Source organism: Hymenobacter negativus, assembly GCF_016056375.1.
GTDB classification, from domain to species: domain Bacteria; phylum Bacteroidota; class Bacteroidia; order Cytophagales; family Hymenobacteraceae; genus Hymenobacter; species Hymenobacter negativus_A.
Map to the genome: position 1 here is coordinate 1 of NZ_JAEDAE010000016.1, position 42454 is coordinate 42454.

Sequence of the window (42454 nt, forward strand, 5' to 3'; positions counted from 1 at the left end):
AAGAGGAAAAGACAGAAGAGCGAGGAGGAGGCCGGGGGATACAAGGATCTATCGGCGCGCCAACAATCCATCAATCCGCCAGCCCACCACTCCACCAAATCAAACGACGTCGGCCGAGATGCCGCGGTCGTGAATGGCGGTACAAAGGGGCTCCAGCTCCTCGTAAGTACCGATTTTGACGGCGCACTTGCCCTTGTAATGGATGAGCAGGGTGCACTGCTCGGCCTGCTCGGGCTGGTGGCCACACACATCCATCAGGGTTTTGATGACGTGGTCGAAGGTGTTGACGTCGTCGTTGTACACCACCAGGTTGCGCAGCTCCACGGCTTCTTCGAGCAGTAGAACGTCTTCTTCGTAATCAATTTGCGGACGGGTATTCATAGGGCAAATTTACGCAGGAAAGCCCGCGTGAGGCAGCCAGTAATAACCCCAAATCCGTCTTATTCGTTTCGTCGGTTCCTGAAGATTTATCCCGCGTCCCGCCGTTTTGAGCCGTAGTTTTCGGTTTCGGTGCATCAGATTTCGCCGGCCCGCCCATTTTCCGCTCTCGCTTGCCATGCCCGTTCCCTCCGCCGATTTCAAAAAAGCCATCAAGCGCCTCACCGAGCCCGAAAAGGAAGCCCTGCTGCTGCGCGCCGTGCGCCGCGACGCCGAGCTCTACGAAACCTTCCGCTTCGAGCTGCTGGCCGACGTGACCCTGGGCCAGATTCAGGAAGAAACCGCCGACCGCATCCACGAGCTATTTGCCGTGGCCGTGACCGGCCGCCTGCTCAACCGCAGCCTCGTGAAGGCCGTGCGGGCCGGCGTGCAGGAGGCCGCCCGGGCCCGCCGCATCACCAAAAACAAGCAGCTCGAAATCGACTTGCTGCTTTACATCCTGCGCCAGTGCATTGATAATTACTCGGGCCAGTTCGACAGCGTGTGGGACGGTTTCTACAACGCCACCGCCCGCCTGGCCGCCCGCCTGCCGGCCCTGATTCTCAAAAGCCTGCACGAAGACCTGTGGGTAGAATACCAGTCGGAACTGGACGACGTGCTGCGCGAGCTGCACAGCCGCAAAAAGAGCCACAACCTGAAATTCGAGCTGCCCCGAAAATTTGAAATTCCGGCCTAGATTTGTGGGTAATTGTCTACTCCAAATCAACATATGAACCGTCGTTTTACTCATCTTCTAGCCACCGGCTGGCTGGCTTTCACCACCGGCTGCGCCGGTTCCTACAGCCTCATCCGGCCCAAAAGCATCAACACCTACACTCCGTCGGCCTCCACCGGCCCGGTCGCCCTCGACTACCAGTTTGATGCCCTGCGCCTCACCCATCGCAACAAGAAGTACGTTAAGAAGGAGAATAAAATGGGCTACCGCGTGGTAGCCGTGCGCGTCACCAACAACTGGGACCGGGAAGTAAACTTCACCCGCGACCTGAACCTGCTCTACGGCGAGCGGCCCGTGGGCATTGTTCCTTCGGCCATCGCCGCCCACGACCTGCGCCAGGGCGTGGCCATCTACCTGCTATATGTGCTACTGAACGTTCAGGTGGGCGGCACCACCGACCCGCGCACCGGCAACACCGTGGGCGGCACCTTCCTGCCCACCGGCCCGTTCATTGCGGGCGGCAACATGCTGGTGGCCAGCGGCGGTAACACCAACCTACGCAAGGAATTCGCAGCCTACGACCTCACCAACCGCATCATAAAGCCCGGCGAAACCGTGTACGGCATCCTCAGCCTGCGCGAAACAGCCGTAGCGCCCCTGCGACTGGAGCCCCGCGCTGGCACAGTTCAGCCCGGCCTGCCAGCCCCTGCACCCGCCGGCGCCATGCCAGGCACCGCTCCGCGCTAAGCAGTTCTCATTAAAAACAAAAGGCACAAAAAAAGGCCCCGCTGCTAGCAGCGGGGCCTTTTTTATGGGTAACAACGGCGGGTTTTACCGCAATTAGGCTTTCTTGGCGATTACGTTGAAAGTCAGGTCGAACGTGTCGTAGATGGCTTTGTCGCCGATGCTCTCGAAGAACGACTTCGAGCCGTACTTCAGGCCGAACTTGGTGCGGTCGATGGTCACCTTGCCGCTGGCGGCGGCCACGCCGTCTTTCACGCCGGCTTTGGCGGGGAAGCTGATGCGCTGCGTCACGCCCTTGATGGTCAGGTCGCCGGCGATGGTCACGTTATCGGCATTAGCGGCGGCACCTTTGATGGGCGTTACACTGGCAATTTTAAAGGTCGAAGTGGGGTACGTAGCCACGCCGAAAAAGTCGTCGCTGCTCATGTGGCCCACAAATTTGCCATGGCTTTCGGCGTCTTTGATGTCGGTGGCTTTCATCGACTTCATGTCCACGGTCACGGTGCCGCCCACGATGGAATTGCCTTTCACGAGCAATTCGCCGTCGGAAAACTGCATGGTGCCCATGTGGCCGTGGGTCACGGCTTTGCCTTCCCAACCCAGGGTGCTCAGCTGCGGCTGCAGCTTGTAAGCGGGGGCGGGTGCTGCGGTGGCTACTTTAGGAGCCGAAGCAGCGGAGGTTGCGCCGATGGTGGCAACAGCAAACAGAGCGGGCAAAAGAAATTTTTTCATTTGAAGAAAAAAGTTAAAAAAAGGGAAGTATCAGATAAGCGGTGGCGGGGCAGCCACTAAAAAACGTGCCAATGCCTACTCGCAGGAAGGCAGGTCGGGGGTTGCCCCGTCTTCGGTTCGAATTTTATCGAGCAGGAGGTTAAGCTGGCGGGCTTCTTCGAGGCTGAGAAAGCGCGTGCCATTCTTTTCCATCACGCCGGAGTCCTCTATGCTCTTCAGCAACTCCAGGCCGGCCGGGGTGATGCGGATGTCCACGGCGCGGCGGTTGGCCGGGCATATGGTGCGGGTCACGAGCTTTTTTTCCTCCAGGCGGTCCACGATGCGGGAAGCGTTGCTGGTTTTGTCCAGCATCCGGTCGATGAGCAGCGCCACGGTAGCCGGCAGCGGGTGCTGCCCCCGCAGAATGCGCAGGATGTTGAATTGCGGCAGCGTCAGGCCGAACTCTTTAAAGGCAGTGGCCTGGCGCAGCTGCAACCAGCCGGACGTGTAGGTCAGGTTGATGATGGCCTTCTGGTGCTCGTCGCGGAAAGTGGGCTGTTTGATTTCGTCTTCGATGCGCATGGTAGGCAGTGGAATCGGATGCAAATATAATGTACATACATTTAATGTCACAACATCGTTCCAACTTATTTTAAAAAGTTTTGCCTTCCTCCTCCCCTGCCCTACCGCTCCGGCTTAAAATCCGTATCCCTGCAGGTTCACCATTTCTTTATTGCCATGAATCGTTTCTTCCTGCTCGTATTCGCAGCCGGCTGCCTGGCCACAACGCCGCGTCTGGCGTCGGCTCAGGCCGGAGGCTTTCCGGTGCAAACTACCAGCCGCACCCAGTTTGTGATGACCAACGGCGAAGTGGTGCGCCGCGAAGGCACCCAGACCACGCCCCTCACCCAAAACGTGAAGCTGCCCAGCGGCGTGAAAATCAACTACAAAAGCGGCATCGTGGAAATGCCCGCCGATAAGGTGAGCCCCCAGGGCAAGAAAATTACCCTGCACGAAGGCGACTACGTGAAGCCCGACGGCGGCGTAGTATTCGCCACGCCTGCCAGTGCCGCCGCGGCCCGGGGAGAGGGCACGCCGCCCACCACGCCCCCCGGCACCAAATTCGAGCCCTACGTGCAGCATGGTCCCGGCTTCTCCGACCCCGCCATGCAGATTTCGCTGCTCAACAAAAAGATTGAGCTGCTCAATCAAAAAATCCAGGTGCTCAGCCAGGGCCAATCCACCACGCCCAACACCAAAGCCATCGACGACCAGCTCACGCAGCTGGATGCGCAATTGAACGGACCGAAGTAGCAATGGAACAGGCCGGCGCTACGCCCGCCGCAGCAGCCCGGCCTGTTCCTGCACCAAGCCAAACGGCTCATCCTTCACAATCAGGAAGCCGTCCAGGTCCAGTACGTCGGCTAGGGCGCTGATTTCGAGGGCGGCCGCGATGCCCACGCTGGTTTCCACCATGCAGCCCAGCATGGGCAGCAGGCCGTGGGCGCGAGTGCGGCGCAGCAGGTCGATGCCGCGCCGGAAGCCGCCGGCCTTCATCAGCTTCACGTTCACGCCATTGAATTGCTGGGCAATTTCGGCAAAGTCGGCCGCGTCAGTCACCGACTCATCGGCGATGAGCGGTACGCTGCTGCGGGGGCACAGGTAGCGGTAGTCATCGGCCAGGGCGGCGGGCAGGGGCTGCTCCAGCAGCTTTACATGCAGGCCGGGCACAGCGGCAGAGATTTCCTGGAAGCGCAGCACGCTGTCGGCATCGGGCCAGGCTTCGTTGCCGTCCACCAGCAGGGCGTGGCCGGGCAGGGCGCGGGCCACCTCACGCAGCAAGTCGAGGCCGCCGGCTTGGTTCACCTTAATTTTTAATAGTTGAAAGCGGGCGGCATCCTGCTCGCGCAGAAAGCCGGCTACTGCGCCCGGCTCCATGATGGGCAGCGAAAACGCCGTGGGCACTGCGGCGGCGGGCGGCGGCACGCCCAGCCATTGCCACACCGGCTGCCCGGCGCAGGCGGCCAGCCATTGCACCAGCGCCGACTCGAGGGCAAAGCTCAGAGCATGAGCTACGGGGTAAGCCGCCAGCAAATCATCAAGTTCCGCCAGGGACGTGACTTCGGCCAAGCCATTGGCCAGCAGGTCGGCAAATTGTTGCTGGAGCAACTCGGGCGACTCTCCGTAGCGGACATTGGGCGCGGCCTCGCCGGTACCCTGATGGCCGTGGCCGGCTACGCACAGCACCAGATTGGTTTTGGTGGCCGAGGCATTTCGGGAGATTTTCCATACGTAGCGCAGCGGCAGCAGATGCGAAGTAAGGGTCCAGATAGGCATGAAGGTAGTAACGGAATACCCAGGAAATCGGCTCAAAACGAAGCCGGAAGTAAGCAAGTGCTAACGGCATCCAAATATTTTTGGCCATTCAGCGTGATTTTGGAGCTATTGAACTAAAAAATATCGGGAGGATAGAGAAATATGCAGAGCTTTGCTATGTCATAATTCTTCGCAATTATATCCTAACCCCACCCATCATCCGCTTTTATGCAAAAAACCCTACTTACTTCTTTTCTGCTTGGCGCTCTGTTGTTTGCTTCGCCGTTTCAACACGTCTGGGCACAAGTCGAGGCCACCAAAGCCACTAGCTCCATTCCGTGGTTTGCAGTAAAAAACAGCGCCATGGTGGTGCAAACCGGCGATAAAGTAAAGCCGCTGAGCAAAGATGTAACGCTGCCGAATGGAATTCGGGTCGAGCACCTCACCCGTTCCGTGGTGCTCACCAACGGTACCCGCGTAAAGCTCAAAGAAGGCGATATGCTGAGCCTGAACGGGGAATTCATCCAAAAAAACACCACGCCGGAGCCGGAAGTAGCAGCTGCTCCGGCCGCCGCCACCCTTTCGGCGTCGGCAGCACCGGCGGCACCGGCGCCCGCTTCTGTTCCGGCTCCAGCCCCCGTTTCCAATACTGCCCCACCGGTTGCGCCCACTTTCACCTACCGCCCCACCGCGCCCGTCGATGGCAAGCTGAAAGGCGTGGTAGAGCTGGGCGCCAGCGGCTTCAACCTATTCATTGTTCGGGTCGACAATCAGCACAACTGGAAGCTCGAAAAATCAGAGTTCGGCAACAGCCTGGTAATGGAAAACATGGCCACCGAGGAGGATGTGCGCAACGGGCTGAAAACCTACATCGGCAAAATGCTCGATTTTGGGGTGTCCGGACGCGATATCCATTTCGTGGTGAGTTCCGGCGCGGCCATGTCAGATGTGACGCGCCACATCGTGAGGTCGCTGGAGGCGCTCAAGTACGTGGTGACCACCGTGACGCCGGAGCGTGAGGGTGTCCTGGGCCTTAAAGCCGCCCTGCCAACGTCGTTCGCCGATAAAGCCTTTGTGCTCGACATGGGCTCGGCCAACAGCAAAATTGCGTGGCTGGCGGGCGGCCAGCCCCACGTAGAGGACACCTACGGCTCGAAATATTACGAAAAAGACATCTCCGACGCCGCGGCCATTGCCGACGTGAAGGCCAAGGCCGAAAAGGTGCCTGCCAGGCTGCGCAGCACCTGCTTCGTTATCGGTGGCGTACCCTACGAGCTGGCCAAAACCGGCCGCCAGGGTCAGGAGCCCTACACCGTGCTGAAAGCCGCCGATGCTTATTCGCAGTTGTCCGGGGCTAAAATCAAATCGGGCCTGAACATCTACCAGGCCGTGGCCAGCGCCACCGGCTGCCAGCAGTTCGTGTTCGGCTATGACCCCAATTTCACCATCGGCTACCTGCTCTCGCTGCCATAGCCTCACCGAGGTTGACCCGGCTCTAAACGCCTCGTGCCGATGGGTACGAGGCGTTTTTTTGTGGTCGGCACAAGGGCTTGCTCCGTCTCAGTCGGGTTTGCTGGCGGGATAATGACGTTCTTTGATGCCTCATTCCGTATTCACGGCCTTTTTCAATTGCATGGCAAAATCCCGTTTACTCCTCGTTGCTATTATGGTGCTGCTGGCCGGTGCGCTCACCGTGCTCGCCGCCACCCAAGCGCTGACCCTGCCACCCATGGTACCGGTTGCGGCCCGCTGGCTGGCCTTATTGGCCATAGCCGCCGCGGTGGCTCCCCGGCGCTCCCTCACGCTCTGGATTGTGGTCAGCATGCTAATCGGTATCGAGCTGGGCCACGACGCGCCGGGCGTAGCCATGAATCTCAAAGTATTGAGTGACGCCTTCTTACGCTTAGTAAAAACCATCATCGCGCCGCTGGTCTTTGCTACGCTGGTAGTGGGCATTGCCGGCCACGCCGACCTTAAGCAAGTGGGCCGCATGGGCCTGAAAGCGCTGGTTTACTTTGAAGTTGTTACCACATTTGCCCTCTTCATCGGTTTGGCTGCCATCAACTTAACCAAAGCCGGCGTGGGCATCAGCCAGGTTGGCGTGAAGGAAGAAGCCCTCACCGCCGCCGCGCCCCAGACGGCGGCCGATATTATCCTGCACATTTTCCCCGAGAACATCGCCAAATCGATAGCTGAAGGGCAGGTACTGCAGGTGGTAATCTTCGCCATCATCTTCGCTATCGGCTTGGCCCTCACCCCCGAGCGCCCCCGCCGCGTGATGCTGGAGTTCTGCGAAAGTCTGTCGGAAGTGATGTTCAAGTTCACCAACGTGGTGATGTATTTCGCTCCGCTGGGCGTGGGCGGGGCGCTGGCCTACACAGTAGGCAAAATGGGTTTTGCACCGCTGCTCAATGCCTTACAGCTGCTGCTCACGCTCTACGGGGCGCTCATTGCCTTTGTGCTGCTGGTGCTGCTGCCGGTGGCGCTGTTTGCCCGCCTTCCGCTGCGCCGCTTTGTGGCGGCAGTGGCCGAGCCGGTGAGCATAGCCTTCGCCACTACTTCAAGCGAAGCGGCCCTGCCCCGGGCCATGGAAGCCATGGAAAGCATTGGCGTGCCGCGCCGCATCGTGGCGTTTGTGATGCCCACGGGCTATTCGTTTAACCTCGACGGCACTACACTGTATCTTTCGCTGGCGGCGGTGTTTGTGGCGCAGGCAGCGGGGGTGCCGCTCAGCTTCGGCCAGCAGCTGCTCATGGTCTTCACCCTGATGCTCACCAGCAAGGGCGTGGCGGGCGTGCCCCGGGCCTCACTGGTTATTCTGCTGGCCACGGTGGCTTCGTTCAACCTGCCAGCTTGGCCGGTGTTCATCATCCTGGGCATTGATGCGCTGATGGATATGGCCCGCACAGCCGTGAACGTACTGGGCAACTGTCTAGCTTCGGCCGTCGTAGCCCGTTGGGAAGGAGAATTTGTGGACGGCTACCAGGGCCCCGACCCGGCGGCCGTTCCGCAATAGAACTTTTTCAATAATACCCAAGTTGAATACGCAACCCGGCCGGTCAGTTTTCGCTTTTCAGGGGGCATTTTGAGCCTTTTACCGAGCAGATGCCAATTGGTTGATATTAATCATCTAATTTTGTGTCCTGCCTTTGGGGTAATTGTCAAAGGCTTTGCAAAGGCATTTTTTCGTTTTAATATTTGATTTTTACGATATAAATTTCTACCTTCCGCCTATGAAAATCGTCCGTCCTCTCGCATTACTGGCCTTTTCGCCGCTGCTGCTGCTGGCTCCGGCTTGCGTATCGGTCAAGACCATGATGAAAGGCACGCCATCGGCGGCCATCTCCAAACGCCTGCCCCCGCTGGAAATTCTAGCCGACCAAGGCCCGCTGGCGATGAACGACGGTGCCCTGCCCGAAGACCCACTGAAATTGTTTCAGCAGGAATGCCGGGTGAACCTGACGGAGCCCACCGACTCGGCCACCTATGGCTACGCCAAGCTGATTGTGAAGAAGGTACGCACTCTGCGCACCGGCCGTGCCGTGCAGGGCTTGCAGGTACTCACCTTCATGATTCCGGCCGTGGTGGGCGTGCCGCTGGAATGGTATAAAACCACGCTGCAAGCCGAAGTGCAGGTAAGCGACGCCGCTGGCAACCTGCTGGGCTCTTACCTCGGCACGGGCACCTCGGAAGTGAAGGTGGCCATGTACCACGGCTACTCGCAGACGGCGGCCCCCCGCCTAGCCGATGTAATTGCCCTGCGCAGCGCCATGGCCCAGATTCGGCCCCAGCTCGACACCGCCACCACCCGCCTGCGCCCCCTGCTGATGGCCGGTGGCACCGTGGAAAACCCCACGCTGCCGTCTTCATCGGTGGTTACGGGCAGCCGCTAACAACTTGGGTTAACGCACGGCTTTTCCTCTTCTGAATTAGCATTAAAAGGCCCGTAGCGCCCTTTCTCCCGGTTCCGGGCGGTGGGCGCTACGGGCCTTATCTTTGGGCTTACCATGACCTACCTCCTGCCCTCCCGGTTTTCTGCCATCCTGCTTTTGGGCCTCGGGCTGCTGCTGCCCGGCTGCTGCGCCAATAACGTGTGCGACTGCCCCGGCGAAGCTCAGGCGGACGCCATCAAGCTGGTTTTCTCGGCAAAAGACTTCAGCAAAGTGGCTGACCTCGATACGATTGTGCTGCAGCGCTATCCATTGGTAATCATTCCGGCCAGTGGCAGCAACCCGGGCACCAAGCCCGAAACGGTGACACTTACTCGCTCAGCAGCGCAGGCTTACGACACTATTGTTATCAACAACAGTACCCCGTTTGCCCAGACCAGCACGACCAAGCTCGACCAGTACCAGTATTATGTGCGCTATTTTCCGGCTCCGCGCAAGGCACGTCCGGCTTTTGCCCTAGTTATCGACAAGGTAGCATTGCAGGGGAATCTGGACGGCAACGGCTGCTGCACGTGCTACACCAATACGCAGAAGTCCATTACCACGCGCAAAGACAGCACAGCCAGCACTAACACGGCGCTTATCACCAACCTGAAGGGGGTTCCCGTCTTTACCATCACCAAGTAGCCCGCCGGGCACTGGCTTACGTATAGCTACCGCCGCGCTGCAACGTTTAGCCAGGCATTCCTGTTTTCTACTTTATGGCTGCTGAACCTACTCTTACGGCGGCGCCGACGGTGCCCGTTTCGCCCCGTCCGGCCGCTCCTGCTTCTGTTTTTCCATTTAAATCCACGCTCAGCCTGGAGCCGCTGATTGCCTACTGGCATGCGCGCGAAAGCGCCAGCAATGCCGGCATAGCGCTGCTGGCCAAGGCCATTGGCCAGCAGGTGGCCGAAGCCGGCTGGTGCCGGGGCCTGCTTACCGATTACTCGGTGCTGGAATGCAACTGCGACCTGGTGGAAACCCTAATGCTGGCCGTTTTTCCGCCGGCCTCGTTCGCTACGGACATCAGCGGCGTGGTGGCGCCGTTTCAGCGGCGCAGCTTCTACTCAACTCATTTGTTTGAGGAGGTGATGCTGAACAAGGACCGCACCGTGAAGCAGCCGCTCAACATCGACATGGCAGCCATGGAGCGGCAAATGGGCCTGATGGCCTACCACCTGATACTGCACCGCCTGTACGGGGCCGAAATGCCAAGCTTGGGCACCATCGTATTTACCGTGCCCGACTATAAAATTGGGCTATACCGGCACTATGGCGTCGATTTCAACTCCGATTTTGTGACGGTGAAAGTGGTGGGTGAGCTGCCCGTGCTCACGCCCGAACAGATTGAATTTCTGATTCATAACCGCCACCGGCCCGAATACTGGCACGAGCTGCTGCCACCCGAGCATTTCGAGCTGGAGGGCTTCAACCTGCTCCAGCTGGTGGATGTTACCGACCAGGAAATCCTGTCGGAGCTGAAGTACGACCTGCTGGAGCGCGACGTGCTGCAAACGCCAGCCCGCTTCGAGCAGATTCAGGAGAAGCTGCGGGTGCTGTTTGCGCAGCCGGCCCTGCAGTTGGGCATTGCGGCTTATGATGAGAAAAAGCGGGCTTTCGTGGATTTTGGGCGCAAAATCAACCACAGCTTCCTTACCAAGCAGGTGCAGCACCAGTCGGCCGATGGCAGCTTCCGGCAGATTTACGAGCGCCTGCTGCGGGAGCGGGAACCGCTGGTGCTCAAGGACGTAGCCACGGCTGACATTCCGGAGGACCTGCGCCAGCAGATTATTACGCTGGGCATTAAGTCGGCCATTCTGGCGCTGCTGCCCTACGGCAACGACACCGTGGGCCTGCTGGAGCTGGGCACCCCCGACGTGAACGGCCTCGACGAGTTTGACATGGACAAGGTGGCGCAGTTTGTGCCCCTGTTTGCAGTGGCCGTGAAGCGCAATGCTGAAGACCTGCAATCCCGCGTGCAGGCCGTGATTCAGGAGAAATTTACGGCCATCCACCCCACCATGGAGTGGCGTTTTGCCGACGCGGCCCGCAACCTGCTGACGCAGCTGGATGCCGGCAACCGCACCGCCGAGATGGAGGCCATTGTGTTTGATGACGTGTACCCGCTGCACGGCTCCTGCGACATCCGGGGCAGCAGCACGGTGCGCAACGAGGCCATTCAGGGCGACCTCATCGAGCACCTCACCCTGGCCAATAAGGTGCTGAAAAAGGCCTCCGAGTGCCAGCAGCTGCCAATTCTGGACGAGTTGAAATTCTACGTCACCAAGAACCTGAAGCGGCTGCGCGAAGGCCTGCTCACTGGCGATGAGGCCAATATTTACGACTCGTTGAAGCGGGAAGTGGAGCCGCTGTTCGAGTACTTGGCCACGCACACGCCCGAGCTGCGCCCCGTCATCACCAGCTACTGGAGCAATATCGACCCCAAGCTGGGCATTCTCTACAAGCGCCGTCAGGACTTTGAAATAAGCGTGACCACGCTCAACGATGCTGTGAGCGACTACCTTGACGAGGAGGAAGAAAAGGCGCAGCAGATGTTCCCGCACTACTTCCAGCGCTACAAAACCGATGGCGTGGAATTCAACATCTACGTAGGCAGCACGTTGGTGCAGGACAAGCCGTTCGACCTGGTTTTCCTGAAAAACCTGCGGCTGTGGCAATTGCTTACGATGGTGGAAATCACGCGCCGCACCCATGCGCTGAAATCTGCGCTGCCGGTGCCGCTGGATACGACCCAACTCATCCTCATTCACGGCCAGCCGCTGAGCATTCGGTTCCGGCAGGATGAGCGGCAATTCGACGTGGACGGGGCCTACAATATCCGCTACGAAATCATCAAGAAGCGGATTGATAAAGCCACAGTGCTGGGCACGGGCGAACGCCTGACTCAGCCCGGCACCCTGGCCCTGGTGTACGCCCAAACCCGGGAGGCCGTGGAATACTTCGAGTACATCGACTACCTCCAGGACCGGGGCCTGCTGGAACCCGGCGTGGAAGAGCTGGAGCTGGAAGAGTTGCAGGGCGTGAAAGGCCTGCTGGCCCTGCGGGTGCGGGTGCGGTTGGCCGACTAGTTTACTCCGCCTGCATAACCGCTTCTTCCTCGCGCCAGAACATCTTTAGGCCGGCCCGAAAAGCCACCAGCCACGCCGCCCCGCCAGCGAAGCCCGCCAGCACATCGGTGGCGTAGTGCGCGTGCAAATACACCCGGGTGAGGCCAATCAAACCCGCCCACAGCAGCAGCGGTGCCACCCAAACGGGCCGCTTGAAATGCCGCGCCAGCAGCCACGCCAGGCAGCCATAAAAAGTAAAACCCAACATGGCGTGGCCGCTGGGAAAGCTCAGTCCGAAGGTGTGCAGCAGGGCATTGCTGGGCCGGGGGCGGTTGAAATACAGCTTGAGCAACTGATTGAGCAGCACGCTACCCGCCATGGCCAGCAGCATTTCCCAGGCCCCGCGCGGGTGGCCGGCCCGGCGTATCAGCAGCGGCACGATGACGCTGGCCGGCAGCAAAAACGGCAGCGCCGCAAAAAACGTGACCACCCGCACCGGTCCGGTCAGGCCCGGGTGCGCCAGCCGCCAGCCATCCACAATGCCCGAGGCCCAGTTATCCAGCGCCACCGAATGGTGCACGAATACCACCCGCGCCAGGTAAAAGAATACCGCAAACGCCACGATGAACAGCACCAGCCCAAACAGCACTTCGACGGTGAGCAGGCCGGCCAGGGCCAATAAGCGGGAAGTAAACCGATTCATAGCAGGTAAAAATGCCGGGAAATGGAAAAGCCAGCAACTGCTTTCAGTACGGAAAATAAAAAAAGCCAGCCCGATGGGGCTGGCTTTTTAAAACGTGCGCTCGGAGAGACTCGAACTCTCACACCTTGCGGAACTGCCGCCTGAAGACAGCGCGTCTACCAATTTCGCCACAAGCGCAAGCTGGGCTAAAAAGCTGCTCATCCTGAAAGGGTGGCGGCCTTTTGATGCTGCAAAGATACAGCGCCATTTCATCGCCACGCAACACATAGGCCGTTTTTTTCAGTTGAACAGCGCTGCCGAAGGGCACCGGCAATTGTTTTTCAGTTACTTGCCACCCTATTTTTTTTTCCTGCAATCGTTATTTTCTGATGACTTTGCCCCCGACAGTTCCTTTTTCTACCTCCTCTGCTCCCGAAAAGCTGGTTGGCTTCGACCAGGCAGCGTGGTTTTATGATGCGCTGGCGGGGCTGGTGTTCGGGTCGTCGCAACAGGCGGCCCAGCAGTCGGCGCTGCGAGGGCTGCCGGGAGGTGCGCCGCACGTCCTCATTCTGGGCGGGGGCACGGGCTGGGTGCTGGGCGAAGTGTTGCGGCGGGTGCCAGCGGCCACGGTGCTATATCTGGAGGCGTCGCCCAAGATGCTGGCCCGCGCCCGGGCCCGGCTTGCGCACGAGCTTCCGCAGGCGGTGGGCCGGGTGGAGTTCCGGCACGGCACCCAGGCGGCCCTGCAACCGGCCGAACGGTTCGGGGCCATCATCACCTTTTTCGTACTGGACTGCATTCCCTCGGCCGACCTAAGGACAGCCTTAGCGCAATTGCGCGCCGCCCAACACCCCGGCGCACCGTGGCTGGTGGCCGATTTCCGGCCGGCGCGGCGCGGCTGGCGGCACTGGCTGCTCCAGCTGATGTACCTTTTTTTTCGCCTCACTACCGGGCTGCGCGCTCGCGAGATGCCCGACGTGCGCACTGCTCTGGGAAGGCTGGGGCTGGCGGCCAGCCCCCCGCAGCTTTTTTTTGGTGGAGCAATAGAAGCCCTGATTTTCACGGAAAACCCAGCTGCGGCCCAACCTTGATATGTTACTAACACTGTTTCACCAAGTTGAAACATGATTTTATCATTATCGAGCCCGTTTTTCACAATGAATACCCTTATTTTATTGTAAATTTTCTGCAACTTTGTATTCCACACCGTTTACGGCTTTCTATTGCATTACTTGTTTCCTTATTATTTCTGCCCATGAAACACACTGTCACTACTGCTATTCTATTGTCTTTGGGACTGGGCACTTTTCAGGCGCAGGCACAGGTGAAACCCGTTCCGGGAAAGCCTTTGCCGGCCAAGGCGGCACCTGCCGTGGCTAGGCCTGTTCCGGCCAAAGCAGCCCTTGCTAAACCAGTACCGGCCAAACCGGCCGCACCTAAGCCGGCAACTCCCAAACCTGCGCCCGTGAGTGCCGCGCCGGTGGCCCCGGCGCCGGTAGCCGCTTCGGCTTCGGCTTCGGCTCCTGCCCCTGCTCCTGCCCAACCCAAGGCCGACACGGGTCCGGCTGTGCGCTACACCGTGTCGTTCCCGAACGCGGTGCACCACGAGGCCAAAGTGACGGCCACATTTGCGGGCCTGCCTGCTGGGCCGCTGCACGTGCGCATGGCCCGCAGCTCGCCCGGCCGCTACGCCATCCACGATTTTGCCAAGAACGTGTACTATGTGGTGGCCACCGACGGCGCCAACCACCCGCTGCCCCTCAACCGCCCCGACCCCTACGGATGGGACGTGATGCCGGCCGCCGACGGCACCGTGATTTTCAGCTACACCCTGTACGGCGACCAGACGGACGGCACTAACGTGGGCATCGACCAGCAGCACGCCCACCTCAACCTGCCGGCCGCCCTGTGCTACGCCACCGGGCTGGAAGGCCGCGCCACCGAAATTAAGTTTGACCTGCCCGCCACCTGGAAAGTAGCTTCGCAGCTGCGCCAGGGCTCGGACAAAGCTGTGTACACGGCCCCCAACATGCAGTACATGATGGATAGCCCGGTATCGCTGGGGCCGCAGCAGGTGCTGTCGTGGCAGGAAGGCGACCAGACCATCGAGCTGGCCACGCTGTACATGGGCCCGACCTCGGAAATTGATGCCTATGCCAAGAAAATCCAGAAGGTAGTTAAGGAGGAAAAAGCCGTTTTCGGTGAGCTTCCTACTTTCGATTTTGCCCGCTACACCTTCGTGGCCGACTACCTGACCCAGGCCAAAGGCGATGGCATGGAGCACCGCAACTCAACATCGGTGACCAGTCCCCGCTCGCTGAAGGATGAGGACGCGACCAAGAACCTGGGTACCGTGGCTCATGAGTTCTTCCACGCCTGGAACGTGGAGCGCCTGCGTCCCAAAGACCTGGAGCCCTTTGACTTCCAGCGCGTGAACATGAGCGACAACCTCTGGTTTGCCGAAGGATTCACGCAGTACTACGGCCGCCTGGCCCTGCGCCGCGCCAAGCTGATTGAGGACGAGGATTTCCTCGACGACATCAGCCGCTGGGTGAACCTGCGTCAGAACAGCCCCGGCGCTCGCTATGCCTCCGCCATCGACATGAGCCGCCAGGCTGCTTATACCGACGGAGCCGGCACGGGCGCGCCCATGAACCTGGTAAACACCAACTTGTCGTACTACGACCAGGGCGCAGGTATTGCTCTAGTGCTCGACTTGCAGCTGCGCCAGCACCACCGCTCCTCGCTCGATAAGTTCATGCAGGCCATGTGGCAGCAGTACGGCAAGAAGCAGGCGGGCTATGCCCCCACCGCGCCCTACACCACCCGCGACCTGCAGCGCGTGCTGGGCGAGGTGAGCAAGGACACGGTGTTTGCCAGCCGCTTCTTCCGGCAGTACGTGTACGGCCGCGAGCAGCCGCGCTTCAGCGAAAACCTGCTGGTGGCCGGCCTGGCTGTCATTCCGACTCGGGCTTTGGGCGCGGCCCTGCCCAGCCAGGTGGAGTTTGACGAAGATGGCCGCTGCTTGGTGGCCTACAACACCCAGATTGGCTCGGGCCTGTACAAGGCCGGTATCGACCGGGGCGACCAGATTGTGGTGCTTGATGGCCAGACCATCAAAAGCTCCGGCGACCTCGACGGCGTGCTGCACAAGCACTCGCCCAGCGACGTGGTATTTGTGAAAGTGAAAACCCGGGGCGGCGTGGAGCGCACCACCCAGCTCATCCTCGCCGAAGACCCCAACGTGCAGGTGAAACCCGTGGAAGCGGTAGAAAAAATGGTGCTTTCGCCCGCGCAGAAAACCCTGCGCGAGGCCTGGCTGGCCAGTCAGGCGTCCAACTAAAAGCAACTTGATATAAAGGTTGGCCCCGTCGGGCCGGAGCCGCATGGAGCGGCCCGGCCCGACGGGGCTTTTTGCTGCGCGGGGGTTGGGGCCGGTTGATTGGCTAAAATCTCTACCTTTGGACGGTTGGTGACGGTTTTTACGCCGTTCAGCTAATCCCTACGCACCAGCTATTCCCTTTCCTTTATTTTCATTTTTCTGTTTTGTCATGGCAATTTTCGATAAGCTCGCCAACGCTGCCAAGGACTTTTTTATCGAGCCCGAGGAAGGCGCAGTTGCTCCGACGACTCCTCCGACTGCGCAGTATGGAGCCGCCCAGCCTGCCGCACCCGTTATCCCTAATGCGACGCCCGATGCCGCGCCGGCTCCCGGCCAGGCCGAACAACGCCACCTCGACCACATTGCGGGCCTGCTGGCGGGGGATGGCAAAGATTTCGCGGCCTATATGAAGATGGTGAAAAGCATGGCTGCCGCCGGTCTGAGCGGCCCTATGCTTTACCAGACGGCCTTCAACGCCTTTACGGCCGTGAATGGCGGCACCGTACCGGCGCTGCTGGCCTCGGCTACGCAGTTTGAGCAAACCCTGGCCGACGACCGCGCCAAAGTGCTGACCCGCCACCGCGAGAAAATGGGCGAAGGCGCGGCCCCCGGTGCTGCGCCCGGCCCCGTGGCCCTGCTCATGGCCCAAGAAAAAAAGCTGGCCGCCGACCTCGCCGAACTCACCCAACAGCTGCAGGCCAAGCAGCAACAGCTTCAGCAAACCCAGCAGCAGCTGGGCGAGGAGCGCCGCAAATCCCAGAGCGCGCTGGCCTCCTACGAGCTGGCCAATGCTGCCGCAATGGCCGACCTGCAAACCCACCACAAAGCCGCCGAGACGTTTTTGAACGCGGCGAAGTAAGCTCCTGCGATTTCCACCTTTCAATCTTTCTGCAAAATGAATACCCCGTTATTAGGTCCGCCCTCGCCCGCCGACGGCCTGCCATCCTGGCAAAAACCGGAGAAAGCCGCCGCCTGGGTTTTTGTGGCCGGGCTGGTCGGCTTGGGCGTGTATTACTGGGGGAAGATTCTGCCTTTTCTCATTGATATCGTTTTCGATACCGTGAAGCTGGGCATTGGCCTAGGAGTGTTGTTCGTGCTGTTTTTGCTGGCCACCAACAAGCGAATTCAAACCGGACTCTGGTATTTGGGGCAGCGTATTTTTCGCACCGCCGCCAGCATTTTTGTGAATACCGACCCCATTGGCATCATGGAGGACTACATCTCAAATACCGAGAAGGAGGCCCGCAACATGGACGCCGAAGTGGGCCACATCGAAGGTGCTAACGAGTTGGTGAAACGCAAGATGGCTGCCAACGCTGCCCAGATGAAAGAGTATTTGTCCTTGGCCGCCTCGGCCCAGCGTCAGGGCGAAAAAGATGCCGCCGACAGCTACGCCAGCCGCGCCGCCCAGCTCGAAGATTATAATAAACGCCTGCAGCCAATGGCCACCACCACGGCCAACGTGAGCCTGGTGATGCGCCAGATTCTGAAGGCGGCCCTGCGCCAGATTGACAACAGCAAGTTCAAGGTTAACCTCTTGAAGGACGAGTACGCCCTGGTGAAACGCACCAGCTCGGGCATGCGCGCGGCCATGAACATCCTGCGCGGCGACCCCGACAAGAAGTACTTCTTCGACCTGGCCACCGACCGCGTGGCCGAGGACATGGCCCAGCAGCTGGGCCAGATTAAGCAGGCCATGCGCTACTCGCAGGAATTCGTCAAGGAGATGGACATCCAGAACGGGGTGATGAGCGAGAAGGGCCAGCACCTGCTCGACCAGTACCAGAAGGGCGAATTCAGCGCCATTATGAACAACGAGCCGCCCGTGCCGATGACGGCCGCCACCACCCGCCAGGCCACTGACGATGCCTACGGCAAGCTGCTGGATTAATGACCCGAAACCTGAACGTCATGCTGAGCGCAGTCGAAGCATGACCGTATAAAATTTATTCAAAAACCTCCCCTCAGTCTTCTTTCACCACCTTAACTGCAAGCACCATGCGGCTAACCTTCGCCAGCAAAGCCATTATCGCGGCCATCATCCTCATTGGCCTATACTTTGGTATCCGCCGCTTTACGGCCACCAACCCGGAGCTGGCCAAAACGGGCCGCTCGGCCATCGACCCGGTGCCGGTTGATACCATCGTCAATAATAATGGCGGTTCCGACACGCCGGGCACCGCTACCGGCACCAAGCCAGCCTTCTCCTACGAGGCACCCGCGCCCGTCGATGGCAAGCTGAAAGGCGTGGTAGAATTGGGGGCCAGCGGCTTCAACTCCTTCATCGTCCGCATCGACCAGAACCGCACCTGGAAGCTGGAAAAAGCCGATTTCGGCAACAGCCTGGTGATGGAAAACATGGCCACCGACGACGATATCCGCAAGGGGCTCAAGGCCTATATCGGCCAGATGCTGGACTTCGGCGTGGGTGGGCGCGACATTCATTTCGTGGTGAGCTCGGGCGCGTTGAAAGCCGACGTAACGGGCAAAATCGTGAAAGTGCTGAAAGGCATGGGCTACGTGGTGAACACCGTGACGCCCGAGCGCGAAGGCGTGCTGGGCCTGCGCTCGGTGCTGCCGGCTTCGTTTGCCGACCGCGCCTTCGTGACGGATATCGGCTCGGGCAACACCAAAATCTCGTGGCTCGACGGCAACCAGCCGAAGTCGGTGGAAACCTTCGGGGCCAAGTACTTCGAGAAAGGCACTGCCGATGCCACTGTGGCCGCCGAGGTAAAGGAGAAGGCTACCCAAGTGCCGGCCGATTTGCGCGGGACTTGCTTCATCATCGGCGGTGTGCCGTTTGAGCTGGCCAAGAAAGTGCGCAAGGGCAAGGAACGTTACACCGTGCTCGACGCGCCAAGCGCCTACCAGCTCGATAACGCCAAATCGAAAGCTGGCCTGAACATCTACAAATCCATCGCCGACGCTACCGGCTGCAAGCAGTTCGTGTTCGACTGGGACGCCAACTTCACCATCGGCTATTTGCTGACGCTGCCGAAGTAAATCCATTTATTGTTCGGCAAACATACCTCGTCTGTCATCCTGAGCATTCTGCGATTAAAGCAGAGACGAAGGACCTTCTTACGTTAGAAAACTTATTAACGTGAGAAGGTCCTTCGCAGAATGCTTAGGATGACAGACGTTTTTCGTTGTTAAAAACACTTCTGCTGCCTACCCGTTTCTTTGGCTTCGTAAGCGTCTTTCAACACCCCAGCCTCATGCCCCAACGCATTTCCTATCTCCGCAATGAGGCGCTGCCCACCGTGCGGCCCGGCTACCCCGGCAATAAGCTGTTCGGTAACGAATTTGCCAACGGCGAGGAACTGTTTGAGCCGAGCTTTGCCAATGTGCTAAAGTGGCAGCTCTCGACCAACCCGCAGAAGGAGGAAAAGAAGCGCGACACCTGGGCTCCGGACGTGGTGGACTGCGCCGCCGCCTTTTCCTCCACCGAGGACATGCTGGTGTGGCTGGGCCACTCCTGCTTCCTGTTGCGGGCGGCCGGCGTATCGCTGCTGTTCGACCCAGTCCTGTTCAGTTCCATCGGCCTGCGGCACCGCCACGCCCTGCCCTGCCCGCCCGAGGCCATCCGCAGCCTCGATTACCTGCTGCTCTCGCACGGCCACCGCGACCACCTCGACGAGAAATCCATCAAGCTGCTCGCCGCCCAGAACCCGCAGATGCAGGTATTATCCTCCTTGCGGATGACCCCGCTGCTGCGCGGCATGGCCCCCGCCCTGCCCGTTCAGGAAGCCGGCTGGTGGCAGCAGTATGACCTCGGCCCCGATGCGCCACTCGAAATCACTTACCTGCCCGCCGCCCACTGGCACCGCCGGGGCCTGACCGATATGAACCGCGTGCTTTGGGGCAGCTTCATGATTCGGGTGCAGGACAAGCTCATCTACTTCGCCGGCGACACCGCCTACGCCGAGCATTTCGAAGCCATCGAAGCCCGCTTCGGCCCCATCGACATTGCGCTGATGCCCATCGGGGCCTACAAACCGGCTTACATGATGGCCAAAAGCCACGTCAATCCCCACGAAGCCGCTAAAGCCGCCAACGTGCTGCGCGCCGGCCACGTGGTGCCCATGCACTACGGCACCTTCGCCCTGGCCGACGAGCCAGCCTCCGAGCCCCTGCGGCAACTCAAAGAAGTGGCGGCCGGCGGCATGCTGCGCGGCGAGCTGCACGCCCCCGCCGTGGGCGAAATCCTGCGCTGGCAGGACTGGGAGTAGGTTTTTAGGGCTTGAGCGTAGGAGGGCAAGGGGGCATGAGTTATTCTGCCGACCTTTGTCCCCAATTTCCTTTCCAAACTCTTACCCTCCTACCCCCATCCCCTCCTGCCCTAGCTTACATGTCGCCCACTTTAGTACTGAGCCTGGTTGCGGGCTATTTCGTCGTCCTCATCATCATTGCGCTGCTTACCTCGCGGGGCGCGACCAGCGAAAGCTTTTTCGTGGCCAACCGCAACGCGCCGTGGTACATGGTGGCATTTGCCATGATTGGCACCTCGCTCTCGGGCGTCACCTTCATCTCGGTGCCGGGCAACGTGTACGGCAAAAGCTGGAGCTACCTGGCGGTGGCGTCGGGCTTTGTGGCCGGCTACGTAGTCATCGGCACCGTACTTATGCCGCTCTACTACCGCCTGCGGCTGGTGAGCATCTACTCGTATCTGGAGCAGCGCTTTGGGTATTGGAGCTATAAAACCGGGGCCTTGTTCTTTTTGATTTCCAGGTCTTTGGGCTCGGCTCTGCGGCTGTATCTGGTGGCGGGCGTGCTGCAACTGGCCGTGTTCGATGCCATGGGCGTGCCGTTTGCCGTGACGGTGGTGGTCAGCATCCTGTTCATCTACCTCTATACCTTCAAGGGCGGCCTGAAAACAATTCTCTGGACGGATACTTTCCAGACGCTGGCCATGCTCAGCTGCGTGGCCCTAAGCATCTATTTCATGTCGGATGCGCTGAATTATTCCTTCGCTAAGCTCGTCACCTCGGTGAAAGAAAGCCCGATGTCGCAGGTCTACTTCTCCGATTTCCGCGACGATAAATTCTTCTGGAAGCAGTTCGCCTCGGGCATGTTCATCACCATCGTGATGACCGGCCTCGACCAGGACTTGATGCAGAAAAACCTCAGCTGCCGCAGCCTCGGCGAGGCCCAGAAGAATCTGTTCTGGTTCACGCCGGTCATTGTGTGCGTTAATATTCTGTTCCTCACGCTGGGCGTACTCATGTACCAGTACGCCGCCGCCCGCGGCCTCAAGCTCACCGAGCTGCCCCAGCTCCTCAACCTTAAAGGCACCCTCGATACCGATAAGGTTTTCCCTTATCTGGCCACCACACAGTTCTCACTGGCGGCTGGCATCATCTTCATCCTGGGCATTATTGCCGTCACCTACGCCTCGGCCGACTCGGCCCTGACCTCGCTCACCACTTCGTTCTGCATCGACTTCCTCGACATTAAGCAATACCCCGAAGCTCGGCAGACGCGCCTGCGCCAGCTCACGCACTTGGGCTGGTCGGTGGTACTCATCGTCATCATCCTCATCTTCCGCATCCTCAACGAGCAAAGCCTGATTGATGCCGTGTACAAGGCCGCCGGCTTCACCTACGGCCCTCTGCTGGGCCTTTTCGCCTTCGGCATCTTCACCCACCGCCAGCTGCGCGACCGGCTGGTGCTGCCTACCTGCGTGGTCGCCGTCAGCCTCACCCTGCTCATCGTGTCGCACTCTGTGGAGTGGCTGAACGGCTACAAGTTCGGCTTCGAAATCCTGTTGCTGAACGGGGCGCTGGTGTACTTGGGTCTGCTGCTCATTTCGCGCCCTGCCGACGCAGCCGAAGCGCCCGCGAACCTGTCGGCTTAGTCCGGGGTTTGAGGTATTTGAGCCATTCATTCGTCTTCTCAGTTATGCGATTTATAAATGGCGCGGGCGCTGGCCCGGCCGTTATTCTGCCTATGAAAAACTTCCTCCCGTTCCTCGGCTTGCTGCTCATCGCTGGGGCGGCCCACGCCCAGCAGCCCGCCCCGGCCACCGGCCAAACCATTATCCTGAAACCCGGCCAGATGCAGGTGCAGCGCAACCCCGCCGCCAACCGCCCCGACCGCGCCCCCGTGTACCCCGGCGGCGAGCAGGCCATGGGGCTGTTCTTCCTCGAGCACATCAACTACCCTGAAGCCGCCAAAGCCAAGGGCCTCAACGGCAAGGTGCTGGTGAATGCCACCGTGAACGAGGACGGCAGCATCAGCAACCCCGTGGTGGCCCAGTCGCTCTCGCCCGAGTGCGACGCCGAAGCCCTGCGCGTGGTAAGCCTGCTCTCGGGCTGGCAGCCGGGCATGCGGCGCGGCCGCCCGCTGCCGGTGCTGGTGCAGTTGCCCGTGCCCTTCGGCGAAGCCGGTGTGATGCACGTGGAGCAGGTGCGCCGCCAGCCGGCGCGCGGCCGGCACCAGTAGAGACGCATAATTGCGTCTCGGCGTCCGCTCCGTTAGAACTCGTTCAGGCTTTGCCGTCCAACGACGAGACGCAAATACGCTTCTCTACTTCACCCGCGCCTCATGCCCGGCGGCCGAAATTGCCGCGTTATAATTAGCTGAATTAGATAATACCCGATGGCCCGTAGTGGACTCAATACCAGCGGCAACGACATTGCCGCCGACCTACCCAAACCCAAAGTCAACAAGGAATCGCTGCGGCGCGGCCTGCGGATATTCCGCTACGTGCTGCCCTACCGCGGCAAGTTTATCGTGGGCATGGTGCTGCTGGTGCTCAGCAGCCTGAGCACCATGTCGTTTCCGTGGATTGCTGGCAAGCTGGTGAACGTGGCCACTGGCCAGCCCCTGGTGCTGCCCGGCGGGCTGGTGCTCGACATCAACCGCGTGGCCATCGGGCTGTTTCTGGTGACGGTGTTGCAGGGCTTTTTCTCGTTTGGCCGCATCTGGTTTTTCACGCAGGTGAGCGAGTTCACGGTGCGCGACATCCGGCAGGCACTCTACGCCAAGTTCGTACAGCTGCCCATTCCGTTTTTCGAGAAAAACCGCGTGGGGGCCATCACCTCGCGCATTACCTCCGACGTGGCCCAGATTCAGGACTCGTTTTCGCTCACGCTGGCCGAGCTGTTCCGGCAGGTGTTTACGCTGGTGGGCGGCATCGGCTTCATCATGGTAGTGTCGTGGAAGCTGTCGCTGTTCATGCTGCTCACGTTCCCGCCCATCGTGCTGGCGGCCGGGCTGTTCGGGCGCAAAATCCGCACGCTCTCCAAGACCGTGCAGCAGGAGCTGGCCCACACCAACACTATTGTGGAGGAAACGCTGCAAGCCATCAACTCGGTGAAGGCTTTCACAAACGAGAAGTTTGAAACCGGCCGCTACAATAACTCGCTGGGCAAAGTGGTAAGGGCCGCGCTGCAAAGCAACCTCTACCGCGGCGGCTTTGTGTCGTTCGTGATTATCGGCCTGTTTGGTGGCATTATTCTGGTGCTGTGGCGCGGGGCCACGCTGGTGCACACCCCCGTCACCGACCCCAACCACCTCCAGATTGGCGACCTCACGGCCTTCATCATCTACACGGCCTTCATCGGGGCCTCGGTAGCGGGCCTGGGTGAAATCTACGGCAAGGTGCAGAGCACGCTGGGTGCCTCCGAGCGCATCCTCGAAATTCTCGACGAAGCGCCCGAGCCCACCCACATCGAGCCGGCCGTGGGGCTGGTGCCGGCCCGCCTGCACGGCGACATTCGCTACGAGCACGTGGCCTTCCGCTACCCCACCCGGCCCGATGTGCCGGTTCTCACGGATATCGACTTCCATATTTCGGCGGGCGAAAAAATTGCCCTCGTCGGCCCCAGCGGCGCGGGCAAAAGCACCATTGCTGGCCTGCTGATGCAGTTTTACCCGCTCAGCGGTGGCCGCATCATCGTGGACGGGCACGACGTGCAGGACTACGACCTCACCGCCCTGCGCCGCCACATCGGCATTGTGCCGCAGGAAACGCTGCTTTTCGGTGGCACCATCCGCGAGAACATTGCCTACGGCAAGCCCGGTGCCAGTGACGCCGAAATCACCGAAGCTGCCCAGCGGGCCAACGCCTGGCAGTTCATTCAGGCCTTCCCCGAGGCGCTCGATACGGTGGTGGGCGACCGCGGCATCAAGCTCTCGGGCGGGCAGCGCCAGCGCGTGGCCATTGCCCGCGCCATCCTGAAAAACCCCGCCATCCTCATCCTCGACGAAGCCACGTCCTCCCTCGACAGCGAAAGCGAAAAGCTGGTGCAGGGCGCCCTCGATGAGCTGATGGAGCACCGCACGAGCCTCATCATCGCTCACCGCCTGAGCACCATTCGGAAGGTTGATAAAATCCTGGTGATTGACGGCGGCCGCATCGTGGAAGCTGGCTCGCACGAGGAACTGAGCGAGCGGGAAGGCGGACTGTATGCGAATCTATTGCGGCTGCAGTTTGAGTTGAGCTAGATAAATTTGGTTTCACTTTAACTATCGTAAAGATATGGGCATTCAAAAATCACCAATTGATGAGCTTTTTTTTGAATTATATGGATACTATCCTAATAAGGCAGGGCAGGCTTATGAAATGTTGGTAGCAGCAGCTTTCAAAATAGTAACAGGGCAAAAAATCAAATATGACCAGCATCTAAGAGGTACATACAGCAAAACTGATTATCAGATTGATGGACTGAATGAAGATGAAAGTCTAGCAATTGAAGCAAAAGATTATACCATTGACGAAAGAAAAGTTGGTAGACCTGATATTCAAAAGCTTCAGGGAGCATTATCTGATTTAAATGTTTCAGGAGGACTTTTTGCTTCTGCAACAGATTATACAAGACCCGCAGAAAAGTATGCGGATAGTTCAAATCAAAATCCACTGCAAAAAGAAATCGAACTCTATCACATTAGACCCTCAACTGAACTTGATGAACAGGGACGTATCAAAACGTTTATCGTCAATATCAATATGATTGTGCCAAATTTTTCAAATGGCCAATTCAATTTTGCTTGGACTACAAGTGCTGTTCAAAAGTTTGAAGCCAATGGACTGACTGGAAAACCACTCAAAGTTATGCTTGACCGTTTCTACAATGAAGATGGTTCGATTGACTGTTTTTTAATGGATTTCACTCATGATAATCAGCCATTACATGTGAATATGGAAGATAAATTTGCCGATGGGTGCTGGGTGCTTCCTAACAGGTATATTATGCATGACAACGAATTATACGAAATAAAAGGCATTGAATATAAAATCCCATACAACACAACTACTTCAACATTGACTATTGACAGTGAAGGAGTGCCCAAAATTCTAATTAAATCTGAAGGCAAAATAGATAAACTTTTAACCGATAAACAGTTTAAAGACCTTTCGATTAACAATGGAGAAATAAATTGATAGCTATGAAACCCGCGCCCCAAGCGCGGGTTTCGTATTTTTAGCCCCTCAACAACTCCCCTTCACCCTCTCCTTACTGATGAGCAAGCACTTCGCAAGTTTCTCCGTCGCTGTTGCAGCGGCTGCTACCCTGCTGGCCGCGCCGGCTGCCCAGGCTCAGATTGCCACGCCCGCTGCCAGCCCCAAAAGCACCGTTTCGCAGCGCGTGGGCCTGACGGACATTACCATTACCTACTCGCGCCCCAGTGTAAAAGGCCGCGCCATTTTCGGCACGGTGGTGCCGTTTGGCAAGCGCTGGCGCACGGGCGCTAATGCCACCACCAGCATCAAATTCTCCGACGATGTGATGATTGAGGGTAAGAAAGTGGCCGCCGGCGAGTACGGCCTCTACACCATTCCGAACAAAACGGAGTGGCTGGTGGTGCTCAACAAAAGCCTGAAGCAGGGTGCCGACGTGGATGGGTTCAAGGACGACCAAGACGTGGCCCGCTTCACCATTAAGCCCTACAAGCTGGCCAGCAAGGTCGAAACCTTCACCATCAACTTCACCGACCTCACCCCCGCCACCGCCAACGTGGCGATGGAGTGGGAAATGACCGGCGCCAAGTTCAAGGTAACCGCCGACGTGGAAACCAAGGTAATGGCCCAGATTGATGAGAAAGTTATCAAAGCCGCCACTCCTGCTCCCGCCGACCTGGCCGCTGCCGCCGTGTACTACTACGACAACAACAAGGACCTGAAGCAGGCCCTGGCCTGGATGGAAAAAGCCAACGCCGCCGAGCCCACCAAGTTCTGGAACCTAAACACGGAAGCCAAAATCCGCCTGAAAATGAAGGATTACGCCGGTGCCACCAAAGCCGCCGAAGCTTCGAAGAAAGCCGCGCTGGCCGCCACGCCGCCCAACGGCGAGTACGTGAAGATGAACGAGGAGCTGATGGCCGAAGCCAAGAAAATGGGCAAGTAAGCGCCCGTTTCGCCTCACCCCCGGCCCCTCTCCACCGAAGAGGGGAGCCTGATGAATTTGCAAAAAGCCCCTGGCTCATTTCTGAGCCAGGGGCTTTTTGTTTTGCAGCGGCCGCCAAATTCCCGGCCGGGTTTAGAACCGCTTACTTCCCGCCCCGGCCCTGCATGATGAGCAGGCGCCTCACGTTATCCACCTCAATCTCATCGGGCTGGGTTCGGAGCACGCGGCGCAGGTCACCCGCTGAGCGGCCGCCGAATACCACTACCTTGAAGCCGGCGGCGTGGGCCTGGGCGCTTTGCTCGGGCGTCACGCGGTCGGCATCGAGCACCACGGTCTGCACCTTTTCGGCTTTGGCAGTTTTCAGGCCGACGGCGAATTCATCGGAGGCAATTTCGAGGCCGACGCGCACGCCTGGCATGGCGGCGCGGGCCAGCCGCACGGTGGCCCCGTCCTGGGTGATGAACAAAACCTTATTCAGCGGTGCATGGTAGCGGGCCAGGCTACGGGCAATCTGGCGCACTAGGAGCGGCACCTTTTCGTTCTGGCGGCCGGGGGGCAGGCATTGGTCGTCCTCGTGCAGGTCGAGGTGGATGAAGGGGAAGCTGGGCCAGCGGTTGAGGCGGGCCAGCAGGGTATCGAAGGTGATGGGGTGCTCTTTCTGGATGAGGTCGTAAGGGAAGCCGCCCTGGTAGCGGAGCTGGGTGAGCTCGGCGGCGGTGCGCTGGCTCACGCAGCCGGTGCCGGTGCTGCCGTCCTGCAAGTGCTGGTCGTGGTAGAGCATCACCACGCTGTCGCGGCTCATTTGCAGGTCGATTTCCACGCCATCGGCCCCGCGCAGAAGCGCCCGCCGGATGCCGCGCCAGCTGCTCGGCGGCCGGTAGTTGAACGGGCTGATGGGGGTGTAGAAGCCAGAGCCGGCGTGGCCCAGCACCACCAGGTTGGGGTTGACGACGGGCTTGGTGGTGGTGCAGGCCGCCAGAGTCATTACCAGAAAAAGAGCCAGTGAGGCGGCGGAGAGTAAGCGGTATTTTCTCATGCAAAAGCGAAAGCCGGCATGCGCCGGTTGGGTGCTGAACGGCAAAGGGGCTGCCGGGTTGTAGAGACGCGTATTCGCGTCTCATCGTCTGGGCCGTTAGAATTTGTTCATGCGTTGCCGTTCAACGACGAGACGCGAATACGCATCTCTACGCCTTACGCGGCTTATCCAGCAGCCCGAACAGAAACGTGAGCGCCACCACCAGCCAGATGGAAAACCACACGTCGCTCAGGTAGTGCATGCCCAGCACCAGCCGGCCCAGCGCAATAAGCCCCGGCAGCACCAGCAGCGGCGCCCGATACTTCGGAAAAGCCACCGCCAGCGGCCAGAATAAGCTGAAATAAGTAGCCGTGTGCGTGGACGGGAACGAGTCGTTGTGCGAACCAGCGGCCCATAGGCCCGTGCCCTCGTAGCCCGCCCCAAACAACACCTCCGGCCGCAGGCGGTGAACGGTGCCTTTCAGCACATTGGCTAGCACCATGCTGAACTCGTGGGTGAGCAGCAGGATGAGGAAAATGGTGGCGGCCTTTCTTTTGAGAATGTAGCGGCCGATGGCGAAGGCCAGCCCCAGCCCCAGAAAGATGACGGGCAGGCCCGCCACGTGCGTCATCAGCGCATCATGGGCTTTATCGGCGGTGGTGGTGAGGGTGGCGAAGTACGGCGCGGCCCCGCCGAAATGCCCGTGGATGAACCGGGCCAGCGGCTGGTCGAAAAACAGAATGAGCAGGGCGCAGGCCGGCAGCGTGAGGGCCGTGAAAACAAGAAACTGGCGGAGCGTCATGTAATAAGTTATGAGGGTAAGCGGGTATGAGGGTGAGAGTTTCGACGCCGGATTCCAACTCCTACCCTCTCACCCCCATACCCTCCTTCCCTGATAATGTTACCCCAGCGCCTGGTTCAGGGCGATGATGGCCGTTTTGTAATCCTCGCGGCCCACGATGAACTGGATGTTCACCTTGCGCAGCGCAAAGCCGGCGCTGCGAATGTTGATGCCCTCATCGGCGAGGGCGCGGGCGGCGCGGGCCAGCAGACCAGGCTCGTCGATGTTGGAGCCGATGAGGCAGACCAGGGCGGCCGCCTGCACGGTCACGTTCTCGTACTTGGCTTCGAGGGCGGCCACCAGTTGCGGCCGAAGGTCTTTTTCCCAGATGAGCAGCGAGATGCTGTTGGCGCTGGTGGCCTTGAAGATGTAGCTCACCCCGAGGTCGAAAAACACCTGCATCAGCGTGAGGTCGAAGCCGGCGGCGCCTACCATCAGCGGGTCGTGGATGTCGATGATGACGACTTTCTCGGTGCCCGTAATGACTTCGATGCGCTTGGTGGGCGACACGTAGTCGCGGGTGATGAGCGTGCCGGGGTGCTCGGGCTCGAAGGTGTTTTTGATGCGCAGGTCGATGGCGTTTATCTCCAGCGGCTTCGAGGCTTTGGGGTGGATGGCCTCCATGCCCACGTCAGCCAGCTGGTCGGCCACGTCGTAGTTGGTGAAGCCGATGGGGTGGCACTGGTCCACGCCCACCAGGTTGGGGTCGGCCGAGCTGAGGTGGTATTCTTTATGAATAATGGCCTCCTGGGGCCGCACGGCCACGGCAATCTTGCTGAAGGTGACTTCCGAATAGCCCCGGTCGAACTCCCGCATAATGCCCTCGGTGCCCTTGGTGTAGCCTGTGGCAATGCAGATGGTGCGCGGAAAATCAATATCGGTAAAGGCCTGCCGGATTCGCTCATCAATCGTCAGCGGCTGGGCATCGTCGAAGCCGCTGAGGTCGACCAGCGTAGCGTGCACGCCCCGGCTTTGCAGGATGTTCACGGCGTTGAAGGCCGAGTGGGCCTCCCCTATCGAGGCCAGGATTTCGCGGGCCGCCTGCAGGATGTTCACGCTGTTGACGTAGCCGGAGGCCAGCACGTTCACGAGGCTGTCGAGGTACACCTGGGCCTGGTCGATGCGCTGCTGGATGAAGGCATCGGCCACGGCCAAATCCAACCCCAGCGGCTCATACTGCTTGTTTAGCTCCTTGAGCTTGGCAGCCACGTCCTGCAGAAGCTGGCTGAATTCCTGGCCCTGGGTGATGTGGTGGTAGACGCCGGGCGCGCCGGTTTTCTTGTTTTCGAGAAGCCAGTTGGTCACGTTGGCATAGGCCGACACCACGAAAATGCGGTTGTACAGCTTCGCGCCCTCGCGGCCGTGAAAGATGATGTTGTCTAGGACGTCGGCGAAGGCGGTCATCGAGGTACCGCCGATTTTTTCAACTGTGAGCACGGGCAAAAGAGCGGCCTGAAGGCCTGCGAATGGTAATCAGAACACAAAAGAACGTCATGCCGAGCGCAGCCGAGGCATCTCACGTGCAGAAGTAATCCAATTGAAGGAATTACTACCACACGCGAGATGCCTCGGCTGCGCTCGGCATGATGGGCAATGTAGCGCGGACTCTGCGAGTCCGCGCATGAGCGAGCTTCCGTTCACGAATGCGCGGACTCGCAGAGTCCACGCTACTACACGCTACTGCGCCGGCTCCTTCCCGTAGGAAATCATGTTCGTAATAAGCCGATACGCGCCGGGCACGCCGGCTGGCAGCTCCCGAAACAGCGACAGACCCGTGTAGATGTAGTGCCCCTTGCCATAATCTGTCACCAGAATGGCGCTTTCCTTGGCCGGCTCGCCGGGGTCGCTGCTGGAAATAACGGTCTGGTATTTCGGGTCCCATTTCGAGGGATAATAGAGACCCTGCTCCTGCACCCAGCCCCGGAAATCCTGCTCGGTGATTTTGTTGGGCGCGGCCAGTAGCGGGTGCTTCGAGAGGGTCACGGGGGCATCTTCCACGGTCACGCGGTCGGTGCTGAGCGTCATCGGGTAGGGGCCGATTTCGGGCATGACGGTGCCGCGGTTCACCACGTATTGCACCACCACATTGCCGCCCTGCTCGATGTATTTGAGGATTTCGGGCTGCTGGGTTTTGAGGCGGTCGACGGTATTATAGGCGCGGATGCCGACAACCAGGGCGTCGTATTGCTTGAGGCGGGCGGCGGTGAGGTCTTTGGGTTCGAGCAGCGTGACGTTGTAGCCCACCTGGCGCAGGGCCTCGGGCACTTCGTCGCCGGCGCCCATGAGGTAGGCCACGTTCTGGCCGCGCTTGCGCAGCTCCAGCTTCACGAGCGGGGCCACAGCTTCGGGAAACAGCGTTTGGGTGGGGATGTGGGGGTATTGGATGGTCTGGATGCCGCGGCTGTAGGCCTGGCCATCCACGGTGGCCACGGCGCGCAGCTCCGTTTTGCCGGGGGCGGCGCCGGGGCCGGGCTGCACGCGGAACTCCACGGTTTGCTCGGCGTCTTTGGTGGCGAGGGCGAAGGACTGGCTGGCGGGGGTACTGGTCCAGCCGGCGGGCAGAGTGAGGGCCAGCGTGCCGGCCACCCCGGCGCGGCCGGCTTTGAGCGTTACGGGCACGGTCTTGGGCTGGGCATCGGCGAAGACGTAGGCGCGGGCGGCGGGCAGGTTCACGGCCACGGGCGGCACCACGGCCAGCGGTTGGTACAGTTCGCCGAGCACCGGGTCGGTGTGCTTGTATTGGACGGGGACTTCGTAACTGAAAGTGTGCCCTGCGATACTTCCATTAAAGTAAAAACGCGTTAGCGCTGCATTTTCGGGCTTACCTCTTACCTGATGAAAATAGATTGGCATGAAATTCAGCTTTTTGAACTGCGCTAGTTCTTCCGGGAAAGCGTTGGCAATTTCAGGCACCATATACATTCCCACCGACGGCCGTTCAAGCAGCCAATAGGGCTGTGTGGTGCCTTGCACAGATACGGTCGTAGACTTTGAAGCATCAGCAGCCGAAATATTGGCTACCATGTTTTTGGTCAAAGTCAAATTGGGTTTCAAGATTGCGCCCTTCTCCTCATAGGAGCGGATTTCGCTTAACACTACGGGCAAATCCGTGCGGCTCAACGCTTCAATTTTAACGGAAATTTCACTGCCTTGCGTTGCTGTTGAGGAGCTAGCAGTAGCTTCAAAAACCAGCCCGGCACAAGCAGCCACCAGCTTGTCTATTTCTTCTCGTTTTTCACCGAGCCAGAACCCTGAGTAATGAGCATCATCTAATTTTAACGCAATTGCTTTTCGCGCGTCAAGTGCATCCCGCACTTTCAGCAGCCCCGCCACGCTGGCGCTGGGGTTGCTCGCATCATACTTGCGAATCACCTCCTCGATGAGCTTGCCCACGGCTGCGCCGCCGGGCACCCGGTTCCAGGTCTGGTCCACGCCCTCGAATAAGTCCTTAGCCGCCTTCTCCCCTTTCACGGGCTGGAAATACTCCAGCGCCTCGCCCCGCTGGGCGGCCGAGCCGAAGCCCTGGCTGCGGTGGTTGCTGCGGCTGCGGGCCGCGATTTCGCCGTACGACTGCCCAAGCAGGGGGTTGTAGCCGCCGGCATCGAGCTTTAGATACGCGTCCATGTTTTCGCCGGGCTTCACGAAGAAGCTGCCGGTGTTCCAGAGCAGGCGCTTGGGCTGCCAGGGCTGCACGTATTGCAATTGCTCGGGGAAGCGCTTGGGGTCGCCGGCGGCGTCGAAGGCTTCGGCGGCGAGGATGGCGCTGGCCTGGTGGTGGCCGTGGCCGGCGCGGGCGTCGGGCGGGAAGCGGGTGATGAGTACATCGGGCCGGCGCTGGCGGATAACCCACACCATGTCGGCGAGCACCTGCTCCTTGTCCCAGATTTTGAAGGTTTCGTCGGAGGTTTTCGAGAAGCCGAAGTCGTTGGCGCGGGTGAAAAACTGCCGGCCGCCGTCGAGGCGCCGGGCCGCCAGCAGCTCCTGCGTGCGAATCACGCCGAGGCCCTCGCGCAGCTCGGGGCCGATGAGGTTCTGGCCGCCGTCGCCGCGGGTGCAGCTCAGGTAGCTGGTTTCGAGCAGGCGCTCGTTGGCCATGTAGGCGATGAGGCGGGTGTTTTCGTCGTCGGGGTGGGCGGCGATGTACATCACCGAGCCCAGCACGTTGAGCTTCTTGAGGCCCAGCAGGATTTCGGAAGAAGTGTAGGTTTTGGGCGTCTGCGCTTTGCTTTCAGTTAGCAGTGAACAGTTGACAGTGAGCAGTAGCAGGGCCGCGGCGAGCGGGCGGAGGGAGCGAATCATGCGCGGGAAACCGAATTGAGGGCGTGAAGTTATCGGGTGGGCGTCGTTGCCCGGTCCGACCGCCCCAGGCGGTCGGACCGGTTGAAGCAAAAACGAGATAAAAGGCCCCCTACGCTTCACCCCGCGGCGACCGGTCGGACCCCGACCGGGTGGTTCTGCCTCAGCCGTGGAACACGTAGAGGTTGAAGGCCGCGTAGTTGGCCCCAAAATTCAGCAGGCCAGCTAACAGCCCCACCAGCAGGGCACGGCCCAGCGCCTCCGACACAGGCAAGCCCAGTCCACGCCGCCCAATCAGCAATAAGTACAGCGCCGTTAAGAAGCCTTGCAGCAGGGCCGTGCTCAGGCCCGGCTGGTGCACGCCCAGCAGCCGCACCGTGGGCAGCGCCAGCAATAGCAGCAGCTGGAAGGCGCAGCCCACTACCACCTGCACCAGCACGGCCACGGCGTAGTTGAGGCCGGCGCGGCGGCGGTAGGCGGCCCACGTCAGCAGGGCCTGCACCGGCAGCAGGGCCAGCCAATACACGTTGAAAAACGCCCCGATGGTGTGGAAATACTGTTCGACGCGCAGCAGCTGGGCCGGCGTAAGGGGCTTGAGGCGCTGCATGGCGGCAGCCACGCTCGCACCCACGCCTTCGTAATAATGCAGCTTCACGCCCAGCAGCGTGACGAAGCCCACCAACAGCAGCAGAAACTGGAAGGGGTTGAAGTGGCGCTTGCGGCGGCCGGCCAGGTAGTCGGCCACCAGCTGGCCGGGGCGGAATAGCACCTGCGGAATGAAGGCAAATATGCCCTTGTCGGCGTGGGTGAACACGTGCAGCACCTCGTGCAGCACGTGCGCCGTGCTGAGGCGGTGGGCCGGGGCCTGGCCGCATTGGGGGCAGAAGCAGCCGGGCGGCGGCAGGACGTGGCCGCAGTTGAGGCAGGCGGCAGCGTGCGCGGAGGAAGCATCGGACATGGCCGCAAGATATGGGACGGCCGGGGCGGCGCAACATCGGGGCGGGCAGCCGCGTCTTTGGCTCGGCTGAACTTCATTTGTGTGAAAATCGGTTTACCACCCACACCGGCTGCCGTATGGCGGCCCCATCCTTAGTTTATGACGATTCCTTCCTTCCGCCGCTGGACGTTTTCGGCGGCTTTGCTGGCCTTGCCGGTGCTCGCCCAGGCTCAATCGGTGAATGCCCCTTCCACGGCTCCCGTTACTCCGGCCGGCGACCAAAGCGCCGCCCAGTGGTACCTCAAAGACCCGCAGCTCGACAACGTGCCCGGCGTGGGCGCCAACCGCGCTTACTCGGAAATCCTGAAAAACCTGGTGCCGACGCCCGTCATCGTGGCCGTCATTGACTCGGGCATCGATACGGCCCACGTCGACCTCAAGCCGGTGCTGTGGGTGAACCGGGGCGAAATCCCCGGCAACGGCATCGACGACGACAAGAACGGCTACATCGACGACGTGCACGGCTGGAACTTCCTCGGCGCGCCCGACGGCCGCAACGTGAACGCCGAGACCCTGGAAATGACGCGCATCGTGGCTGCCGGCCGCAAGCGCTTCAAAGGCTTCACGGCCAAAACCGTGAAGCCGGCCGACAAGGCCGCTTACCTGCTTTACCAGAAGGCCGAGCAAGCCTACTCCGCCCGCCTCAAGGAGGAAACCGAGCGCAACAAGCAGGTAGAGGAGATGAGCGGCCCGCTAAACATGATGGTGGCCAACATGAAACAGGCCCTCGGCACCGACAAGCTGGACACCACGGCCCTCAAAAACGCCAACCCCGACGACCCCAACCTGAAACGCGCCGTGGCCGGCATGCTCGACATGATGCGCCAGACCGGGGCCGGCGACGCCGATGCCCTGCTAAAAGAGCTGAACGACGGCGTGAAGCAGGAGCGCAGCATGCTGGACAACTCGCTGAATCTGAATTTCAACCCCCGGGCCGACATCATCAAGGACAACCCCGAGGACGTGAGCCAGCGCTTCTACGGCAACAACGACCTCCATGGCCCCGACCCCATGCACGGCACCCACGTCTCGGGTATCATCGCGGCGGTTCGCACCAATAACCTTGGCATTCAGGGCCTCGCCCCCGACCCCGTGCGCATCATGATGGTACGCGCCGTACCCGACGGCGACGAGCGCGACAAGGATATTGCCAACGCCATCCGCTACGCCGTGGACAACGGCGCGCAGATTATCAACATGAGCTTCGGCAAGGAATTCTCGCCCCAGCGCCCGGCCGTGGAAGTCGCCTATAAGTACGCCGCCCAGAAAGGTGTGCTGCTGGTGCACGCCGCCGGCAACGAAAACCACAACCTCGACGTGGCCGACAACTACCCGGCCTCGTTCTACATGAACAACACCCCCATCCCGAACCTGCTGACGGTGGGCGCCTCTGGCCCGAAGGACAACGTGAACCTGACCGCCGACTTCTCAAACTACAGCAAGAAGGGCGTGGACGTGTTTGCGCCCGGCGTGGGCATCTACAGCACGCTGCCCGGCAGCACCTACGGCAACGAAAGCGGCACCAGCATGGCCTCGCCCGTGACGGCCGGCGTGGCGGCAGTGCTGAAATCCTACTTCCCCAAGCTCACCGCCACGGATTTGAAGCGCATCATCATGCAGTCGGCCCAGGTGCACCACACCAAAGTGCAGGTACCCGGCACCGACAAGCAGGCCGATTTCTCGACCCTGTCCGTAACCGGCGGCGTGGTGGATATGTACGAGGCCGTGAAGCTGGCGCAAAAGGCGTCGCTGTAAGCTCACGACACTCCCCTTCTTATGGAAGAGGGGAGCCTGATTAAACAAAAAGCCCCGGCACAATTATGAGCTGGGGCTTTTTGTTGGGAATCAGACCGTTTACACAATTGGTTTATTCCACCACCAGGGGCTGCGTAGCGCTGCCGTTGCGCACCACGTACATACCCGCCAGCAGGTGGCTGATGTCGAGCGGAATACCCGCCGAAACCCGAGCCGTCAGGCAAACCCGGCCGGCCAGGTCGTACACCTCCACGGATGCGGCCGGGTTGGGTGGGGTCATAGTCAGGGCAGCGTGTGCGGGATTAGGATAAATGCCCATAGTATTTTGCTGGCTGCTGCGCGTGCCCGTGCCCGTGCCGCTGAGAGCATAAACTTGGAACAAGGAGCCGAATTGGTTGACCAAAAAGACATAATTACCGGATGCAGCAATTGCCGTTGCACTCGCACTAGCTGCTGTGGTGGCCTGCAGCACCGGGGCCGAAGCTTGGCTGATAGCAAAGGCCTTCATCGGCAGGTTATTAGAACCCATTCCGCTGTAGGATTCGCATGTATAGGCAGTAGTACCGGTCATTGCCAGCAAACCATAACCCGAAGCGAGGGGGGCCGTGCCCAGCAGCACGGGGTTTAGCGGGGAACTCACGTCATAGCTGTAGAGTGAGCCATACAATCCGCAGGCGCGGTTGCCATTCACGACGTTAATAGGCCCGTTGACGACCCGAACTCGAACTGGTGCGGCCGGATTACTCAAATCGTACACGGTGGTTGTCCCATAGAAGTTGAGATACAGCGCGGTTCCATTCAAAACTACGGCCGTAGCGCTGGCGGTGAAGGAGCTCAACTGATTAAGCAAACTATCAAAAACCCTCACGGTACCGCCAATGGTGCTCGCCGCGCACACCAACGAACGGCTGGCACCAATATAAATGGGCGGTTCGCCGAATAATACAACACGGCCGGCAGCTGGAGTTGCCGGATTGCTCACATACAGCGCCGTGAGGTAGCTGGTAGTAACCTGTCCCAACCCAAATCCCAGAATGTAGGCCATTGTATCGGCCGCCGCCAAGGCACGGGGCCGAATGGCCGAACATGAGCCCAAGAGCACCGGAGCCAAGGGGTTGGCGATGCTGTAAACCTGTAAAGTGCCGCCACCAAAATCTGATACATAGGCTTTGGTTCCACTAATGGAAATGCCGTTGGGTATCCCGGTTACGGTAGTATTCGTGACACGGGTAAGGGTCTGAGCCGGGGCAGAAGCCGTAGCAGTGAGCAAGACCAAGCCAGCAGAGAGGATAAGTAAGGGTAAACGCATGTCTTGAAAGGAAATAATGACAAATGATTAGGTGAAAGGCTTTACCTCAATACCCTCAGAAACGGTTTTATCGATAGCACAAAAACCGTTTTCACTCATTCGAAATTAATATATTCCTAACATTAATTCATTCAAGTCCCTATCCTTTCACTAATCAGTATTCGCTGATGTTAGGAGCCCCAATACACCCTAATACACCATCCCTACCCCACATCCACTCCCTTTTCCTCTTTCCGAAAGTGGTTCAGCACCAATTTATCACTCAGGCCGGGCAGCCATTTATTGAGGAACACCACCAGCTTGCCCTGGCCGGTGAGCACGATGGTGCGCCTGCGCTGCTGCACAGCTTTCAGGATTTCGTCGGCCACGGCTTCGCTGCTCATCATGGCGCCTTCGTCGCGCGGCGACTCGCCCTGCGAGGAGCCGTCGGCGGCCAGGGCCGTGTTGCGAATGTTGGAGGCCGTGAAGCCGGGGGCGGCCGTGAGCACGTTCACGCCCTGGTCGAGCAGCTCCGTGCGCAGCGCTTCGAGGAAGCCGTTCATGGCAAACTTGGAGGCCGAGTAGCCCGTGCGGCCCGGCAAACCGCGGTAGCCCGCAATGCTGCTGATGCCCACGATGGTGCCCTTGCGCTGCAGCAAATGCGGCAGCGCAAACTTGGTGGTGAAGACGGTACCGAAGAAGTTGGTCTGCATCAGCCGCTTGATAACCTCCAGGTCGGCATCCTGAAAGCGGGCGCGCATGCTGATGCCGGCATTGTTGAGCAGCACGTCGAGCCCACCGAAGCGGGCCACGGTTTCCTGCACGGCGCGCTCGGCGGCGGCTTCGTCGCCCACATCGGCGCGGATGGTAAGGTGGGCCACGCCGGCGGCGGCCAGCGCGGCGGCCGTGTCGGCCAGTTTAACTTCGTCGCGCCCGGTGATGGCCACCTGGTAGCCGGCCCGGCCGAAAGCCAGCGCACAAGCCCGGCCAATGCCCGACGTGCCGCCGGTGATGAGAACAGTGGGAGTTGGCATGAGTTAAAATAATGCCCCAGGCGGGCCGGGGAGAAAGATGGACGAATAATCCCGGCAAACTTACGGCGGGGTGGTGCGATTTTTGCGCGGTCTGATTAAACCTCCTCCGTGGGTTACGGTCAGCTACTTGCCGGCCGCGCGGCGGCGGGTGTTGAGCGAGCCCGCGGGCGGGGTGGCCGACGCAAAATGGATAATGGCCGATTGGGGCAGAATCATCCCCGCTTTCTGCTTACATTTATCCGTTGAATTCAATTGCTTTCTTTCAAAGTACCGTATGCATCCACACTTACGTTCCTGGTCCCGGTTTGCGCCGGGTTTTATTGCTGTTTTGCTGGGACTGGGCGTAAGCTCAGAGGCCGCCGCTCAAACTACCTGCCCCATTGCAGCCGTGTGCACGCCGGGCAATGCCAGTAGCGGCCAGGCCAACCTCTACGGCATGGGCATCCTCAACGTTAACGTTGGGAGCGGCCTCATCAACAACACCACGGGCAACTACATCGACGGCTACCGCGACTACGGCTGCACCTTCAACGCGGCCCTGACGGTGGGCCAGACCTACACCATCAGCGTGCGTACCGGCCCAAACGTGAACGAGAACGTGAAGGTCTGGATTGACTATAACAACGACGGGGCCTTCACCGGCAACAGCGAGCTGGTGTTTGATGCGCCCAACGCCATCCTGCACACGGGCACGTTTACGCCCCCGGCCACGGCCGTGCTCAGCACCAACCTGCGCATGCGGGTGTCGTCGGACTATGCGCTGGGCACCGTGCCCACCTCGTGCTCCACGCCCCAGTACTCGCAGGTGGAAGACTACAGTGTGCGGCTGTCGTCGAACGTGAGCGCGCCGGTGGCGGCCTTCACCACCAACGGCACCACCACCTGCTCGGGCACCGTGCAGTTCACCGATGCCAGCCAGAACCTGCCCACCTCCTGGCTCTGGACCTTTGGCGACGGCGGCACCAGCACCCTGCAAAACCCCTCGCACACCTACGCCACGGCCGGCACCTACGCCGTAACGCTGCGCGCCACCAATGCGGTGGGCAACAATACCAGTGCCGCCACCAGCATTGTTTATAATGCGTCGGTGCCGCTGGCGGCCAGCTGCTCGCCCCAAACCACCAACTACTTCGCCAACTACGGCATCACCCGCTTCCAGCTGGGTACCATCAACAACCCTTCGGCTGATGGCAGCGCCGGCTACCAGGATTTCACCTGCCCCCAACGCACCGACCTGATTGTGGGCGTAAGCAACCAGATGATTATCACCACGGGCGGCGTGAACCCCCACGATATCCGGGTGTATCTGGATGCTAACAACAACGGCATTTTCGCGGCCTCCGAACTGGTGTATACGGGCCTGAACACGCCCAGCCCCGGGGTTACCACTACCCTCACCCTGCCCGCCGGCACCACGCTCAACCAGCCCCTGCGCCTGCGCATCATTGCCGACGCCATTGGCAACACGGCCGGCCCCTGCGTGAGCCCGGTGAGCGGCCAGGTGGAAGACTACACCGTCATTGCCCGGCCCAACACACTGCCCCCCATCATCAACTTCAGCACCAACTACGTGGCCGGCGGCTGCGTGAATCCCATTGTGTTCACCGACCTCACCACCAACCTGCCCACCTCCTGGGCCTGGAACTTCGGTGATGGCACCACCAGCACGCTGCAGAACCCCACGCACACCTACACCGCTTCGGGCACTTACAACGTGACGCTGGCGGCCACCAATGCCAACGGCACGGCCAGCGTAACGCGCCTAAACGCGGTGACCATTCAGGTGCCATGCCTCACCTTCTGCGCCGCGAATGGTACGGGCGGCATGGGCCCCACCGGGCAGCAGTTGCCCAGTCCCTTCTACATCAGCACCGTGAGCATTGCCAATGCCACGCCGGCCTTCACCAACAGCACCAGCGTGGCTACGGGTGGCTACGCCAACTACACCAGCTTGCCCCTGTCGGCCAACGTGGGCAACTCCCTCAGCTTGACTGTAGCCACCAACCTGGGCGCTACGCACCGCACCTCGGCGTGGGTGGACTGGAACATGAATGGCACGTTCGACAACTCGGAACTGGTGGTGAACGGCAACTCCAATAGTAACACGTTCACGGCCCCCTTCACGGTGCCTGCCGGCACGGCCGGTATCAACCCCCGCATGCGGGTGATGGTGGTGGCCAACGTAACCGGCGGCACGCCCAGCGCCTGCGCCACTAACGTGGCCAATGCCGAAGTGGAAGACTACCAGTTGCGCATCCTGCCCCTGGCCACCCGCGATGCCCAGGCCTTGCCTACGCTCAGCCTCTTCCCCAACCCCACGCTGGATGGGCGGGTGAGCCTGCGCCTGCCCGATGCCAGCGCCGCCGGCCTCTACGCCACCGAGGTGCAGAACGTGCTGGGGGCGACGGTGCTGCGCACGGCACTGCGCCTGGGCCCGGCCGCCGATGCCCAGTTAGACCTGAGCGCGCTGCCGGCCGGCGTGTATGTGCTGCGCCTGCGCGACGCGCAAGGCCAGACCGCCCTGCGCCGTCTGGTGCGCGAATAACTACAAATGTTCCTTCGGGCAGCTACGATGTCCGAAATCAACTTCTAACCGCCCCGGCTGCCTTCTGGTGGCTGGGGCAGTTTTTCGGTTCCCCTCCTCTTCATTTTATTGTATGCCTACAACCTTACTACGGCGTTTTTTCGGGTCGATGCTACTACTGGCGCTGCTGGTACTGGGCACGCGCCCGGCGCAGGCCTCGCACCTACTGGGCGGCGAGATGAGCTACCGCTACCTCGACGCAACCGGACCGGCGGCCACGCCCTTTCGCTACGAAATTACTTTGACGTTGTATAGCAACGGCTTGTACACCAACGCCAACCCCAATGGCATTGCGGCCCCGCCGGTAAGCGCGCCAATTGACATTTATAACCGGACCACCGGGGCGCGCATTGGCAGCTACAACTTCAACCGCACGGCCCCCACGCCCACCAATACCAACCTGCCGCCGCCCATTGCCCCGCCCGTGCCGCAAGGCTGCGCGGTGAGTGGCCCCAGCCAGCCGTTCTACCTGTGCAAATACGTGCAGACGGTAAACCTGCCGGTTTCCTTCGATGGCTACTACGCCGTATACTCGGTGAGCGCCCGCAACAACACCCTCACCAACATCAACAACCCCAGCGGGGGCACCGGTGGCAACGTGCCCCTGACGCTGTACGTGAGCATGGCCCCGCCGCTCATCTACAACCGCTCGCCCGTGTTTTCGGATACGGCCGTGGCCATCGTGTGCCAGAACGATACGACCATTACCCTCAACAACGCCTTCGACCCCGACGGTGACCGGCTGGTGTATTCTTTCGGCACGCCTTATGGCTTCCTGAGCAGCAACACCACCTTCCCGCCCCTGCCCCAGCCAGTGCCGTACTACCCGGCCTACAACGCGGCCAACCCTTTTGGCACGGGCGCGGGCAACTTTGCTACCATCAATGCCAGTACGGGCATTGCCAAATACGGAGCCCGCAACATTGGCCTCTACGTGGTAGCGGTAGACGTATCGGAGTATCGAACCATCAATGGCGTGGAAGTGCTGATTGGCACCACCCGACGAGACTTGCAGCTAGTGGTTTCCACCTGTCCGCCCACTACACCGCCGGTCCTGCCAACACCGGTTATTACGCCCCGCAACTATACTATTGAGGAAGGCCAGTCACTGAGTATTCCGATTACAGCCACTCAGGCCAGCAGCAACCACCCGCTGGTGCTCACCGTGAACAGTGCCCTGCTCGATGGTAGCGGGCCGTTCAACACTACTTTCAACGGCAGCACGGGCGTGGTGCAGGCCGGCAACCTGACCGGCACGGCCACCGCCACCGGCAACGGCTCGGTATCGGGCACGTTCATCTATAATTCGGCCTGCGGCCAGGCCCGCACCACGCCCTACGACCTGGGCGTGACCGTGAAGGACAACGGCTGCGGCGGCAAGCTGGCTTCGGATATTTTCCGGGTGACGGTGACCCGCGCCGCCGGCCCCAACGCCATCAACGGCCCGGCCACGGTGTGCGACCCGGCTACGGTACGCACCTACACCGCGGCCGGCCCGGTGCCGGCCTCTTACCGCTGGCGCATCACGGGCGGCACCATCACGAGCGGCCAGGGCACCAACACGGTGCAGGTAACCTGGGCCAGTGCCAACACCACCGGCACGCTGTCGCTCAAAGGTGTTTCGACCTATGGCTGTTTGTCTGACTCAGTAGTTAAAACCGTGGATATCCGGCCGCTGCCGGCCCTTACGGCCGTAGCCGCCGCGCCCAGCATCTGCCAGGGCACGTCCACTACCCTGACGGTAACCGGGGTGGCGGGCCTGACTTATACCTGGACCGGTGGCGGTATCAACTCGACCGGCACCACCGTTACGGTATCGCCCACCGCTACCACCACCTATACCGTGACCGGTACCGACGGCACTTGCTCCATCACGGCCACCGTGACGGTAACGGTGACGCCGCCCCCCACCGCCAACGCCGGCCCCGACGTTGTCGTGTGCCCCAGCCCGGTGGGTGCACCCGGCCCTACCGTACAAATCGGCACAGCAGCTGTTACGGGCTTCACTTATAGCTGGAGCCCCGCCACGGGCCTGAGCAGCGCCAGCGTGGCCCAGCCCACCGTGACGCTGCCCAACACCACCGGCGCCCCCATCACCCAGACCTACACGCTCACGGTATCATCCGGCCCGAACTGCCTGAGCACCGATGCCGTGGTGGTGACGGTGAACCCTGCGGCCGTGGCCGACGCCGGCCCGGCCCGCAGCACCTGCTCGGGTGTGGCCTCGGCGGCCATTGGCACCCCGGCGCTGGCCGGCTACACCTATAGCTGGAGCCCGGCCACTGGCCTGAGCAGCGCCAGCGTGGCCCAGCCCACCGTGACGCTGCCCAACACCACCGGCGCCCCCATCACCCAGACCTACAC

Annotated in this window: 34 protein-coding genes and 1 tRNA gene; 22 read left to right on the forward strand and 13 right to left on the reverse strand. The window is 60.4% G+C overall.

Translation table 11 applies throughout. The features are described 5' to 3' along the window. Positions 1-99: 99 nt before the first annotated feature. Positions 100-381 (reverse strand): ATP-dependent Clp protease adaptor ClpS, encoded by a 282-nt coding sequence (locus I7X13_RS20830; protein ID WP_198068956.1) that lies wholly within the window; start codon positions 379-381, stop codon positions 100-102. A gap of 175 nt (positions 382-556) precedes the next feature. Here I7X13_RS20830 and I7X13_RS20835 point away from each other — a divergent pair, with 175 nt between their 5' ends. Together I7X13_RS20835 and I7X13_RS20840 are read left to right on the forward strand one after the other, a co-directional pair. After that, positions 557-1114, forward strand: a complete 558-nt coding sequence (locus tag I7X13_RS20835; protein ID WP_198076968.1) for a hypothetical protein — start codon at positions 557-559, stop codon at positions 1112-1114. Between the two features lie 33 nt (positions 1115-1147). Continuing rightward, positions 1148-1840 (forward strand): hypothetical protein, encoded by a 693-nt coding sequence (locus tag I7X13_RS20840; protein ID WP_198076969.1) that lies wholly within the window; start codon positions 1148-1150, stop codon positions 1838-1840. A 93-nt stretch (positions 1841-1933) separates the two neighbouring features. Here the strand turns inward: I7X13_RS20840 and I7X13_RS20845 are convergent, their stop codons facing one another. Together I7X13_RS20845 and I7X13_RS20850 are read right to left on the reverse strand one after the other, a co-directional pair. Continuing rightward, the gene (locus I7X13_RS20845) at positions 1934-2569 is read right to left on the reverse strand and encodes a YceI family protein (protein ID WP_198076970.1); all 636 of its coding nucleotides are present in this window, start codon (positions 2567-2569) and stop codon (positions 1934-1936) included. A 75-nt stretch (positions 2570-2644) separates the two neighbouring features. Beyond that, the gene (locus I7X13_RS20850; RefSeq protein WP_198068960.1) at positions 2645-3130 is read right to left on the reverse strand and encodes a MarR family winged helix-turn-helix transcriptional regulator; all 486 of its coding nucleotides are present in this window, start codon (positions 3128-3130) and stop codon (positions 2645-2647) included. Between the two features lie 156 nt (positions 3131-3286). On the opposite strand from I7X13_RS20850, the gene I7X13_RS20855 reads away from it, so the two are divergent. Then, positions 3287-3862, forward strand: a complete 576-nt coding sequence (locus I7X13_RS20855; RefSeq protein WP_198068961.1) for a DUF6799 domain-containing protein — start codon at positions 3287-3289, stop codon at positions 3860-3862. 18 nt (positions 3863-3880) lie between these two features. Here I7X13_RS20855 and I7X13_RS20860 read toward each other — a convergent pair whose 3' ends face one another. After that, on the reverse strand, positions 3881-4885 hold the full coding sequence (locus I7X13_RS20860; RefSeq protein WP_198076971.1) for an enolase C-terminal domain-like protein: 1005 nt from the start codon (positions 4883-4885) through the stop codon (positions 3881-3883). Between the two features lie 207 nt (positions 4886-5092). On the opposite strand from I7X13_RS20860, the gene I7X13_RS20865 reads away from it, so the two are divergent. From I7X13_RS20865 to I7X13_RS20885, 5 genes are all read left to right on the forward strand, one after another. Continuing rightward, on the forward strand, positions 5093-6337 hold the full coding sequence (locus I7X13_RS20865) for a DUF6799 domain-containing protein (RefSeq protein ID WP_198076972.1): 1245 nt from the start codon (positions 5093-5095) through the stop codon (positions 6335-6337). 160 nt (positions 6338-6497) lie between these two features. Then, positions 6498-7880: a dicarboxylate/amino acid:cation symporter gene (locus I7X13_RS20870; protein ID WP_198068964.1), complete on the forward strand. Its 1383-nt coding sequence runs from the start codon at positions 6498-6500 to the stop codon at positions 7878-7880. Positions 7881-8097: 217 nt separating this feature from the next. Continuing rightward, positions 8098-8757, forward strand: coding sequence for a hypothetical protein (locus tag I7X13_RS20875; protein WP_198076973.1), 660 nt, complete (start codon positions 8098-8100; stop codon positions 8755-8757). 114 nt (positions 8758-8871) lie between these two features. Then, the gene (locus tag I7X13_RS20880) at positions 8872-9441 is read left to right on the forward strand and encodes a hypothetical protein (protein ID WP_198076974.1); all 570 of its coding nucleotides are present in this window, start codon (positions 8872-8874) and stop codon (positions 9439-9441) included. Positions 9442-9515: 74 nt separating this feature from the next. Beyond that, the gene (locus I7X13_RS20885; RefSeq protein WP_198068967.1) at positions 9516-11885 is read left to right on the forward strand and encodes a GAF domain-containing protein; all 2370 of its coding nucleotides are present in this window, start codon (positions 9516-9518) and stop codon (positions 11883-11885) included. A gap of 1 nt (position 11886) precedes the next feature. On the opposite strand, the gene I7X13_RS20890 is transcribed toward I7X13_RS20885, so the two are convergent. Both I7X13_RS20890 and I7X13_RS20895 read right to left on the reverse strand, forming a co-directional pair. Further along, positions 11887-12567 (reverse strand): phosphatase PAP2 family protein, encoded by a 681-nt coding sequence (locus I7X13_RS20890; RefSeq protein WP_198076975.1) that lies wholly within the window; start codon positions 12565-12567, stop codon positions 11887-11889. Between the two features lie 95 nt (positions 12568-12662). After that, a tRNA-Leu gene (locus tag I7X13_RS20895) sits at positions 12663-12744 on the reverse strand. 191 nt (positions 12745-12935) lie between these two features. On the opposite strand from I7X13_RS20895, the gene I7X13_RS20900 reads away from it, so the two are divergent. From I7X13_RS20900 to I7X13_RS20950, 11 genes are all read left to right on the forward strand, one after another. After that, the gene (locus tag I7X13_RS20900) at positions 12936-13637 is read left to right on the forward strand and encodes a class I SAM-dependent methyltransferase (protein ID WP_198076976.1); all 702 of its coding nucleotides are present in this window, start codon (positions 12936-12938) and stop codon (positions 13635-13637) included. Between the two features lie 164 nt (positions 13638-13801). Continuing rightward, positions 13802-15889 (forward strand): M61 family metallopeptidase, encoded by a 2088-nt coding sequence (locus tag I7X13_RS20905; RefSeq protein ID WP_198076977.1) that lies wholly within the window; start codon positions 13802-13804, stop codon positions 15887-15889. 208 nt (positions 15890-16097) lie between these two features. After that, complete coding sequence (locus I7X13_RS20910; RefSeq protein ID WP_198076978.1) at positions 16098-16787, forward strand: hypothetical protein; 690 nt, start codon at positions 16098-16100, stop codon at positions 16785-16787. Positions 16788-16823: 36 nt separating this feature from the next. Then, positions 16824-17819: a PspA/IM30 family protein gene (locus I7X13_RS20915; RefSeq protein WP_198076979.1), complete on the forward strand. Its 996-nt coding sequence runs from the start codon at positions 16824-16826 to the stop codon at positions 17817-17819. A 107-nt stretch (positions 17820-17926) separates the two neighbouring features. Further along, the gene (locus I7X13_RS20920) at positions 17927-18931 is read left to right on the forward strand and encodes a hypothetical protein (protein ID WP_198068973.1); all 1005 of its coding nucleotides are present in this window, start codon (positions 17927-17929) and stop codon (positions 18929-18931) included. A gap of 215 nt (positions 18932-19146) precedes the next feature. Beyond that, positions 19147-20160 carry an MBL fold metallo-hydrolase gene (locus tag I7X13_RS20925; protein WP_198076980.1) on the forward strand — a complete coding sequence of 338 codons (1014 nt, stop codon included), beginning with the start codon at positions 19147-19149 and terminating at the stop codon, positions 20158-20160. 119 nt (positions 20161-20279) lie between these two features. Next, the gene (locus tag I7X13_RS20930; protein ID WP_198068975.1) at positions 20280-21785 is read left to right on the forward strand and encodes a sodium:solute symporter; all 1506 of its coding nucleotides are present in this window, start codon (positions 20280-20282) and stop codon (positions 21783-21785) included. A gap of 92 nt (positions 21786-21877) precedes the next feature. Then, positions 21878-22372, forward strand: coding sequence for an energy transducer TonB (locus I7X13_RS20935; protein ID WP_198076981.1), 495 nt, complete (start codon positions 21878-21880; stop codon positions 22370-22372). Between the two features lie 156 nt (positions 22373-22528). Next, the gene (locus I7X13_RS20940) at positions 22529-24379 is read left to right on the forward strand and encodes an ABC transporter ATP-binding protein (RefSeq protein WP_198076982.1); all 1851 of its coding nucleotides are present in this window, start codon (positions 22529-22531) and stop codon (positions 24377-24379) included. A gap of 34 nt (positions 24380-24413) precedes the next feature. After that, positions 24414-25316 (forward strand): restriction endonuclease, encoded by a 903-nt coding sequence (locus I7X13_RS20945; protein WP_198068978.1) that lies wholly within the window; start codon positions 24414-24416, stop codon positions 25314-25316. A gap of 79 nt (positions 25317-25395) precedes the next feature. Next, the gene (locus I7X13_RS20950) at positions 25396-26280 is read left to right on the forward strand and encodes a DUF2911 domain-containing protein (protein WP_198068979.1); all 885 of its coding nucleotides are present in this window, start codon (positions 25396-25398) and stop codon (positions 26278-26280) included. Positions 26281-26422: 142 nt separating this feature from the next. Here the strand turns inward: I7X13_RS20950 and I7X13_RS20955 are convergent, their stop codons facing one another. From I7X13_RS20955 to I7X13_RS20975, 5 genes are all read right to left on the reverse strand, one after another. Further along, a complete protein-coding gene (locus I7X13_RS20955) occupies positions 26423-27316 on the reverse strand; it encodes a glycerophosphodiester phosphodiesterase (protein ID WP_213019124.1) in 894 nt (297 codons plus the stop codon). Positions 27317-27464: 148 nt separating this feature from the next. Beyond that, on the reverse strand, positions 27465-28097 hold the full coding sequence (locus tag I7X13_RS20960; protein WP_198076984.1) for a phosphatase PAP2 family protein: 633 nt from the start codon (positions 28095-28097) through the stop codon (positions 27465-27467). Between the two features lie 99 nt (positions 28098-28196). After that, entirely contained in the window at positions 28197-29573 is a 1377-nt protein-coding gene (locus tag I7X13_RS20965) for an aspartate kinase (protein ID WP_198076985.1), read from the reverse strand. Between the two features lie 240 nt (positions 29574-29813). After that, complete coding sequence (locus I7X13_RS20970) at positions 29814-32435, reverse strand: PIG-L family deacetylase (protein ID WP_198076986.1); 2622 nt, start codon at positions 32433-32435, stop codon at positions 29814-29816. Positions 32436-32595: 160 nt separating this feature from the next. After that, entirely contained in the window at positions 32596-33390 is a 795-nt protein-coding gene (locus I7X13_RS20975; protein ID WP_198076987.1) for a DUF3667 domain-containing protein, read from the reverse strand. A gap of 138 nt (positions 33391-33528) precedes the next feature. Here I7X13_RS20975 and I7X13_RS20980 point away from each other — a divergent pair, with 138 nt between their 5' ends. Further along, positions 33529-35184, forward strand: coding sequence for a S8 family peptidase (locus I7X13_RS20980; RefSeq protein ID WP_198076988.1), 1656 nt, complete (start codon positions 33529-33531; stop codon positions 35182-35184). Positions 35185-35296: 112 nt separating this feature from the next. On the opposite strand, the gene I7X13_RS20985 is transcribed toward I7X13_RS20980, so the two are convergent. Both I7X13_RS20985 and I7X13_RS20990 read right to left on the reverse strand, forming a co-directional pair. Further along, positions 35297-36493, reverse strand: a complete 1197-nt coding sequence (locus tag I7X13_RS20985) for a T9SS type A sorting domain-containing protein (RefSeq protein ID WP_198076989.1) — start codon at positions 36491-36493, stop codon at positions 35297-35299. A 203-nt stretch (positions 36494-36696) separates the two neighbouring features. Beyond that, on the reverse strand, positions 36697-37506 hold the full coding sequence (locus tag I7X13_RS20990) for an SDR family oxidoreductase (RefSeq protein ID WP_198076990.1): 810 nt from the start codon (positions 37504-37506) through the stop codon (positions 36697-36699). A 274-nt stretch (positions 37507-37780) separates the two neighbouring features. On the opposite strand from I7X13_RS20990, the gene I7X13_RS21985 reads away from it, so the two are divergent. Both I7X13_RS21985 and I7X13_RS21005 read left to right on the forward strand, forming a co-directional pair. After that, complete coding sequence (locus I7X13_RS21985) at positions 37781-40051, forward strand: GEVED domain-containing protein (protein WP_317191597.1); 2271 nt, start codon at positions 37781-37783, stop codon at positions 40049-40051. Between the two features lie 112 nt (positions 40052-40163). Next, positions 40164-42454: hypothetical protein (locus tag I7X13_RS21005; protein WP_198076991.1), on the forward strand; the 2291-nt coding region annotated here is incomplete at its 3' end.

What these genes read in the sequence shown, in the direction of transcription:
- I7X13_RS20830 (WP_198068956.1), bottom strand. Translation starts at nt 381, where the DNA reads ATGAATACCCGTCCGCAAATTGATTACGAAGAAGACGTTCTACTGCTC.
- I7X13_RS20835 (WP_198076968.1), top strand. Translation starts at nt 557, where the DNA reads ATGCCCGTTCCCTCCGCCGATTTCAAAAAAGCCATCAAGCGCCTCACC.
- I7X13_RS20840 (WP_198076969.1), top strand. Translation starts at nt 1,148, where the DNA reads ATGAACCGTCGTTTTACTCATCTTCTAGCCACCGGCTGGCTGGCTTTC.
- I7X13_RS20845 (WP_198076970.1), bottom strand. Translation starts at nt 2,569, where the DNA reads ATGAAAAAATTTCTTTTGCCCGCTCTGTTTGCTGTTGCCACCATCGGC.
- I7X13_RS20850 (WP_198068960.1), bottom strand. Translation starts at nt 3,130, where the DNA reads ATGCGCATCGAAGACGAAATCAAACAGCCCACTTTCCGCGACGAGCAC.
- I7X13_RS20855 (WP_198068961.1), top strand. Translation starts at nt 3,287, where the DNA reads ATGAATCGTTTCTTCCTGCTCGTATTCGCAGCCGGCTGCCTGGCCACA.
- I7X13_RS20860 (WP_198076971.1), bottom strand. Translation starts at nt 4,885, where the DNA reads ATGCCTATCTGGACCCTTACTTCGCATCTGCTGCCGCTGCGCTACGTA.
- I7X13_RS20865 (WP_198076972.1), top strand. Translation starts at nt 5,093, where the DNA reads ATGCAAAAAACCCTACTTACTTCTTTTCTGCTTGGCGCTCTGTTGTTT.
- I7X13_RS20870 (WP_198068964.1), top strand. Translation starts at nt 6,498, where the DNA reads ATGGCAAAATCCCGTTTACTCCTCGTTGCTATTATGGTGCTGCTGGCC.
- I7X13_RS20875 (WP_198076973.1), top strand. Translation starts at nt 8,098, where the DNA reads ATGAAAATCGTCCGTCCTCTCGCATTACTGGCCTTTTCGCCGCTGCTG.
- I7X13_RS20880 (WP_198076974.1), top strand. Translation starts at nt 8,872, where the DNA reads ATGACCTACCTCCTGCCCTCCCGGTTTTCTGCCATCCTGCTTTTGGGC.
- I7X13_RS20885 (WP_198068967.1), top strand. Translation starts at nt 9,516, where the DNA reads ATGGCTGCTGAACCTACTCTTACGGCGGCGCCGACGGTGCCCGTTTCG.
- I7X13_RS20890 (WP_198076975.1), bottom strand. Translation starts at nt 12,567, where the DNA reads ATGAATCGGTTTACTTCCCGCTTATTGGCCCTGGCCGGCCTGCTCACC.
- I7X13_RS20900 (WP_198076976.1), top strand. Translation starts at nt 12,936, where the DNA reads ATGACTTTGCCCCCGACAGTTCCTTTTTCTACCTCCTCTGCTCCCGAA.
- I7X13_RS20905 (WP_198076977.1), top strand. Translation starts at nt 13,802, where the DNA reads ATGAAACACACTGTCACTACTGCTATTCTATTGTCTTTGGGACTGGGC.
- I7X13_RS20910 (WP_198076978.1), top strand. Translation starts at nt 16,098, where the DNA reads ATGGCAATTTTCGATAAGCTCGCCAACGCTGCCAAGGACTTTTTTATC.
- I7X13_RS20915 (WP_198076979.1), top strand. Translation starts at nt 16,824, where the DNA reads ATGAATACCCCGTTATTAGGTCCGCCCTCGCCCGCCGACGGCCTGCCA.
- I7X13_RS20920 (WP_198068973.1), top strand. Translation starts at nt 17,927, where the DNA reads ATGCGGCTAACCTTCGCCAGCAAAGCCATTATCGCGGCCATCATCCTC.
- I7X13_RS20925 (WP_198076980.1), top strand. Translation starts at nt 19,147, where the DNA reads ATGCCCCAACGCATTTCCTATCTCCGCAATGAGGCGCTGCCCACCGTG.
- I7X13_RS20930 (WP_198068975.1), top strand. Translation starts at nt 20,280, where the DNA reads ATGTCGCCCACTTTAGTACTGAGCCTGGTTGCGGGCTATTTCGTCGTC.
- I7X13_RS20935 (WP_198076981.1), top strand. Translation starts at nt 21,878, where the DNA reads ATGAAAAACTTCCTCCCGTTCCTCGGCTTGCTGCTCATCGCTGGGGCG.
- I7X13_RS20940 (WP_198076982.1), top strand. Translation starts at nt 22,529, where the DNA reads ATGGCCCGTAGTGGACTCAATACCAGCGGCAACGACATTGCCGCCGAC.
- I7X13_RS20945 (WP_198068978.1), top strand. Translation starts at nt 24,414, where the DNA reads ATGGGCATTCAAAAATCACCAATTGATGAGCTTTTTTTTGAATTATAT.
- I7X13_RS20950 (WP_198068979.1), top strand. Translation starts at nt 25,396, where the DNA reads ATGAGCAAGCACTTCGCAAGTTTCTCCGTCGCTGTTGCAGCGGCTGCT.
- I7X13_RS20955 (WP_213019124.1), bottom strand. Translation starts at nt 27,316, where the DNA reads ATGAGAAAATACCGCTTACTCTCCGCCGCCTCACTGGCTCTTTTTCTG.
- I7X13_RS20960 (WP_198076984.1), bottom strand. Translation starts at nt 28,097, where the DNA reads ATGACGCTCCGCCAGTTTCTTGTTTTCACGGCCCTCACGCTGCCGGCC.
- I7X13_RS20970 (WP_198076986.1), bottom strand. Translation starts at nt 32,435, where the DNA reads ATGATTCGCTCCCTCCGCCCGCTCGCCGCGGCCCTGCTACTGCTCACT.
- I7X13_RS20975 (WP_198076987.1), bottom strand. Translation starts at nt 33,390, where the DNA reads ATGTCCGATGCTTCCTCCGCGCACGCTGCCGCCTGCCTCAACTGCGGC.
- I7X13_RS20980 (WP_198076988.1), top strand. Translation starts at nt 33,529, where the DNA reads ATGACGATTCCTTCCTTCCGCCGCTGGACGTTTTCGGCGGCTTTGCTG.
- I7X13_RS20985 (WP_198076989.1), bottom strand. Translation starts at nt 36,493, where the DNA reads ATGCGTTTACCCTTACTTATCCTCTCTGCTGGCTTGGTCTTGCTCACT.
- I7X13_RS20990 (WP_198076990.1), bottom strand. Translation starts at nt 37,506, where the DNA reads ATGCCAACTCCCACTGTTCTCATCACCGGCGGCACGTCGGGCATTGGC.
- I7X13_RS21985 (WP_317191597.1), top strand. Translation starts at nt 37,781, where the DNA reads ATGCATCCACACTTACGTTCCTGGTCCCGGTTTGCGCCGGGTTTTATT.